At 45.3% G+C, this 57,671-nt stretch carries 51 protein-coding genes (2 of these 51 cut by a window edge); 41 read left to right on the top strand and 10 right to left on the bottom strand.

What is annotated here, in order from left to right; genetic code table 11:
* On the bottom strand, nucleotides 1-147 hold the start of the coding sequence (rdgC, locus tag MSG33_RS19935) for a recombination-associated protein RdgC (RefSeq protein ID WP_005391604.1). The gene continues 768 nt to the left of window position 1, outside the view; only the first 147 of its 915 coding nucleotides appear in the window; its start codon is at nucleotides 145-147; its stop codon lies off the left edge, out of view.
* A gap of 224 nt (nucleotides 148-371) precedes the next feature.
* Here rdgC and phoB point away from each other — a divergent pair, with 224 nt between their 5' ends.
* From phoB to MSG33_RS19920, 3 genes are read left to right on the top strand one after another with little or no spacing between them, the layout of a single operon-like run.
* Nucleotides 372-1,061 (top strand): phosphate regulon transcriptional regulator PhoB, encoded by a 690-nt coding sequence (gene phoB, locus MSG33_RS19930; RefSeq protein WP_005381752.1) that lies wholly within the window; start codon nucleotides 372-374, stop codon nucleotides 1,059-1,061.
* Between the two features lie 40 nt (nucleotides 1,062-1,101).
* Nucleotides 1,102-2,400, top strand: a complete 1,299-nt coding sequence (phoR, locus tag MSG33_RS19925; RefSeq protein ID WP_005383667.1) for a phosphate regulon sensor histidine kinase PhoR — start codon at nucleotides 1,102-1,104, stop codon at nucleotides 2,398-2,400.
* Nucleotides 2,400-3,359: a phosphate ABC transporter substrate-binding protein gene (locus MSG33_RS19920; RefSeq protein ID WP_164666614.1), complete on the top strand. Its 960-nt coding sequence runs from the start codon at nucleotides 2,400-2,402 to the stop codon at nucleotides 3,357-3,359. The genes phoR and MSG33_RS19920 overlap by 1 nt, the downstream gene beginning before the upstream one ends.
* Before the next feature lie 34 nt (nucleotides 3,360-3,393).
* Here the strand turns inward: MSG33_RS19920 and ppx are convergent, their stop codons facing one another.
* Complete coding sequence (gene ppx / locus MSG33_RS19915; RefSeq protein ID WP_243327021.1) at nucleotides 3,394-4,899, bottom strand: exopolyphosphatase; 1,506 nt, start codon at nucleotides 4,897-4,899, stop codon at nucleotides 3,394-3,396.
* Entirely contained in the window at nucleotides 4,883-6,973 is a 2,091-nt protein-coding gene (gene ppk1, locus MSG33_RS19910) for a polyphosphate kinase 1 (protein ID WP_248381842.1), read from the bottom strand. Before ppk1 ends, ppx begins: the two co-directional genes overlap by 17 nt.
* 207 nt (nucleotides 6,974-7,180) lie before the next feature.
* Between ppk1 and MSG33_RS19905 the strand changes: the two genes are divergently transcribed.
* The 4 genes from MSG33_RS19905 to phoU are packed head-to-tail and all read left to right on the top strand — an operon-like array spanning nucleotide 7,181 to nucleotide 12,639.
* A complete protein-coding gene (locus MSG33_RS19905) occupies nucleotides 7,181-9,385 on the top strand; it encodes an ABC transporter permease subunit (protein ID WP_248381840.1) in 2,205 nt (734 codons plus the stop codon).
* Between the two features lie 30 nt (nucleotides 9,386-9,415).
* On the top strand, nucleotides 9,416-11,089 hold the full coding sequence (pstA, locus tag MSG33_RS19900) for a phosphate ABC transporter permease PstA (RefSeq protein ID WP_248381838.1): 1,674 nt from the start codon (nucleotides 9,416-9,418) through the stop codon (nucleotides 11,087-11,089).
* Nucleotides 11,090-11,091: 2 nt separating this feature from the next.
* Nucleotides 11,092-11,910 (top strand): phosphate ABC transporter ATP-binding protein PstB, encoded by an 819-nt coding sequence (pstB, locus tag MSG33_RS19895; RefSeq protein ID WP_005381745.1) that lies wholly within the window; start codon nucleotides 11,092-11,094, stop codon nucleotides 11,908-11,910.
* A gap of 30 nt (nucleotides 11,911-11,940) precedes the next feature.
* Nucleotides 11,941-12,639, top strand: a complete 699-nt coding sequence (gene phoU / locus MSG33_RS19890) for a phosphate signaling complex protein PhoU (RefSeq protein WP_005381744.1) — start codon at nucleotides 11,941-11,943, stop codon at nucleotides 12,637-12,639.
* 62 nt (nucleotides 12,640-12,701) lie between these two features.
* On the opposite strand, the gene ppk2 is transcribed toward phoU, so the two are convergent.
* From ppk2 to MSG33_RS19875, 3 genes are all read right to left on the bottom strand, one after another.
* Entirely contained in the window at nucleotides 12,702-13,478 is a 777-nt protein-coding gene (gene ppk2, locus MSG33_RS19885; protein ID WP_248381836.1) for a polyphosphate kinase 2, read from the bottom strand.
* A 70-nt stretch (nucleotides 13,479-13,548) separates the two neighbouring features.
* A complete protein-coding gene (locus MSG33_RS19880) occupies nucleotides 13,549-14,298 on the bottom strand; it encodes a copper homeostasis protein CutC (RefSeq protein WP_170903118.1) in 750 nt (249 codons plus the stop codon).
* A gap of 277 nt (nucleotides 14,299-14,575) precedes the next feature.
* Nucleotides 14,576-15,187, bottom strand: coding sequence for a peroxiredoxin C (locus MSG33_RS19875; RefSeq protein ID WP_005381738.1), 612 nt, complete (start codon nucleotides 15,185-15,187; stop codon nucleotides 14,576-14,578).
* A 199-nt stretch (nucleotides 15,188-15,386) separates the two neighbouring features.
* Between MSG33_RS19875 and MSG33_RS19870 the strand changes: the two genes are divergently transcribed.
* The 3 genes from MSG33_RS19870 to aceA all read left to right on the top strand — a co-directional run bounded on the left by MSG33_RS19870 (nucleotide 15,387) and on the right by aceA (nucleotide 19,961).
* Complete coding sequence (locus MSG33_RS19870) at nucleotides 15,387-16,292, top strand: hydrogen peroxide-inducible genes activator (protein WP_248381834.1); 906 nt, start codon at nucleotides 15,387-15,389, stop codon at nucleotides 16,290-16,292.
* Between the two features lie 606 nt (nucleotides 16,293-16,898).
* Complete coding sequence (aceB, locus tag MSG33_RS19865) at nucleotides 16,899-18,527, top strand: malate synthase A (RefSeq protein ID WP_054868178.1); 1,629 nt, start codon at nucleotides 16,899-16,901, stop codon at nucleotides 18,525-18,527.
* Nucleotides 18,528-18,647: 120 nt separating this feature from the next.
* Nucleotides 18,648-19,961: an isocitrate lyase gene (gene aceA / locus MSG33_RS19860; RefSeq protein ID WP_005391585.1), complete on the top strand. Its 1,314-nt coding sequence runs from the start codon at nucleotides 18,648-18,650 to the stop codon at nucleotides 19,959-19,961.
* 124 nt (nucleotides 19,962-20,085) lie between these two features.
* Here the strand turns inward: aceA and MSG33_RS19855 are convergent, their stop codons facing one another.
* Entirely contained in the window at nucleotides 20,086-20,535 is a 450-nt protein-coding gene (locus tag MSG33_RS19855) for a CBS domain-containing protein (protein ID WP_005391583.1), read from the bottom strand.
* Between the two features lie 323 nt (nucleotides 20,536-20,858).
* Here MSG33_RS19855 and MSG33_RS19850 point away from each other — a divergent pair, with 323 nt between their 5' ends.
* From MSG33_RS19850 to secF, 6 genes are all read left to right on the top strand, one after another.
* Nucleotides 20,859-22,025 (top strand): serine protease, encoded by a 1,167-nt coding sequence (locus tag MSG33_RS19850; RefSeq protein WP_248381832.1) that lies wholly within the window; start codon nucleotides 20,859-20,861, stop codon nucleotides 22,023-22,025.
* Nucleotides 22,026-22,295: 270 nt separating this feature from the next.
* Entirely contained in the window at nucleotides 22,296-23,348 is a 1,053-nt protein-coding gene (gene queA, locus MSG33_RS19845; RefSeq protein ID WP_046874341.1) for a tRNA preQ1(34) S-adenosylmethionine ribosyltransferase-isomerase QueA, read from the top strand.
* Between the two features lie 150 nt (nucleotides 23,349-23,498).
* On the top strand, nucleotides 23,499-24,647 hold the full coding sequence (tgt, locus tag MSG33_RS19840; protein ID WP_005391577.1) for a tRNA guanosine(34) transglycosylase Tgt: 1,149 nt from the start codon (nucleotides 23,499-23,501) through the stop codon (nucleotides 24,645-24,647).
* 166 nt (nucleotides 24,648-24,813) lie between these two features.
* A complete protein-coding gene (yajC, locus tag MSG33_RS19835) occupies nucleotides 24,814-25,143 on the top strand; it encodes a preprotein translocase subunit YajC (protein ID WP_005381725.1) in 330 nt (109 codons plus the stop codon).
* A gap of 21 nt (nucleotides 25,144-25,164) precedes the next feature.
* Complete coding sequence (gene secD / locus MSG33_RS19830) at nucleotides 25,165-27,021, top strand: protein translocase subunit SecD (protein ID WP_006741889.1); 1,857 nt, start codon at nucleotides 25,165-25,167, stop codon at nucleotides 27,019-27,021.
* A 14-nt stretch (nucleotides 27,022-27,035) separates the two neighbouring features.
* Nucleotides 27,036-27,983 carry a protein translocase subunit SecF gene (secF, locus tag MSG33_RS19825; RefSeq protein ID WP_005391572.1) on the top strand — a complete coding sequence of 316 codons (948 nt, stop codon included), beginning with the start codon at nucleotides 27,036-27,038 and terminating at the stop codon, nucleotides 27,981-27,983.
* Between the two features lie 211 nt (nucleotides 27,984-28,194).
* Here the strand turns inward: secF and suhB are convergent, their stop codons facing one another.
* Nucleotides 28,195-28,998 (bottom strand): inositol-1-monophosphatase, encoded by an 804-nt coding sequence (suhB, locus tag MSG33_RS19820; RefSeq protein WP_047010191.1) that lies wholly within the window; start codon nucleotides 28,996-28,998, stop codon nucleotides 28,195-28,197.
* Nucleotides 28,999-29,229: 231 nt separating this feature from the next.
* On the opposite strand from suhB, the gene trmJ reads away from it, so the two are divergent.
* The 20 genes from trmJ to MSG33_RS19720 all read left to right on the top strand — a co-directional run bounded on the left by trmJ (nucleotide 29,230) and on the right by MSG33_RS19720 (nucleotide 48,015).
* Complete coding sequence (trmJ, locus tag MSG33_RS19815; protein ID WP_104974454.1) at nucleotides 29,230-29,949, top strand: tRNA (cytosine(32)/uridine(32)-2'-O)-methyltransferase TrmJ; 720 nt, start codon at nucleotides 29,230-29,232, stop codon at nucleotides 29,947-29,949.
* A gap of 125 nt (nucleotides 29,950-30,074) precedes the next feature.
* Nucleotides 30,075-30,581, top strand: coding sequence for a Fe-S cluster assembly transcriptional regulator IscR (gene iscR / locus MSG33_RS19810; RefSeq protein ID WP_005381720.1), 507 nt, complete (start codon nucleotides 30,075-30,077; stop codon nucleotides 30,579-30,581).
* A gap of 28 nt (nucleotides 30,582-30,609) precedes the next feature.
* Nucleotides 30,610-31,824 carry an IscS subfamily cysteine desulfurase gene (locus tag MSG33_RS19805; protein ID WP_005391556.1) on the top strand — a complete coding sequence of 405 codons (1,215 nt, stop codon included), beginning with the start codon at nucleotides 30,610-30,612 and terminating at the stop codon, nucleotides 31,822-31,824.
* Nucleotides 31,825-31,862: 38 nt separating this feature from the next.
* A complete protein-coding gene (iscU, locus tag MSG33_RS19800) occupies nucleotides 31,863-32,246 on the top strand; it encodes a Fe-S cluster assembly scaffold IscU (RefSeq protein WP_005381718.1) in 384 nt (127 codons plus the stop codon).
* A gap of 70 nt (nucleotides 32,247-32,316) precedes the next feature.
* Complete coding sequence (gene iscA / locus MSG33_RS19795) at nucleotides 32,317-32,640, top strand: iron-sulfur cluster assembly protein IscA (RefSeq protein ID WP_005391554.1); 324 nt, start codon at nucleotides 32,317-32,319, stop codon at nucleotides 32,638-32,640.
* Between the two features lie 55 nt (nucleotides 32,641-32,695).
* The gene (hscB, locus tag MSG33_RS19790; protein ID WP_248381830.1) at nucleotides 32,696-33,211 is read left to right on the top strand and encodes a co-chaperone HscB; all 516 of its coding nucleotides are present in this window, start codon (nucleotides 32,696-32,698) and stop codon (nucleotides 33,209-33,211) included.
* 21 nt (nucleotides 33,212-33,232) lie between these two features.
* On the top strand, nucleotides 33,233-35,086 hold the full coding sequence (hscA, locus tag MSG33_RS19785) for a Fe-S protein assembly chaperone HscA (RefSeq protein WP_109170039.1): 1,854 nt from the start codon (nucleotides 33,233-33,235) through the stop codon (nucleotides 35,084-35,086).
* A gap of 13 nt (nucleotides 35,087-35,099) precedes the next feature.
* Complete coding sequence (gene fdx, locus MSG33_RS19780; RefSeq protein ID WP_005391548.1) at nucleotides 35,100-35,438, top strand: ISC system 2Fe-2S type ferredoxin; 339 nt, start codon at nucleotides 35,100-35,102, stop codon at nucleotides 35,436-35,438.
* Nucleotides 35,439-35,482: 44 nt separating this feature from the next.
* Nucleotides 35,483-35,677, top strand: a complete 195-nt coding sequence (iscX, locus tag MSG33_RS19775; protein WP_005391546.1) for a Fe-S cluster assembly protein IscX — start codon at nucleotides 35,483-35,485, stop codon at nucleotides 35,675-35,677.
* 161 nt (nucleotides 35,678-35,838) lie between these two features.
* Nucleotides 35,839-37,137: an aminopeptidase PepB gene (gene pepB, locus MSG33_RS19770; RefSeq protein WP_005391544.1), complete on the top strand. Its 1,299-nt coding sequence runs from the start codon at nucleotides 35,839-35,841 to the stop codon at nucleotides 37,135-37,137.
* Between the two features lie 94 nt (nucleotides 37,138-37,231).
* Nucleotides 37,232-37,657 (top strand): nucleoside-diphosphate kinase, encoded by a 426-nt coding sequence (gene ndk, locus MSG33_RS19765; protein WP_005391542.1) that lies wholly within the window; start codon nucleotides 37,232-37,234, stop codon nucleotides 37,655-37,657.
* A gap of 377 nt (nucleotides 37,658-38,034) precedes the next feature.
* Nucleotides 38,035-39,162, top strand: a complete 1,128-nt coding sequence (locus tag MSG33_RS19760; RefSeq protein ID WP_248381828.1) for a bifunctional tRNA (adenosine(37)-C2)-methyltransferase TrmG/ribosomal RNA large subunit methyltransferase RlmN — start codon at nucleotides 38,035-38,037, stop codon at nucleotides 39,160-39,162.
* Between the two features lie 435 nt (nucleotides 39,163-39,597).
* A complete protein-coding gene (rodZ, locus tag MSG33_RS19755) occupies nucleotides 39,598-40,548 on the top strand; it encodes a cytoskeleton protein RodZ (RefSeq protein ID WP_248381826.1) in 951 nt (316 codons plus the stop codon).
* A 6-nt stretch (nucleotides 40,549-40,554) separates the two neighbouring features.
* Complete coding sequence (gene ispG / locus MSG33_RS19750; protein ID WP_005391537.1) at nucleotides 40,555-41,673, top strand: flavodoxin-dependent (E)-4-hydroxy-3-methylbut-2-enyl-diphosphate synthase; 1,119 nt, start codon at nucleotides 40,555-40,557, stop codon at nucleotides 41,671-41,673.
* A gap of 26 nt (nucleotides 41,674-41,699) precedes the next feature.
* Entirely contained in the window at nucleotides 41,700-42,968 is a 1,269-nt protein-coding gene (gene hisS, locus MSG33_RS19745) for a histidine--tRNA ligase (protein WP_005391530.1), read from the top strand.
* Between the two features lie 126 nt (nucleotides 42,969-43,094).
* Nucleotides 43,095-43,709: a YfgM family protein gene (locus MSG33_RS19740; RefSeq protein ID WP_005391529.1), complete on the top strand. Its 615-nt coding sequence runs from the start codon at nucleotides 43,095-43,097 to the stop codon at nucleotides 43,707-43,709.
* A 12-nt stretch (nucleotides 43,710-43,721) separates the two neighbouring features.
* Nucleotides 43,722-44,882, top strand: coding sequence for an outer membrane protein assembly factor BamB (gene bamB / locus MSG33_RS19735; RefSeq protein WP_248381824.1), 1,161 nt, complete (start codon nucleotides 43,722-43,724; stop codon nucleotides 44,880-44,882).
* A 167-nt stretch (nucleotides 44,883-45,049) separates the two neighbouring features.
* Nucleotides 45,050-46,546 carry a ribosome biogenesis GTPase Der gene (gene der, locus MSG33_RS19730; protein WP_046874335.1) on the top strand — a complete coding sequence of 499 codons (1,497 nt, stop codon included), beginning with the start codon at nucleotides 45,050-45,052 and terminating at the stop codon, nucleotides 46,544-46,546.
* 59 nt (nucleotides 46,547-46,605) lie between these two features.
* On the top strand, nucleotides 46,606-47,481 hold the full coding sequence (locus MSG33_RS19725; RefSeq protein ID WP_145474395.1) for an alanyl-tRNA editing protein: 876 nt from the start codon (nucleotides 46,606-46,608) through the stop codon (nucleotides 47,479-47,481).
* A gap of 309 nt (nucleotides 47,482-47,790) precedes the next feature.
* Nucleotides 47,791-48,015 carry a zinc ribbon domain-containing protein gene (locus MSG33_RS19720; RefSeq protein ID WP_047010185.1) on the top strand — a complete coding sequence of 75 codons (225 nt, stop codon included), beginning with the start codon at nucleotides 47,791-47,793 and terminating at the stop codon, nucleotides 48,013-48,015.
* A 13-nt stretch (nucleotides 48,016-48,028) separates the two neighbouring features.
* On the opposite strand, the gene xseA is transcribed toward MSG33_RS19720, so the two are convergent.
* Nucleotides 48,029-49,360 (bottom strand): exodeoxyribonuclease VII large subunit, encoded by a 1,332-nt coding sequence (gene xseA / locus MSG33_RS19715; protein WP_017633909.1) that lies wholly within the window; start codon nucleotides 49,358-49,360, stop codon nucleotides 48,029-48,031.
* Nucleotides 49,361-49,591: 231 nt separating this feature from the next.
* Between xseA and guaB the strand changes: the two genes are divergently transcribed.
* From guaB to MSG33_RS19690, 5 genes are all read left to right on the top strand, one after another.
* A complete protein-coding gene (guaB, locus tag MSG33_RS19710; protein WP_005391524.1) occupies nucleotides 49,592-51,058 on the top strand; it encodes an IMP dehydrogenase in 1,467 nt (488 codons plus the stop codon).
* Between the two features lie 99 nt (nucleotides 51,059-51,157).
* Nucleotides 51,158-52,711: a glutamine-hydrolyzing GMP synthase gene (guaA, locus tag MSG33_RS19705; protein ID WP_248381822.1), complete on the top strand. Its 1,554-nt coding sequence runs from the start codon at nucleotides 51,158-51,160 to the stop codon at nucleotides 52,709-52,711.
* Nucleotides 52,712-52,876: 165 nt separating this feature from the next.
* Nucleotides 52,877-54,400 carry a Na+/H+ antiporter NhaC family protein gene (locus MSG33_RS19700; protein ID WP_074190951.1) on the top strand — a complete coding sequence of 508 codons (1,524 nt, stop codon included), beginning with the start codon at nucleotides 52,877-52,879 and terminating at the stop codon, nucleotides 54,398-54,400.
* 212 nt (nucleotides 54,401-54,612) lie between these two features.
* Complete coding sequence (locus tag MSG33_RS19695; protein WP_248381820.1) at nucleotides 54,613-56,316, top strand: chitinase; 1,704 nt, start codon at nucleotides 54,613-54,615, stop codon at nucleotides 56,314-56,316.
* 182 nt (nucleotides 56,317-56,498) lie between these two features.
* A complete protein-coding gene (locus MSG33_RS19690; RefSeq protein ID WP_005391518.1) occupies nucleotides 56,499-57,089 on the top strand; it encodes a GPR1/FUN34/YaaH family transporter in 591 nt (196 codons plus the stop codon).
* Between the two features lie 100 nt (nucleotides 57,090-57,189).
* Here the strand turns inward: MSG33_RS19690 and MSG33_RS19685 are convergent, their stop codons facing one another.
* Nucleotides 57,190-57,671, bottom strand: partial view of an alanine/glycine:cation symporter family protein gene (locus MSG33_RS19685; RefSeq protein WP_012842106.1) — the end only. 1,066 nt of this gene lie beyond the right edge of the window; only the last 482 of its 1,548 coding nucleotides appear in the window; the start codon falls outside the window, past its right edge — the gene reads right to left on this strand; the stop codon is at nucleotides 57,190-57,192.

Here is a 57,671-nt window from a genome sequence, read left to right as displayed (position 1 = left end):
ACCCATTGCACTGACCCAGCCAAATTTCTGTTTATCTTGACTGCCACATGGGGTGAATCGGAATTCAGACAGTTGAGTTTCTAGTTGTTCGGCGTTGAAAGTAACCTCGCGGTTAACGCGGTATACCAGACAGTTTTTAAACCACATAAATCTTCTCTAGGCTTGATGACAAGGGACTAATCATAGGGAATTTTTGTGCTGGTGTCTTAATAGAAATGAAAAATATCCGAATGAACCTCAAAAGAAAGTTATATGAAAATTTGTTTTCAAAGGTCACAAAAGTGTCATAATTGGTAGTGATAATGCTTATGCATAGAGAGGCGCTTTGTCTCTTAAATTCATTAGCTCAACGAACATAAGGTTACTCAATTATGTCTAGAAGGATTCTGGTTGTTGAAGACGAAGCTCCTATTCGCGAAATGCTGTGCTTCGTACTTGAGCAGAAAGGTTACCAAGCGGTAGAAGCGGAAGATTACGATACTGCAGTAACCAAACTGGCTGAACCCTTCCCTGATTTAGTTTTACTGGATTGGATGTTACCAGGCGGCAGCGGCATTAACTTCATCAAGCATATGAAGCGAGAGGAATTAACGCGCAACATTCCAGTTGTGATGCTTACCGCTCGTGGTGAAGAAGAAGATAAAGTGCGCGGTTTAGAAGTCGGTGCGGATGACTACATTACTAAGCCATTTTCTCCTAAAGAGTTGGTTGCCCGTTTAAAAGCGGTGATTCGTCGTGTAACCCCGACCGCACTGGAAGACGTAATTGATGTGCAGGGATTGAAGCTTGATCCTGTATCACACCGTGTCACGGCTAATGATGCACCATTAGATATGGGCCCAACAGAGTTTAAAATGCTGCATTTTTTCATGACGCATCAAGAGCGTGTGTATAGCCGTGAGCAGCTATTAAACAATGTTTGGGGTACTAACGTGTATGTTGAAGATCGTACGGTCGATGTTCATATTCGCCGCCTGCGTAAAGCATTGGAAGCCGCAGGTCATGATAAGCTGATCCAAACTGTTCGTGGTGCTGGATACCGCTTCTCGACAAAAGCATAAATTAACACGCAGCTTATCGGTACCATTTCTGGAGTTATGAGTGGTTGAAAGATTAACGTGGAAAAAGCTGGCCTGGGAGCTGGCTTTTTTTTACACCCCATGGGTGATAGTAGGTTGGATATTCGGTTATATGCCGTGGTTGCTTTTGGCAGCTACGGCATTGCAGCTTGTGTGGCATTTGCATAACCAAGTACGTTTATCTTCTTGGTTATGGGATGAAAAGCGCCTCACGCCACCGTCTGGTAGCGGTAACTGGGAATCTTTGTTCAATGGCTTGTATCGCTTACAGCAGCGCCAACGTCGTAAACGCAAAGAGCTTACTAATCTCATTCGCCGATTCAGAAATGGTGCGGAATCGTTACCCGATGCCGTCGTGGTGTTCCGTGCTGAAGGCAATATCGTTTGGTGTAACAAACTGGCTCAACACTTATTGGGTTTCCATTGGCCGGAAGACTCTGGTCAACCTATCTCCAACCTCATCCGTACGCCTGACTTTATCAAGTACCTCAACAAGAAAGACTTCTCTGAGCCATTGGAAATGCGTTCACCACTCAATGTCGAACGCATGCTAGAACTACGTATCGTACCGTATACCGAAGGTGAACATTTGATGGTGGTGCGTGATGTTAGCCAGTTAAAACAACTTGAGGGAATGCGCCGTAATTTCTTTGCTAACGTTTCTCATGAACTGCGTACACCAATGACGGTGCTACAAGGTTATTTAGAGATGACAGAAGACCCTGACATGGTTGTGGGCCCAATGTGGAGCAAAGCGCATGGCGTCATGACGGAGCAGCTCAACCGCATGAACAGTTTGGTGAACCAATTACTGACGCTATCTAAAATTGAAGCGGCACCTATGCATGAGCTTGAAGAAGTCGTGAATGTACCTGCGATGCTTGAAGTGTTAGAAAAAGAGGCGGTTAGCCTTAGTGGAGACAACCAACATAAATTGAAATTTGATGTTGATGCTAGCCTACGCGTACTGGGCGATGATGACCAGTTACGCAGTGCTATCTCCAACCTTGTTTATAATGCTGTCAAATACACACCACCTGGTGCAAACATTAATGTTCGTTGGTTCCAGACATCTCAAGGCGCATGCTTAGAGGTGGAGGATAGTGGTGATGGTATAGAACCTCAGCACCTCCATCGACTTACTGAGCGTTTTTATCGCGTCGATAAAGCAAGATCACGCGATACCGGAGGGAGTGGGTTAGGGTTGGCTATTGTGAAACATGCGCTGAGTCACCATGACTCTCATTTAGAAATTCACAGTGAAGTAGGTGTGGGCAGTAAGTTTTCTTTCGTATTGCCTGAGCGTTTGGTGGTGAAATAATGGCGTTACGATTGGCAAAAACATTTAGTTTATTCGCGCTTGTTTGTTCCTGTATGGCTGCCGCTCAAGATAAACCATTGCCGAGTTATCATAAAACGACGGGGATTGTCGGGAATTTGCTCTCTGTTGGATCCGATACACTTGCGGGTATGACAACGCTTTGGGTTGAAGAGTTTAAATCCATTTACCCGAATATTAATGCGCAAGTCCAAGCGTCTGGCTCTTCCACGGCGCCCCCTGCATTGACCGAACAAACAGCTCAGTTTGGTCCCATGAGTCGCCCGATGCGTTTAAGAGAGGTCGAAGCGTTTGAACGTGAACATGGTTACAAGCCAACGGCGCTTAGGGTTGCGATCGATGCTATCGGTATTTTTGTCCATCAAGACAATCCAATTCAAGGGCTCAGCTTTAGTCAGTTAGATGCTTTGTTTTCTGCAACACTGCGCTGTGGTGAAAGTCAATTTGTCACAAACTGGCAGCAACTCGGTCTTGAATCACAGTGGGCAAAGCGAAACGTACAGTTGTTTGGTCGTAACTCCGTTTCTGGAACTTATGGTTACTTCAAAAGCAATGCCTTGTGTGGCGGCGATTTCAAGACCCGAGTAAACGAGCAGCCAGGCTCCGCGTCAGTTGTGCAAGCTGTAGCGTCAACCATCAGTGGAATTGGTTATTCCGGTGTCGGTTATCGAGTGGCAGGTGTACGCTTAGTTCCTGTGGCAAAAATGGGAAATGACTATGTGACGCCAACGCGAGAACATATTGTTAGTGGTAAGTACCCACTATCACGTTACTTATATGTATATGTGAATAAGCACCCGGATTACCCATTAACACCAATAGAAGCCGAGTTTATTCGCTTTATTTTCTCCGCTCAGGGGCAAGCGTTGGTTGAGAAAGATGGCTATGTGCCCATTACAGCAGATTTTGCAGAAGAAGAATTAAAAAAAGTCGGCCTATAAGCCGACTTTTTGTTTAGGCGTGAACAGTGCGAGATCAGAAAGTGAGTGTCCACTTCGCGCTGCTCCATCGTTCTTGTTCTTCCTGTAAATCAGCATGAAGCAATTTGTTGTTTTCTAGCCATGCTTTATCTGTGCACGTAAGAATCCATTCATCATTTTTGATGGATAAAGTGATGTCAGGCAATGGATCTTCGTTACGCTGTCCATTTAATACGATAGAAAGTCGTAATATTTTGATGAGGCTTATCACGTCACTTTGTTTGTAGAGGTTGAAAACTGGCAGTTCTTGCAGTTTAAGTGCTTTGCGTTGGAAGCGGGCTAATGTTGCGAGCACTAATTGCTGTTCACGGTTGAAGCCTTGAAGAGTGGAATGCAACAGAATATAGAAAGAGTGGCGATGGAAGCTACGTAAGTTGATACTTAATCCGACTTCATGAAGCAATGCTGCCCATTCTAGTAAGTCAAATAACTCACTCTTTTTCTTAATGCCTAGTTCAGAGCGCACCTGACATAACATCTCACGTGCATGGCCTTTAACACGAGCAGCATGTTCTAAGTCAACCCGGTGTTTGTTGGCTAAATTTTCTGTTGTGCGCATACGTATATCGGAGCGCGCAAAACGCTCTTCCATTTCGTACAACAGACCTTCGCGCAGAGCACCATCGGAGAAAAACATCTGCTCAATGCGAAGCGCTTTGAAAATCGCGGACAAAATCGCCACGCCTGCCGCGAATACGGGCTTACGTTCTTCTGTTAAACCTGTCAGTTCAATCTCTTCAATTGAATCAAAATTACACAGAGTTTCAATAAGCGTGTCCAGTCTCTTCGCGGTGATCAGGCCATCTTCAAAACCTAATCCTACTAGCACTTCTTGAATCGCTTTGATGGTTCCTGATGAGCCGAGAGCGATATCCCAGCCTTTTTTACGGTATGCTGAAGCGATGGACTCGAGTTTTTGCTCGGCGGCTAACATCGCTTTATTAAAGTTTTTCCCAGACAGTTTGCCGTTTTTAAAATATTGCTCTGTAAAGCTGACGCATCCCATCTGTTTACTGTTGAGAAGCTCAGGTTCAAACTCTTGTCCAATGATCATTTCGGTACTGCCGCCGCCAATATCAACGACCAACTTGGAGTTTGACTCTACTTGAGTGTGAGCGACACCTAAGTATATCAGGCGGGCTTCTTCTTCCCCTGGGATGATTTCTATTGGGAAGGGCATCACTTCTTTCGCACGCTCAATGAATAGATGAGCATTTTTAGCGCGTCTTAGTGTGTGTGTCGCGGCGATACGCACATTCGACTCATCAAGCCCTTGCAGTCTCTCAGCGAACATGGCTAAGCACTCTAACGCACGTTCCATCGCGGAATGACTTAAGTTCAATTCACTGTCGAGTCCTGATGCTAAGCGAACACGCTGTTTATGACGGCTAACCAGTTGTAAGTCACTGCCTACAACCTTGGCCACCACCATGTGGAAACTGTTTGAGCCGAGGTCTATCGCGGCAATGTAGCGAGTATCTTGTTCAAGTATTTGAGGCATCTGAATTTTGTTTTCTAGTTTGCTTTTCTATATTTTTAAGATAGTCATAGATAGCGATTTGAGAACGAACTTTTTTGCGATTACCTCGTGGTACGTAAGCGTTGCTCATTTCCTTATCTATAAAACGAGCCTTTACTGTATCGGTAAAATGGATATTCGTTATATCAATAATTCTCTGTTTCAAACGTGGATCACGGACTGGCGCCGCCACCTCAATGCGGTGATCGATATTTCTTGTCATCCAGTCAGCAGAAGAGATATAGACTTGCGGATCGCCATCGTTATGGGTAATCACCACGCGTGGGTGTTCCAAAAAGCGGTCAACAATACTGATGATGCGAATATTGTCGCTGATCCCCTCAATGCCCGGTACTAATGAGCACATGCCTCGAATGATCATGTTTATTTTTACACCGGAAGTACTTGCTCCATATAGCTTATTGACGATGCCCTTATCGACTAGGTTATTGACCTTGATCGTAAGAGCGGCTTTCTTTCCTAGCTTGGCATTCGCAATTTCATTATCAATTAAGCGGTAGATTTGGGTTCGAGAATTACGTGGAGATACCATGAGGTGGTTGAACTTCACTGGGCGGTATGGATTCTCAATATAACCGAAGACATTACGAACTTCGTTAGTGATTTCTTGATCTGCGGTAAGGAGAGAGAAGTCGGTATAAATTCGTGCCGTCTTCTCATGGAAGTTGCCTGTGCCGATGTGCGCGTAGCGAATAATTTCTTCACCTTCACGGCGACTGATCATCAATAGCTTTGAGTGAATCTTAAGGCCAGGCGCTCCGAAGATGACGTGCACACCAGCTTCGGTCAACACTTTTGACCATTCGATATTGGCTTCTTCATCAAAGCGAGCCTGCAGCTCCACGACCACTGTGACATTTTTTCCGTTGTGCACCGCATCAATTAATGAGTTCATCAAGCGAGAATCTTTCGCGACGCGATAAATGTTAATCTTGATACTAAGTACTTTTGGATCGAAGGAGGCCTGGCGTACCAACTCACTAATGTGGTCAAAAGTGTGGTAGGGGTAATAGAGTAGAATATCTTTCGCTTTAATCGCATCAAAGCTGTTAGCGTAACCTTCGAAATCGGCGCATTTCATTGGTGGAAGCGGTTTATTTTCAAGGTACTCTCGCCCAACATTTGGAAACGCAATGAAGTCTTTAAAATTGTGATAGCGGCCGCCGGGGATAAGGTTATCGTAATTAGAGATATTGAGCTTGTTACAAAGAAACTCTAGCATTTGGGGCGGCATATCACGTTCGTAGACGAAGCGAACGGGCTTTGCTGTCAGTCGCTGATTGACACCTTCAGACATTTGTTCGAGCAAGCTGTATTCGATTTCGTTGCGTAAATCGTATTCGGCGTCACGCGTCATTTTCATCGCATAGCCGCTAAGCTCATCATAATCAAAAAAGCCTTTGAATAGCTCATCCAAACAGTGGCGGATAATATTATCAAGTAAGATGATGGTTTTTCGACGCTTTCCTTTCTGTTCTGGTACCATCACAAAGCGGGGAAGGTGATCGGTCGGAATTTCGATCAGAGCGTATTGGTAATGCTCTTCTTTACGTAGCTCTACGGCGATGTAAGCGTACTCGTCTTTGAGAAATTGCAGAACATCGATCTCATCTTTCATTAGCAGAGGGGTGATATGCGGCATGACCTCTCTACGGAAGTATTTCGCGATCCACTTTTGCTGCGATTCATCCAGTTGTTGCTCGTTGACCAAGAAAATGCGACGTCGCGCCATTTCTCGAATCAATTCGCTGTAAAGCTCATCAAATTGTTCGTTAAGCTTGAGTGCTTTCGACTGCATTTTGGTTAACAGTCGTTTAGGGCTATCGCTGCCACCGCGCTCTTGGCTGATTAGGATTCTGCGCTTCACGTCCGCAAAGCGTACTTTGTAAAATTCATCTAAATTGTTGGAAAAAATCCCAAGAAAGCGAATACGTTCGATCAAAGGGACGGTTTTATCGGCAGCTTCTTGTAATACTCGTTCGTTGAAAGACAACCAACTAAGTTCTTTTTCTATATATAGTTTTTCTGCGCTCATAACCTTACCTAGCCAAAAGTGAAGTAATACGTACTCATCTTGGAAAAATGGATGAGTGAGAACATTATGAGATTTTCATTACAGATTTATTTCATACCACGCATTGCATAAGAGTTGTATTCTTTTCAGGTGTTTAATGTGATCTGTAATATAATTGTCATCTTAACGACATATTCTAGTACTAAGTCAAAAAAGGTAGAGATTTAAATGGCACAAGCCGAGTTTTCATTGCAGGAAAAAGATAAGAAACGACTGATAAAAGATCGTTTAGTTCGACTTGCAGTGACATCCGGTGGTGTCGGCGTACTCGCGGCGCTTATTTTGATCTTTGTCTACCTCGCCATGGTGATCATTCCGCTTTTTTCTGATGCGGAGATCAAAACCAACCAAGCCATTCGAGCCACTCATATTGAAACACCACTGGCGATTTCAGTGGATGATTACGCTCAGCTTGCGTTCGTTCTAACCCAAAGTGGTGAGATTCAATATTTGTCGATGGACGATCCTACGAAACCTACGGTGTATAAACAGCAAATCGTCCAGGAACCCGTCGCTTTCTCTCAATCTGCTCCTGGGCTAGGTTGGTATGGATTTGTTGATGGGCAGGGTAAAGCTAACCTTTTCAAGCCAGAATTTAATGCCACGTTGAGAGAAAATACACGTCCTCCGGAAGTGATTGAGCTAGACACCAGCATGGATCTGACGCTGAGTACGCCTCAAGATCCTGTGACTCAGTTTGTGTTTGCAGCTTCGACGCCCTTACCAACGGTTGTTTGGCAGACGCAAAGCGGTGAAGTGAAAGCTCGCTGGCAAGTGGCTTCGTCTCTGGGTACGCCTCCTACAACGCTCGATTTTACGTTCTCTTCAGGCTTTGATACGCCTCAGCAAATGTTGTTGACACCTGATGGTGAAACGCTTTATTTGCGCGATGGCTCTGAGTTGATCGTGTTAAAGAAAACCGCACGTAAATTTGCTGTGCGAGAGGTGGTCGATCTCACTCAAGGTGATAAGAAGCACTCCGTTCGTACGATAGACTTATTGGCTGGTGCTTACTCGCTTTTGGTGACGCACAACGATGGTCGGGTGTCGCAATGGTTTGATACGCTGCAAGAAGAGAGACGCACGTTAACGCATATTCGTGATTTTAAATTGGCATCAGAGCTTAAGTATTTGTTGCCGGATTCTCATCGCAAAGGATTTTATAGCTTTTACACCAACGGCACGTTGCAAAGCCATTATACAACCAGTGAAAAACTGGTGTTGTTTAAGCGTGCGTACAATCAAGCGCCCGCAATCGCAGCAATGTCTAACAATGAACGCTACTTAATCACTTGGCAAAATAATGAGTTAAATGTTGCGGAAGTGGACAATGCCTATCCGGAAATTTCCTTGTCCTCATTATGGCAAGAAGTGTGGTACGAAGGGTATCCTGAGCCTGAATTTGTGTGGCAATCGACTTCGGCGAGCGATAACTTTGAGGCTAAGTTCAGCCTAGTACCTATTGCGTTCGGGACGATAAAAGCGGCAATGTTTGCGATGCTGTTTTCAGTGCCGCTCGCAGTGCTAGGTGCTATTTATACGGCTTACTTTATGTCGCCACGTATGCGTCGTGTCGTAAAACCGTCGATCGAGCTAATGGAAGCTCTGCCGACGGTGATCATTGGTTTCCTCGCGGGGCTGTGGTTCGCGCCTATTGTCGAAGATCACCTGATTACGATCGTCGTTATGCTGTTTGTTTTGCCCTTGAGCACCATGATCATGGGCGGGCTATGGGCATTAATACCGCAACCTTTGCGGAATCGTCTGCCTAATGGTTGGCATGCTTTAGTGCTCATGCCTGTCATATTGGTACTGATTGGGCTTGGAGTGTGGATTTCGCCTACGATTGAGCAGACGTTCTTTGGTGGCGATATGCGCTTATTCTTAACCGAGCATGGTATTGGTTACGATCAACGCAATGCATTGGTGGTGGGGTTAGCGATGGGGTTTGCTGTTATCCCGACGATTTTTACCATTGCCGAAGATGCCATTTTCTCTGTACCGAAGCATTTATCGGATGGCTCTTTGGCATTAGGGGCCACGCCTTGGCAAACTTTAATCTATGTTGTCTTGCTTACTGCAAGCCCAGGTATTTTTTCTGCCATTATGATGGGCCTAGGACGCGCTGTTGGCGAAACCATGATTGTGTTAATGGCAACGGGCAATACGCCATTAATGGATTGGAATATTTTGGAAGGATTGCGCAGCCTGTCGGCGACCATCGCCGTTGAGTTACCAGAGTCGGAAGTTGGAAGTTCGCATTATCGCCTGCTGTTCCTAGCTGCATTGATTTTATTTGTGTTTACGTTTGCAGTAAACGCGCTTGCGGAGTGGGTTCGTCAGAGACTGAGAGATAAGTATCGTGCGTTGTAATAATGGTTTGAATAAAGAGCGAGTAATAACGTGTTAAATTGGATTCGTTCTGGCGCACCGTGGATATGGCTAACAGGCGGTGCAGTCAGCATCAGTTTGTTGTCGGTATTAGGGTTGTTACTCCTTATCGGCTGGAAAGGCCTGACTTACTTTTGGCCAGCGCCCTTGTATCAGTGGAATGTTGCAGCGCTGACTCCTGTACAAGGCGAAGTGCTACATGAAAATACTATTCTGATTGGTCAAGTGTATGAGCGCAGCTTTGTACCGAAGAGTTATTTGCCTGAAAGCGCAGCACAACAGTTAGAAGACGATGAAGATTTTGCCACGCGACTCAGTATCAAAATCGCTAACCGAGAGTTGTATCCCGCCGATTTTATCTCCGTATTGCAAATGCAGTTGGATGAGCCCACGACGCCAGAAGAGTGGGCGGTGATAGAGCGCAGTAGCGGTGGTTATTTCTTTGGTAAGCTGGTGGCGTTTCAAGATGGCGATAATATATACACCAGTGATATTCAATCGGTACTAAATAAAAAGCTTGATGATGCAGAAACTCTGCGCCATGAGATTGATTCTTTGGTGGTCGATCAGCTTAAAGAGCTTGGTTGGAAGCTAGAGCAGTTGCGATTAGAAAAGCGCAAGCATGAATTGAATGACACGCTGACAGAAAGCTTCTTAAAGGAAAATCAGACGAAAAAAGAGCAGATAGAGAAAGCGCTTGAGACGTTAGATTTGCAACTTGATGGTTTACGACTTCAGCTCTCTGACTATGCCTTGATTGTCGAGGATATGACCGGGTCACAAGTATCGATTCCGCTCGAAGATATTTTGGACTACTGGTATCCAAACCAAATGTCACTGCCTGATAAAGTCATGCATTGGGGAAAACAGGTTTGGAAGTTTTTATCTGAAGATCCAAGAGAGTCAAACTCCGAAGGAGGCGTGTTCCCTGCGATATTTGGTACGGTTTTCTTAGTACTCATTATGTCGATCATTGTGATGCCACTTGGGGTGATCGCCGCTATCTATCTACATGAATATGCTAAGAATAACGCTCTAACCAGAGTTATTCGTATTGCAGTTATAAACCTAGCGGGTGTTCCATCGATTGTTTATGGCGTGTTTGGTTTAGGCTTCTTCGTTTATACGATAGGTGCCTCTATCGACAACGTATTCTATGCGGAGAAGCTACCGGCACCAACCTTTGGTACGCCGGGGTTGTTATGGTCTGCACTAACTCTTGCCGTGCTGACGCTTCCAGTTGTGATTGTGACGACTGAAGAAGGTTTAACTCGTATTCCGAGCTCCGTACGACATGGTTCTCTGGCGCTTGGTGCAACTCAGTTCGAAACACTATGGCGTGTGGTTTTACCTATGGCGACGCCAGCTATTATCACAGGTTTGATCCTTGCGATTGCGCGTGCAGCTGGCGAAGTAGCGCCACTGATGCTGGTGGGGGTCGTGAAATTGGCATCCAGTTTACCGGTTGACGGGCAATTCCCTTATGTGCATTTAGATAGAAAGTTCATGCATTTAGGTTTTCACATTTACGATGTTGGCTTTCAAACCTCCAACATCGAAGCGGCGCGACCATTAGTTTATGCCACCTCTTTCTTACTCGTGACAGTGATTGTCGGGCTAAACTTAACAGCAATCAGTATTCGCAATAATTTACGAGAAAAATACAGAACGTTAGGACAAGATTAAGTATGTTTAATTTTGATAGTACATTAGGTTATGAGCCACCATTGGACGTTCATAATTTAACGGATGAACAAACAGCAATCTCAATCGAGAACCTTAATCTGTTCTATGGTCAAACTCAGGCGCTGCATGATATTTCGATGCGAATTCCCAAAGGGCGAGTCACCGCTTTTATCGGTCCTTCAGGGTGTGGAAAGTCGACGTTATTACGTTGCATCAATCGCATGAACGACTTAGTGGAAGGGTGTCGAGTCACAGGTAAAGTCCGTCTACATGGCAAGAATGTTTATCATCCCAATGTCGATGTTGCGACACTTCGACGCCGAGTGGGGATGGTGTTTCAAAGACCCAATCCATTTCCTAAGTCTATTTATGAAAATGTAGTTTATGGCTTACGCTTACAAGGTGTAAAAAACAGCCGCAGTTTAGATGACGCAGTGGAGCGATCCTTGCGCTCGGCGGCGTTGTGGGATGAGGTAAAAGACCGCTTGCATGAGAACGCATTTGGTTTATCTGGTGGTCAGCAACAGCGCTTGGTCATTGCGCGCGCGGTGGCGATTGAGCCGGAAGTCCTGTTATTGGATGAGCCGACATCAGCGTTGGATCCTATCTCAACTTTAACTATTGAAGAGCTTATCAATGAGCTTAAGACTCAATATACTGTTGTTATCGTTACCCATAACATGCAGCAAGCGGCGCGAGTGAGTGATCACACCGCATTCATTCATATGGGTAAGTTAATTGAATACTCTGACGCGGACTCGATCTTCACCTCGCCAATGAAGAAACAGACCGAAGATTACATTACGGGTCGATACGGTTAAGTCGCGACTCTATACGGAATAAGGAACATCATGCACTTTGGACGTCATATTTCAGGACAATTTAACGTAGAGCTAGAATCGATTCGTACTCATGTATTAACCATGGGTGGCTTGGTAGAACAGCAGCTTTCGTATGCTATTCAAGCCTTGCATAAAGAAGACATCGAACTGGCGCGTAAGGTTGTGCGTGACGATCATAAAGTGAATGCGATGGAAGTCTCGATCGATGACGCCTGCACACGCATTATTGCTAAGCGTCAGCCAACGGCAAAAGACTTACGCTTAATCATGGCTATCATCAAAACGATCACTGATTTAGAACGTATCGGTGACGTGGCGACACGTATTGCTTACGTTGCCATTGAAAGCCCATCATCAAAAGAACGACAATTCCAAGTGTCGTTAGAGCCTCTCTGCCGTCAGGCTATTAATATGCTGCATCAGGTTTTAGATGCGTTTGCCCGCATGGATGTAGAAGCGGCAGCAGAGGTGCACAAACAAGATGACAAGCTAGACGCCGAATATGAAGCGGTAATTCGTCAGTTGATGACCTACATGATGGAAGATCCAAAAAATATCCCCAACATTCTGCAAGTGATGTGGTCGGCACGCGCGATTGAGCGTGTTGGTGACCGCTGCCAGAACATCTGTGAATACATTATTTACTTCGTGAAAGGGAAAGATGTACGCCATCTAGGTGATCAAAGTATTGATGACGTACTGAAGTAACTGATTTCAACAAATAGACCAGCTTTTAGTCTGGTCTATTTATTAGGGAGAGGGAAAGCACGTCAATATTTATCAGGAACGAAGGTCTGGTCATCAATGGGCGCTCTGACGTAACCTTCTTTATTGAGTTCAGGTAATTCGATGGGTGAGTACTCAAGTGCTTTGTAATCAATCTGGCTAAGTAAATGGCTGATACAGTTCAAGCGCGCTTTCTTTTTATCATCAGAAGGGACGACCCACCAAGGGCAGTTTTTCGTGTCTGTATAGGCAAACATCTTATCTTTTGCCTCCGAATACTCCGCCCAGCGGTAACGTGACTCCAAATCCATTGGGCTGAATTTCCAACGTTTGATCTGCGTATTAATTCGACCTAGAAAACGTTTTTCCTGCTCTTCGTCTGAAACCGAAAACCAATACTTAATCAGAATAATCCCAGAGCGTTGCAACATTCTTTCGAATTCAGGACAAGAGCGTAAAAACTCTTCGTATTCGTCTGGAGTACAGAACCCCATGACTTTTTCGACACCTGCTCGGTTATACCAACTTCGGTCAAATAAAACGATTTCACCAGCAGATGGCAAATGAGCGACGTAACGTTGGAAGTACCATTGCGTTTTTTCTTTTTCTGTCGGTGCAGGTAGAGCGACCACGCGACAAACACGCGGGTTTAGCTTTTCTGTGATGCGTTTAATCACCCCGCCTTTGCCCGCAGCATCACGGCCTTCAAACAGAACCACCACTTTTAACCCTTTGTGTTTGACCCACTCTTGAAGTTTTACGAGCTCAACTTGCAGGTTTTTGAGCTCCTTTTCGTATTCCTTTTTCTTCAATTTAGACATACACCTTTCCTCACTCCTTGATAAACAATATGTTAGCACTCAAAAGCTATGCGTGTGAGGTTACGGTGGTCTATTTGAGAGCTGCTACGACATCGGTAATGGCTTGTGTACTTGTGATGGGGATTAAGAAATCATCGACATCAGTTGCGCCCATTTTGCTTTGTTCAGCAACAAAGTTCATTTTACTAGGTCGAGTCGTTTTGCCTGACAGATGGATTTCAGGAACTTGAGTGTCTTCTACTAATGCACGTACGTTACTTGCATTAACGCCAGCACCCGCCATGATTGCAATGCGTCCTTGGGCTTGTTCAACAAGAGATTTAAGTGCTTTCTGGCCTGCTGGCGCAGAAGGTGCTAGCCCTGAAGTGAGAATGCGTTCGCAGCCCAAACTGATGACCTCTTCCAATGCTGATTGAGCGTTTCTACATTGATCAAAAGCACGATGGAACGTTACGCCCAGCCCTAATTCCTGTGCGAATTCGCACAGTGCTGTTGCAAAGGGCATGTGGATATCCCCCTCTTGAGTGAGTACACCTAAAACCACACCATCCAAGCCCGATTGGTGAGCCGCTTCAATATCCCAACGCATCATTTCGATCTCTTCTTCACTGTAGAAGAAGTCACCTTGGCGCGGGCGAATCATGGCATAAATAGGAATAGTCGAAATCCTAGCGGCTTGCTGCATAAAGCCATAACTGGGTGTTAGCCCGCCTAAAGCCAAAGAGGAGCAAAGCTCAATCCGAGTGGCGCCGCCAGCAATGGCGTAGTGCAGAGATTCAATATTATCGATACAGACTTCTAGGTGAGTAACCACGTTCATTCATCCTGCTAACGTTACAAATAAGTGTTGTGGCTAAGATATTAACAGGGCCAGTAAGCAGAATCTGTATGGAGGGCATGAGAAATAGAGGTAAAGTTTACGCTACAGCGTTACCTCATTTTGGCGGTTTATCTGAAGGTAAAAGAAAGCCCAGAGCATTTGCTCTGGGCTTTGATAGGACTTTACTTAGACTGATTGGCGTTTGCGGTTTTCCGCATTAGCTTTTTGCTTTATATACATCCAACCATCACACCCGTTGAGCTAGGGTGAAGGTCTATTATTTTTTGCCTAGGTCAGCTGCGTGCTCAGATAGGAACGCTGCAACACCTTTTGGAGATGCGTCCATACCTGCTTTACCTTCTTCCCATTGTGCAGGACATACTTCGCCATGCTTCTGGTGGAAGTTAAGAGCGTCAACCATGCGTAGCATTTCGTCGATGTTACGGCCTAGAGGTAGGTCGTTAACTACTTGGTGACGTACAACGCCTTCTTCGTCGATTAGGAAAGAACCACGGAAAGCAACGCCTGCTTCTGGGTGCTCAACGTCGTAAGCTTTACAGATTTCGTGCTTAACGTCAGCAACTAGTGGGTACTTAACTTGACCGATACCGCCATCTTCGATAGCAGTGTTACGCCATGCGTTGTGAGAGAACTGAGAATCGATAGAAACACCGATTACTTCAACACCTTTAGCTTGGAAATCAGCTAGACGGTTGTCGAATGCGATTAGCTCAGATGGGCAAACGAAAGTGAAATCTAGTGGGTAGAAGAATACTACTGCTTTCTTACCTTTAGTGAACTCTGCAAAGTTGAAGTTTTCAACGATTTCACCGTTACCTAGAACAGCTGCTGCAGTAAAATCAGGGGCTTGACGACCTACTAGTACCATTTTTTTGCTCCTAAAAAGTATGGTTAGTTCCAAACCGAATTCAGTTGTGTCGGTTTGGTCCGTGTTTGTACGAGACAAACTATAGTACAGATTGTAGTATTGAAAAAAGCGAAATAAATAGATTGAGTTAATCGAAAAAAACGATAATAGCAAAACTCTTAACTCGATCACTGGAACGGCGGTAGATACAAATACAATTATGAATAAATGGCCCAGTTTGAAGCAGTTGCACTACTTAGTCACACTGCATGAAACAAGACATTTTAGTGACGCTGCAGAGCGTTGTTTTGTTAGTCAGTCGACTTTAAGTAAAGGTATTCAAAACTTAGAGGAATTGATTGGTTGTCCATTGTATGAAAAGAAAGACAAGAAAAGTCCACTGGTTTTTACCCAAACAGGAGAAGTGGTAGTAAAGCAGGGGCGAGAGCTGTTAGCAAAAGGGCAAGATTTGGTCGAGCTTGGACGTATGTGCCAAGGCGACGATATGCAAGGCCAGCTAAAAGTGGGATGTATACCAACAATTGCTCCGTTTTTACTGTGTGATTTGGTGCAAGAGGTTAACTACCGTTTCCCACAACTGAATCTTTTATTAAGAGAAGACACGACAACAAACTTACTTCAAGCGCTTAGACACGGTGAGTTGGATGTACTCATTTTAGCGTTGCCAGTTGAAATTGACGGTATGGAAAGTCGAGTGGTGGGTAAGGATCCGTTTCGAATGGTTATTAGTGCGAATCAAGCCCAATCGGTGCCTGTGCCGATTCGTTACGCAGATTTACCTGACGAATCCGTCTTTTTATTAGAGAAAGAGCATTGTTTAACGGAACACGCGGTATCTGCGTGTAAATTAACAGATAAAGAAAAAATCAATCCGTTTACAGCAACCAGCCTTCATACTTTGGTGCAAATGGTTGCGAATGGTTTGGGAACGACGTTCATTCCTCAAATGGCTATCGACCACGGCCTGCTGCATAACCAGAATTTAGTCGTGATCGATCCCCCAGGAAAGCAAGCCTATCGTGAAATTGGCTTAGTTTGGCGTCCGAGTTCATCAAGAACGAAAACATTTAATCAGCTTGCAGAAGTCGTTTCCGAACTGCTTTAGCTATTAGTATTAGCCTCTACATCTCCATTATTTATCTAAAAGCGCACTGAAAACAGTGCGCTTTCTAGTATTTTATTCTGTTGGTGAACTTTGACTTGTAAAATTTTACAGCTCTTCTTTGATGAAGCTTTCATAAAATAGTGAAATTTCACAATGTTAATTTTACACAAAACCTTGTATGTCTTGTTTGACCCTTGTTTGAATCCACCTTGCCAGCCCTTGTGAATACAAGGTGTTTGTTTGCCAGTCTATATTCATACACTCGTTTGAAATGATAAATCGACCTTAAAATTAATGTAATTTAATTACGTAATAACTTACAAAAACAGGTGTTCGATAGGCGGTTTTTACCCTGCCGAATAAAACTTCGAATTTTCTGTTTTGTTTATCTTGGGGGTTTCGTTAAACCCTTTGTTGAGATAGCTTATTTAAAGGCCGATAAGACTTATGTCTAGATTGAAAATACACATAACATTACGCAATCTATCGACATGGCTAGACGAGTTGAACACAAAGTTAAAGGATGTAATTTGTTGTTCATAACTTACAAATGTAGCTTTACGCTGACTGCCCAAGATGGATAAAGCACGTTAAGGATGAATGATTATGCTTGCTCAGACAGAACAAAAAACACAACAACTAAAGCAAACCCAAGGCATGCTTGAGGTGAATGGAGTCGTTGCTCCAGAGCATCAAGCAATTTTCCCTGTTGAAGCCCAAACCTTTTTATCTCTACTGTGTGAAAAATTTGCCGGACGTGTTGAGCAGTTGCTGGAAGCACGAGAAGAGAAGCAAGCGCGTATCGATGCAGGTGAGCTGCCAGACTTTTTACCAGAGACACAAGACATCCGTGAAGGAAGCTGGAAGATCCTGGGAATCCCACAAGATCTGCAAGATCGCCGTGTGGAGATTACCGGACCAACTGATCGCAAGATGGTGATTAACGCACTGAATGCGAATGTGAAAGTGTTTATGGCAGACTTCGAAGATTCAATGTCTCCAGCATGGAGTAAAGTGCTGGATGGGCAAGTGAATTTACGCGATGCCGTGAATGGCACCATCAGTTACACCAACCCTGGCAATGGCAAGCATTATCAGCTGGAAGATGACCCAGCGGTGTTGATCTGCCGTGTTCGCGGCCTTCATTTAAAAGAAAAACACGTTACGTGGCACGGTCAGATCATTCCAGGTGCGCTATTTGATTTCGCTCTGTACTTCTATAACAACTACAAAGCGTTACTTCAAAAAGGCAGCGGCCCTTATTTCTACATTCCAAAACTGCAATCGCATCACGAAGCGAAGTGGTGGAGCGAAGTGTTCCATTTCACGGAAGACTATTTCGGTCTTGATACAGGCACCATCAAAGCGACTGTGCTGATTGAAACTTTACCAGCCGTATTCGAAATGGATGAGATTCTGTTCTCACTTAAAGAACACATCGTTGGTTTGAACTGTGGTCGCTGGGATTACATCTTTAGCTACATCAAAACCTTGAAGAAGCACCCTGAACGCGTACTGCCAGATCGCCAAGTGGTCACGATGGATAAGCCATTCTTGAACGCTTACTCGCGATTATTGGTGCGTACTTGTCATAAACGAGGTGCTTTCGCGATGGGAGGAATGGCCGCCTTTATCCCAGCGAAAGACCCGCAAGAGAATCAAAAAGTATTAGACAAGATCCAGACTGACAAATCGCTAGAAGCAAACAACGGTCACGACGGTACTTGGGTAGCTCATCCAGGTTTGGCTGACACCGCGATGGAAGTTTTTAGTGCTGTACTGGGCGAGCGCACCAATCAATTGGATGTGAGTCGTTCAGAGGATGCACCTATTACAGCGGCTGAACTACTCGAGCCTTGTGAAGGCGAGCGTACAGAAGCCGGAATGCGCCACAATATTCGCGTTGCGCTGCAATACATCGAAGCTTGGATCTCTGGCAACGGTTGTGTGCCGATTTACGGACTGATGGAAGACGCAGCAACGGCAGAAATCTCCCGAGCTTCGATCTGGCAATGGATTCAACACGGCAAGTCGCTAGATAACGGATTGAAGGTCACTAAGGATCTGTTCGAGCTCTATCTAAAAGAAGAGATTGAAGTCGTGAAACAAGAAATTGGCGAGCAGCGCTACCAAGCGGGTCGATTTGAAGAAGCGGCAGACTTGATGGCAAGGCTCACTACGAGCGATGAGCTGACCAACTTTTTAACAGTTCCTGGTTATGACTACCTGGATTAATAAAGAATAACTGTAACACCAATAACGTGAAGGATTTTCAAGGCAGATAGGGAAGTACTGCCTGAGAACGGAAACTCAACGCACACGCATAAAGTGCAAATTATAAAGAGGGATAGACCAATGACTAACTTAACTCGCCGCCAACAAATTGAAGCTCTGGAAAAAGACTGGGCAACTAACCCGCGCTGGAAAAATGTAAAGCGTACATACACTGCTGAGGAAGTGGTGGAACTGCGTGGCTCTATGGTACCAGCTAACACAATTGCACAACGTGGTGCAGACAAACTTTGGTCACTGGTCAACGGTAGCGCGAAAAAAGGTTACGTAAACTGTCTTGGTGCGTTAACTGGCGGCCAAGCTGTTCAACAAGCTAAAGCTGGTATTGAAGCGATTTACCTATCTGGTTGGCAGGTAGCGGCGGACAACAACACCGCTTCGACGATGTATCCTGACCAGTCTCTATACCCAGTCGATTCTGTACCGTCAGTAGTAAAACGCATCAATAACTCGTTCCGTCGTGCAGACCAAATCCAATGGTCAGCAGGTAAATCGCCTGAAGATGAAGGTGGTATTGATTACTTCCTACCTATCGTAGCGGATGCTGAAGCAGGCTTTGGTGGTGTGCTTAACGCTTACGAGCTCATGAAATCGATGATCGAGGCAGGCGCAGCGGGCGTTCACTTTGAAGACCAGTTAGCATCGGTGAAAAAGTGTGGCCATATGGGTGGTAAGGTATTAGTTCCTACGCAAGAAGCGGTACAAAAGCTCGTTGCAGCTCGTTTGGCTGCTGACGTAGCGGGTACAACAACATTAGTTATTGCTCGTACTGATGCGAATGCGGCGGATCTCATTACGTCAGATTGCGACCCATACGATAAAGACTTTATTGAAGGTGAGCGTACTCAAGAAGGTTTCTACCGCGTTCGCGCTGGTATCGACCAAGCCATCTCTCGTGGCCTGGCTTACGCACCATATGCAGATTTGATTTGGTGTGAAACGGCTACGCCATGTTTGGAAGAAGCACGTAAGTTTGCAGAAGCGATTCACGCTGAATACCCAGATCAATTGTTGGCGTACAACTGCTCGCCGTCCTTCAACTGGGAGAAGAACCTAGATGCAGAAACTATTGCTAAGTTCCAACAAGAGCTGGCAGACATGGGCTACAAGTACCAATTCATCACGCTAGCAGGTATTCACAACATGTGGTTCAACATGTTCGAACTGGCACACGCTTATGCTCAAGGTGAAGGTATGCGTCATTATGTTGAGAAAGTTCAGCGTCCTGAATTCCAGGCGGCAGAAAAAGGCTATACATTTGTTGCACACCAACAAGAAGTAGGTACAGGTTACTTCGATAGAATGACCAATACTATCCAAGGTGGTAACTCTTCAGTGACCGCATTGACAGGTTCGACCGAAGAAGACCAATTCTAATTGGCAGAGAAACACTTCCTTAATCAGCGTCAGTAATGGCATTTTGAGCGGCAACCCTGCCGCTCTTTTTTCGTTTAAAACGTTTAAGAAACGAAATTTACACCCAAGATAACGCGTTTGCGTATTATTCTTCTGGCTCGATTTCTTCGGGTTCCACTTCTTCTTGCAGTTCCAATAAGTTAATCGCAATGGTCACAAAGTCACTGTCAGTAATGATGCCTACCAATCGACCCTTGGTGACAACAGGTAAACAGCCAACTTTGTGCTTTTGCATGTAGATAGCGCTCTCTTTAAGCCCCGCGATGGGTTCGGCCGTCATGATGTTAGTGTGCATCATTTCGTAGAGCGGTGTATCTAGAGTAAAAGATTGTTCAGCCTCATCTGGGTGCAAGCTCGATTCTTGAGCAGCAAGAATGTCGCGTTGAGTCACCAAGCCTTGTAAGTGGTTATTGGCATCAACAACCGGAATATGTCGAATATCAAGCGCATCCATCATGCTTTTTGCATCACGCAAGGTGTGCGTGCGCAGTAAGGTATGAGGATTACGAGTCATCATGTCTTCAACCTTGATCATAGAGACCTCCAGCGGCATTGTCCTTCTCTTAAATATAGAGAATATTTTTCTGTATATCTGGGAGCTAACTCGTTTTTCATCAATTAAATAGCACAATACACTTGCGCTTCTTTTTGTCTGCGTAATCTGTGTCTTATCGACGTTTTTATTAATTTGAATAAGTCGGTTTGCGTGCGAGTCAGTTGGCATTTTTGATTGATATTGAATGTGTACCCAAGGTAATCCAATGAATTGAATCGCACATTTTTATTCGTTGGATTTTCCAAGATTCGTCTCTCGAAGAAGATACGCTCAGGCTTACCAAATTGAAGACAGCAACCTAAATGAAAAGAACAAAGTGTAACAAACTCATTGCGCTGGCAGTGGCGGCATTCAGTATGCAATCAGCACAGGCGATTGTGTTAGGAGATGAACTAACCGACTCTGTTGACCGCGTTACTTTACGAGCAAGTAATATGGCAGAGTTCCCACTGTGTGGCGGCACCATGCTGACGGAGCAGTGGGTGTTGACTGCGGCACACTGCGTGGTAATGGGGCAGGGAACGAACGAAGCAAGCTACTATGTGACCCCGCCGGGCGAGTTGTCGGTGAATGCGAATGTGCATGAACTTAATTCAGCAGGGCTTGATAACTTCTATCCGGTGTCTCACGTTGTGGTTCACCCTGATTACACGCGGATTTCAAAAGCTGAGACCGACAGTAATGGTAACGTGAAACCTATACAAACCGGTTTAGACTCAGACATCGCGTTGCTGTATCTCACGCGCCCAGTGGCAAATGCGAGCTTTGCTGACTTAGCAAACAAAGCCGACATGGAGAGTATCGAAGCGCGTTTGGCAGCGGATTGGAACGATAATTACCTGACCAATCAACGTGTCGAAAATGTGCAAGTGTTTGGGTGGGGGACCACTCAGCCGGATGCTTCTGAACCTTCCAATACGCTCAAAACCACCATTAGTACATTTTTACCCATCGACAAATGTTATGAGCGTTTAGAAATTGGCAGCAGTTTTCCGGGGATCATCGACTCAAGAGAAAACCAAACCAAAATTTGTACGCTACCAACGAAAAACCGAGTATTAGAGCCGGATAGCCACACCCAATATGGTAACTCTGCATGTAAAGGTGACAGTGGGGGGCCGCTGGTCGATGTGGCTACGGGAAAACAGATTGGTATTGTTAGCGGTGGACCTCTCATTCTTCCGACTTGTGGCTCTTTGACGATTCCAAGTTTCTACACCAAGGTGAGCCAATATTACGACTGGGTACAGTCTTACATTACTGCCGATGCGCCACCAAGTAGCTACATCATTGCACCGAACTTTATTAAAGAGGCTAATAACGAAGTCGGCGGAGATAAAGAGTGTCACGACGGTATTGCAACCAATAACTGTGATTTCAAAGGGTCAGATGATGATGGTGGCAGTCTGGGTCTGTGGCTATTGGGTCTATTCGTACCCTTGGCGTGGTGGCGAAGGCGTGAGGTTTGATAGGGCGATTTGAATACCAAACGAGTAAGCAGCGTTATGCGCTGCTTTGCTTTTTAATGTTCCATTTCTGTCGGCTTAAACTGAAAAACAATGCCAAGTGATCGCGGTTTTTCACGTTTTATTACACTCTTCATCATGGCTTTTACAGTGATATTCTGGGGATTTGCTTGCTATTGCAGCATGTAAACATATACTAGTCTGCTGCGAAAAACTCGTCGCAATTTTATCGTCGTCCTAGACGTGATTTGACCAATATATAAGACAAGTAACATGCAAGTATCAGATTTCCATTTCGACCTTCCAGATGAACTTATCGCTCGTTACCCTCAGCCAGAGCGTACCGCTAGCCGACTATTACAAATGGACGGCAATACCGGAGAGCTAATTGATGGCACATTTACTGATGTATTGGGCCAAGTTCAACCCGGTGATCTCGTGGTGTTTAATAATACTCGTGTTATACCTGCTCGTCTTTTTGGTCGTAAAGAGTCGGGTGGTAAGCTAGAGGTGCTGGTGGAGCGCATGCTTGACGAGAAAAGCATCCTCGCGCACGTTCGCTGCTCTAAATCTCCAAAACCAGGTACAACCATCATTGTTGGCGAGAATGATGAATACTCAGCAGAAATGGTGGCGCGTCATGACGCTCTATTTGAACTGAAATTTAACGCTGATAAGACGGTATTAGAAATTTTGGAAGAAATCGGCCACATGCCACTTCCTCCTTACATTGACCGCCCAGATGAAGATGCAGATAAAGAGCGTTACCAAACCGTATATAACCAGAAGCCAGGCGCAGTAGCGGCGCCGACAGCGGGTCTTCATTTTGATGATGTTCTACTAGAGAAAATCAAAGCGAAAGGCGCAGAGTTTGCTTACGTCACTTTGCACGTTGGGGCAGGTACATTCCAGCCAGTAAAAGTAGAAAACATCAACGATCACCATATGCACGCTGAGTACGTAGAAGTACCGCAAGAAGTCGTCGAAGCAATTAAAGCGACGAAAGCGCGAGGTGGACGAATTATTGCTGTTGGTACTACATCGGTACGCTCACTTGAAAGCGCAGCGCAAGACGCATTGAAAAAAGGGACTGAGTTGGTCCCATTCTTTGGTGATACAGAAATCTTTATTTTCCCTGGCTACGAATATCAGCTTGTGGATTGCTTGATTACCAATTTCCACCTGCCAGAATCCACACTGATCATGTTGGTGAGTGCATTTGCAGGTTATGAGAACACCATGAATGCTTACAAGCATGCGGTAGAAAACAAATATCGCTTTTTCTCATATGGTGATTCAATGTTCATCAAGAAGAAAACGATTTAGTAAAAAATAAGATTTACGAGTGCTAGCAGTAAGCTAGGAAATAGAGCAGAACCTCTGCTTTATCTCTCGCAAGGAAAAGCGACCGCTCCTTAAAGTAGGGTAGAGCCCTAAACACTCAGTCAGACTGTTTCTCTGACACCCGGAGGCATCGTGAAATTAAAATTCGATCTTAAGAAGAAAAACGGCAATGCGCGTCGTGGTCAACTGACTTTCGAACGTGGCACTGTTCAAACCCCAGCGTTTATGCCAGTTGGTACTTACGGTACGGTTAAAGGCATGACGCCAGAAGAAGTGAAAGGTACGGGCGCAGAAATCCTACTAGGTAACACGTTCCACCTTTGGCTGCGTCCAGGTCAAGAAGTCATGAAAATGCACGGCGACTTGCATGATTTTATGAACTGGCACGGTCCTATTCTTACTGATTCAGGCGGCTTCCAAGTATTCAGCCTTGGCAAGATGCGTACTATTACCGAAGAGGGTGTGCACTTCCGTAACCCAGTTAATGGTGACAAGATTTTCATGGACGCAGAAAAGTCGATGGAAATTCAAAAAGACCTAGGTTCTGACATCGTCATGATTTTTGACGAGTGTACGCCATACCCAGCGACACACGATGAAGCGAAGAAATCGATGGAAATGTCGCTACGTTGGGCACAGCGCTCACGTGATCACTTCGAGAAGCTAGAAAACCCGAACAACCTGTTTGGTATTGTTCAAGGTGGTGTTTACGAAGATCTACGTGATGTGTCGGTAAAAGGTCTAACGGAAATCGGTTTTGACGGTTACGCGGTTGGTGGCCTGGCAGTAGGCGAGCCTAAAGAAGATATGCACCGTATTCTTGAGCACACTTGTCCGCAGCTTCCAGAAGACAAACCTCGCTACCTAATGGGCGTGGGTAAACCAGAAGACTTGGTTGAAGGTGTTCGCCGCGGTATCGACATGTTTGACTGTGTAATGCCAACGCGTAACGCGCGTAATGGTCACCTGTTTGTGACTGGTGGTGTGATCAAGATCCGTAATGCGAAACATAAAACGGATACAACCCCGCTGGATCCGCACTGTGACTGTTACACTTGTCAAAACTATAGTAAATCGTACCTTCATCACTTAGAGCGTTGTAATGAAATTCTAGGTGCTCGTCTGAATACGATCCACAACCTACGCTACTACCAGCGTCTGATGGAAAGTATTCGTAAAGCGATTGATGAAGATCGTTTCGATGAGTTTGTTACTGAGTTCTATGAGCGTCGTGGCCGTGAAGTGCCACCACTAGCAAAAGAACAGTCATTGACGGACTAAAAAGAATTAAAGCCTTTGGCATGTCGCCAGAGGCTTTTGCTAATAAAGTAGGCTAACGCACGTTATTTTTGAGAGAGTGATCGCTATTAGTTACTCTCAGACTTGAATCTAAAATGCGAAAGCCCAACTTGTTGGATTATCAATAAAATATAATGAGGATGTTTTAATGTTTATTTCTCAGGCTCACGCAGCAGCAGAAGGCGCGCCAGCAGGCGGTGGTTTTGAAATGCTAATCATGCTTGGCATGTTCGCAGTGATCTTTTACTTCATGATTTACCGCCCACAAGCGAAACGTGTAAAAGAGCACAAGAACCTAATGGCTTCTATGGGCAAAGGCGACGAAGTTCTAACTAGCGGTGGCCTAGTGGGTAAAATCACTAAGATTGCTGAAGACAATGACTACATTTCAATCGAGCTTAACGCGAACAATGAAGTGGTAATCAAGAAAGACTTCATCACTGCAGTGTTGCCAAAAGGTACGCTTAAGTCTCTATAAAACAGCTAAAGGATCCTCGCTGTGCTAAACCGTTATCCATTATGGAAGTACTTGATGGTATTTTTTGCCATCATCACCGCTGCGTTATACGCACTTCCAAATATCTACGGTGAAGATCCGGCTATTCAAGTTACAGGGGCGCGTGGCGCCTCTGTAGATATGTCAACGCTGGATGCTGTCACTACTGCTCTTGATAAAGAGCAACTCTCTCATAAATCCATTGCTCTCGAAAATGGATCAATTCTTGTTCGTTTTAACGACACTGACACGCAAATCAGTGCTCGTGATGTCATCAGCGAAGCGCTTGGCAAAGACACAATTGTTGCACTTAACCTTGCTCCTTCTACACCCGATTGGCTAGAAGCGATTGGCGCGTCACCATTAAAGCTGGGTCTTGACCTTCGTGGTGGTGTCCACTTCTTAATGGAAGTAGACATGGACGCTGCGATGGAAAAGCTCGTTGGTCAGCAAGAAGAAGCTTTCCGTAGCGAACTTCGTGAGGCAAAAATTCGTTATCGTGCTATCCGCCCTTCTGGCAAAGAAGCGGTAGAGGTTCTGCTACGTAACGAAGAGCAATTAGCAGAAGCGAAAGCAATGCTAGAAAAGAATCACCCGGACATGCTCTTTGTCGAATCTGATTCAAATGGCCGTTACGCTCTTACTGCGACCTTTACCGAGCAACGTTTACAAGAGATCCGTAACTACGCTGTTGAGCAAAATATTACGATTTTACGTAACCGTGTAAACGAGCTAGGTGTTGCAGAGCCTCTTGTTCAACGTCAAGGTGCAAGCCGAATTGTTGTTGAGCTTCCTGGTGTTCAAGATACTGCTCGTGCAAAAGAGATTCTAGGTGCGACTGCGACGCTAGAATTCCGTGAAGTTGACGATAAAGCTGACCTATCAGCGGCGGCAAATGGTCGTGCGCCAGCAGGCAGTGAAATCAAAATGGACCGAGACGGTCGTCCGGTTGTGCTTAAGAAGCGTGTTATTCTTGGTGGTCAAAGCATTACGGATGCAAGCTCAAGTGTCGATGAATACGGTCGTCCACAAGTTAACATCTCGCTAGACAGCGAAGGTGGTAACAAGATGTCAGCGTTCTCTAAGAAGAACATCGGTAAGCTAATGGCTACCGTGTTTGCTGAGTACAAAGACAGTGGTCGTCGTACGCCTGAAGGCAAAGTCATCCTGGATAAGCATGAAGAAGTCATCAATCAAGCGACGATTCAATCGGCTCTTGGACGTAACTTCCGTATCACGGGTATAGACTCCGCAGCTGAAGCGCACAACCTTGCACTTCTATTACGTGCTGGTGCACTGATCGCACCTATCTCTATCGTTGAAGAGCGTACTATTGGTCCATCAATGGGCCAGCAAAACATCGATATGGGTATCCAAGCGTGTATCTGGGGTATGGTTGCCGTAATGCTGTTTACGCTGCTTTACTACCGTGGCTTTGGCTTGATTGCCAACATCGCTCTAATGGCTAACTTAGTGTTGATCATTGGTGTGATGTCGATGATTCCAGGCGCTACCATGACGCTTCCGGGGATTGCCGGTATCGTGTTAACGGTCGGTATGGCGGTTGATGCGAACGTACTGATCTTCGAGCGTATCCGTGAAGAGCTTCGTGATGGGCGTAGTCCACAACAAGCTATTCACCAAGGTTACGCGAATGCATTCAGTACGATTGCCGATGCGAACATCACGACACTGATTACTGCAATTATCCTATTTGCAGTCGGTACTGGTGCAGTGAAAGGTTTCGCGGTTACTCTATCTATCGGTATCTTAACTTCAATGTTCACCGCCATTATTGGTACACGTTGTATCGTGAACCTGATTTACGGTGGCAAACGCGTTGATAAATTGTCGATCTAAGGCTGGGAATTAATATGTTTCAAATTCTAAAAGCAGAGAAGACGATCGGCTTTATGCGTTGGTCGAAAGTAGCATTCGTTTTTTCAATCTTTATGATTGCTGCTTCTATCTTCACTTTGTCAACTAAGTGGCTAAATTGGGGCCTAGACTTCACTGGCGGTACGCTAATTGAAGTTGGCTTTGAAAAACCTGCGAACCTTGAAAAAATCCGAACCGCTTTAGATGCGAAAGGTTTTGGTGATGCGACAGTACAAAACTTCGGTAGTGCTCGTGAAGTAATGGTTCGTCTTCGTCCACGTGATGACGTTTCTGGTGAAACGCTGGGCAACCAAATCATTGGTGCTATCAAAGATGGTACTGGCGAAAGCGTAGAAATGCGTCGTATTGAATTCGTAGGTCCTAACGTTGGTGATGAGCTAACAGAAGCTGGCGGCCTAGCGATCCTCGTGTCGCTGATCTGTATCCTGCTTTATGTCTCGATGCGATTTGAATGGCGTCTAGCGGCTGGTGCGGTTATGGCATTGGCTCACGATATCATTATCACGTTAGGTGTTTTCTCATTCCTACAAATAGAAGTTGACCTAACCATCGTTGCGGCACTATTAACGGTAGTCGGTTACTCGCTCAACGATACCATCGTTGTGTTTGACCGTATCCGTGAAAACTTCCGCAAGATGCGTAAAGGTGAGCCAGCCGATATCATGGACGCTTCAATCACCCAAACGTTGAGCCGTACGTTGATTACCTCGGGTACAACATTGTTCGTGGTAATTGCACTGTTCATGCAGGGTGGTGCGATGATTCACGGCTTCGCAACCGCACTTCTACTTGGTATCACTGTAGGTACTTACTCTTCTATCTACGTAGCATCAGCACTAGCGCTAAAACTGGGCATCCAGAAAGAGCACTTGATGCCACCTCAAGTAGAAAAAGAAGGCGCAGAGTTCGACGAAATGCCATAAGGCAGGTTGAGAATCGAAAACAAAAAACCGCTGAGCAATCAGCGGTTTTTTTGTATCTGAATCGAGCCGTATGCTTGCAGAACCTCACGGTATGAAGAGCCTTACATTGCAGCTAAGTGGATACGGTTCAGTAGATACAAAAAAAGCCCCGCTCATTGAGCGGGGCTTTTTAAAGTCATCAGCGTGACGGGCTAAATATGACTTTCAAATCTTACTTAAGGATCGCGCTGTTACCATTTTCGCGGATGTGCTTAAGGATAGATTTTACGCCACGAGCGCTTGAAGCAACAATGTTACCAGACTTCATGTACTCAGTGCCGCCAGCAAAGTCAGTTAGGATAGCGCCAGCTTCACGAGCAATAAGCTCACCTGCTGCCATATCCCAAGGTTTTAGACCTAGCTCGAAGTAACCATCAACACGGCCAGCAGCCACGTAACATAGGTCAAGAGCAGCAGAGCCGCTACGACGGAAATCAGCACATTCAGTGAATAGCGCACCAACGATCTTGATGTAAGACTCAGCGTGTTGTTTCTGTTTGAATGGGAAACCAGTAGCTAGAACAGTACCTTGAAGGTCTTTTAGTTGAGCAACACGGATACGCGCACTGTTTAGTTGAGCGCCTGCACCACGTTGTGCAGTGAATAGCTCGTTTTGCATTGGATCGTAAACACAAGCAACTTCAGTTTTGCCCTTAATACGAACTGCGATAGAAACCGCGAAAGTTGGGTAACCTTTTACAAAGTTAGTGGTGCCATCCAGTGGGTCGATGATCCATTGTACGTCTTTATCTTTACCTTCGATAAGACCTTGTTCTTCAGCAACGATACAGTGCTCAGGGTAAGACTGCTTGATAGTATCGATGATGATGTATTCTGCTTCTTTATCTACATTAGTGACAAAGTCATTAGTGCCTTTAAGAGTAGATTCTACTTTATCAGTGTTTTCTAATGATTTAGCAATATGATTGCCTGCCTTTCGCGCAGCGCGAATAGCAATGTTTAGCATTGGATGCATACGAATTTCCCAACGGATGTTAAAGAACAAATGAAAGCGGCGGCGAGTATACCAGAGATCAGTAAAAAGGGAAGTGGTTATTTTTTGTTCTAAAGTCAGTGGTTTTATTGTATTTAGCTTGAGGCGAACGAGAACAATGACCAAGAATGAGAAGAGAGGCCTGCTTCGCCCTAGGGTGTGTTAAAAAACTATGGTAACATTCTGCGGTTTTAATTTAGGTAGCAAACACAGATGTTGGATCAAGTAAAAATTGTACTCGTAGGTACCTCTCATTCAGGCAATATTGGCTCAGCAGCTCGAGCTATGAAAGTGATGGGTTTAAGCCAACTAGTATTAGTCGATCCACAATGTGAAGTGGATGAACAAACTCTTGCTTTGGCTGCGGGTGCTGGTGATATTGCTCAAAATGCAAAGATTGTCGGCACATTAGAGGAAGCGGTTGAAGATTGCAGCCTTGTGGTGGGCTCCAGTGCTCGCTCTCGTACATTAGAATGGCCAATGCTTGAGCCACGTGAATGTGGTGAGAAATTTGCGGTTGAGGGTAGAAAACACCCTGTCGCGCTCGTGTTTGGTCGTGAAAGAACTGGTCTAACAAACGAAGAGCTGCAAAGGTGTCACTACCATGTTTGCATTCCTGCTAACCCTGAATATAGCTCGCTTAACCTAGCGATGGCCGTACAAACTCTGAGTTACGAAGTACGAGTTGCGCATTTGAACTTAGAGCAAAGCCAGTTTGCCCCAAATGAGCCGGAAGAGTACCCACGTCATAGAGAGCTCGAAATGTTCTTCGAGCATCTTGAAAAGGTGATGGTTGAGACCCAGTTTATCAATAAAGAGCAACCAGGGCAGGTGATGAATAAATTGCGTCGCTTGTTCTCTCGTGCTCGGCCAGAAACCCAGGAGCTCAATATTCTACGCGGCATTTTGACCTCGATAGAAAAGAAGCTCTGAGTAAAGAATAACCACTTTAGGTGTAAGGATGAATACCTGAGTAAAATGGTCAAATAAATACTTGACCAAATTACTCAGGTATGGAAAAATCTTAACCATTACAAACCATGTGGATACGGTGTGGTATGAAACTTACATCTAAAGGAAGATATGCGGTGACAGCCATGCTGGATGTGGCACTGCATTCGCAACAAAACCCTGTGCCTCTTGCTGACATCTCAGAGCGTCAGGGGATCTCGCTCTCTTACTTAGAGCAGCTATTTTCAAAATTGCGTAAAGCAGGTCTCGTTGCCAGCGTTCGTGGTCCTGGTGGTGGTTACCGACTTGGTGCCGACGCACACAGTATTGCTATTGGTACCGTGATTGCAGCCGTTGATGAGTCAGTCGATGCAACCAAATGCCAGGGCAAAGGAGATTGCCAAGGTGGAACACGTTGCCTTACTCACACGCTATGGCGCGACTTAAGCTCTCGCATTAGTGACTTCTTGAATAACATCACTCTTGGTGAGTTGATGACAGACAATGAAGTCCTCGAAATTTCTGATCGTCAGGACATTGATCTGGCGGTAACCCATGGGCTATCAAACAAAAATACAACCGCCGCGCCCATCGGTGTAAACGTCCGCTCTTAGCGGTCAGCTTTTTACATTGGAGTAGAGAATGAAACTGCCGATTTATCTTGATTATTCCGCTACATGTCCAGTTGATCCACGTGTTGCTGAAAAAATGGTTCAGTACATGACAATGGATGGCACATTTGGCAACCCAGCGTCGCGTTCGCACCGTTACGGCTGGCAGGCAGAAGAAGCGGTCGATACTGCTCGTGAGCAAATTGCTGACCTTCTAAATGCAGATCCTCGCGAAATCGTATTTACATCTGGTGCGACAGAATCAGACAACCTTGCTATTAAAGGTGCAGCGCACTTTTACTCGAAGAAAGGCAAGCACGTAATCACTTGTAAAACAGAGCACAAAGCCGTTCTTGACCCATGTCGTCAACTTGAGCGTGAAGGCTTTGAAGTGACTTACCTTGAGCCAGAATCAAATGGCTTGATCGATCTAGAGAAGCTTAAAGCGGCAATGCGTGATGACACAGTGCTTGTGTCTATTATGCACGTAAACAACGAGATTGGTGTGGTTCAAGATATTACTGCGATCGGCGAATTGTGTCGTGAGCGTAAAATTGTTTTCCACGTGGATGCAGCGCAATCTGCAGGTAAATTACCAATCGACGTTCAAGAGATGAAAGTTGACCTAATTTCGCTTTCTGCTCACAAAGTTTATGGCCCTAAAGGCATCGGTGCACTTTACGTTCGTCGTAAGCCTCGTATTCGTCTTGAAGCGCAAATGCACGGTGGCGGCCATGAGCGTGGTTTCCGCTCTGGTACACTTCCTACTCACCAAATCGTTGGTATGGGTGAAGCATTCCGCATTGCAAAAGAAGACATGCAAAAAGATTACGATCACGCTTTAGCGCTTCGTAACCGTCTTTTTGATGGCGTGAAAGACTTAGAAGCAGTGACGGTAAACGGTGACCTTGAGCAACGTGTACCACACAACCTAAACATCAGCTTCGCATTCGTAGAAGGTGAGTCACTACTAATGTCGCTTAAAGATCTAGCGGTATCTTCTGGTAGTGCTTGTACGTCTGCAAGCCTTGAGCCTTCTTACGTTCTTCGTGCCCTAGGCATGGATGATGAATTGGCTCACAGCTCGGTTCGTTTCTCGTTTGGTCGTTTCACGACTGAAGAAGAAATTGATTACGCAATTGAACAAATCCGCGTTGCAGTGACTAAGCTACGCGACATGTCTCCTCTATGGGATATGTACAAAGAAGGGATTGATTTGAGCACTGTTGAATGGGCTCACCATTAATCTCAGGGATTGAAATAGAGGATTCGAGGTAATTTATCATGGCATACAGCGAAAAAGTAATTGATCACTACGAGAACCCACGTAACGTTGGTTCATTCGATAAAGAAGACCCATCAGTAGGTAGCGGCATGGTTGGCGCTCCAGCTTGTGGTGACGTAATGAAGCTTCAAATCAAAGTGACACCGGAAGGTATCATCGAAGATGCGAAGTTCAAAACATACGGTTGTGGTAGTGCAATCGCATCAAGCTCACTAGTAACTGAGTGGGTAAAAGGCAAGTCAGTTGATGAAGCAGCAGCAATTAAAAACTCTGAAATTGCTGAAGAGCTAGAGCTTCCACCAGTGAAAGTTCACTGTTCAATTCTTGCTGAAGATGCAATCAAAGCAGCGGTTGCAGACTACAAGAAAAAACACCAAGAATAATTATTCCGTAATATAATGGGAGCTTTGACGCTCCCATTCCAATCGAAATTTAGACAGACTAAGGTGCAGTATGGCCATCACAATGACAGAATCAGCGGCAAGTCGCGTAAGAGCATTCCTAGATAACCGAGGCAAAGGTATCGGTTTACGTCTTGGAGTGAAGACGACTGGTTGTTCAGGCATGGCATATGTACTTGAGTTTGTTGATGAGCTTAACGAAGAAGATGAAGTTTTTGAACTCTCTGGAGTGAAAATCATCATCGACAAAAAAAGCTTAGTGTACCTAGACGGTACCGAATTGGATTACGTGAAAGAAGGGTTGAATGAAGGTTTTGAATTCAACAACCCTAACGCGAAAAGTGAATGTGGTTGTGGTGAAAGCTTCAACGTCTAATTGATTGTCCTTCTGGACAAGCGAGTCCGGAAGGCTTTACTAGGACCCGAACTTAATGAATCACTTTGAATTATTTGGGCTACCAAGTCAGTTTAAGCTGGATGGTAGCCTTCTTTCTTCTCAGTTCCGAGAACTACAAAAACGCTTCCACCCGGATAACTTTGCAACGGGATCTGAACGTGACCGTTTGATGGCGGTGCAAAAGGCAGCGCAAATCAACGATGCCTATCAAGTTCTGAAAAATCCTATCTCCCGTGCCGAGTACATCCTCGCAGAGCAGGGAGTTGAGATCCGAGGTGAACAGCAGACAATGCAAGATCCAATGTTCTTAATGGAGCAAATGGAGCTGCGCGAAGAACTGGAAGAAATTGCTGACAGCACCGATCCTGAATCGGCGCTTTTTGACTTCGATTCTAAGGTCAGCAAAATGTACAAACAGCATCTGGCAAGCGTCGAGCAAGAGCTTGATGATGGTTTTTGGGCTGAAGCCGCAGACCGAGTTCGTAAGCTAAAATTCATTGCCAAACTAAAGAACGAAATTGAACTAGTCGAAGACAAACTCCTCGACTAGTTAGCGTGACAAGGACCTATCATGGCACTACTTCAAATCGCAGAACCGGGCCAAAGCTCGGCACCTCATGAGCATAAGTTAGCAGCGGGTATCGACTTAGGTACTACCAACTCTTTGGTTGCTTCTGTACGTAGCGGCGATGCAACTCCACTTGCGGACGAGCAGGGCCGTACTATTTTACCTTCAGTCGTTAATTACGCTGAGGAAACGTTAACGGTCGGCCACGAAGCCAAAGCTAAAGCAGAGTTTGAACCAGAGAACACGATTATCTCTGTAAAACGTTTGATCGGTCGTTCATTAAAGGACATTCAGTCCCGTTACTCTTCACTTCCTTATCGTTTTAGAGAGAGTGAAAATGGTCTTCCAATCCTGCAAACGCCTCAAGGTGACAAAAACCCGATTGAAGTATCTGCGGACATTCTAAAAGCGCTAGGTAAGCGAGCAGAAGAAACGTTAGGTGGTGAGTTAGCGGGTGTTGTGATCACTGTTCCTGCTTACTTTGATGATGCTCAGCGTGCAGGTACGAAAGACGCCGCGAAATTAGCAGGTCTTCATGTTCTCCGTCTGCTTAACGAACCAACCGCCGCGGCAATTGCTTATGGCCTAGACTCAGGCCAAGAAGGTGTGATTGCGGTTTACGATCTAGGTGGCGGTACATTTGATATCTCTATTCTACGTTTGTCGAAAGGCGTATTTGAAGTATTAGCAACAGGTGGTGACTCTGCGTTAGGCGGTGATGACTTTGACCATCTGTTAGCGGATTACCTAATGGAGCAAGCGGGTCTCGAAGCCCCACTTTCTGCTGAAAAAAACCGTACGCTACTGAACATTGCTACTGCGACTAAGATTGCTTTCTCTGAGCAAGACAGCGTTGATGTAGACGTGTTTGGCTGGAAGGGCACCGTTACTCGTGAGCAGTTCGAAGATCTGATTCGCCCATTAGTGAAGAAAACACTAATGTCTTGTCGTCGTGCATTAAAAGATGCTGATGTTAACGCAGACGAAGTACTCGAAGTTGTCATGGTTGGTGGTTCAACACGCACATTGCTGGTTCGTGAAATGGTAGGCGAGTTTTTTGGCCGCACACCGCTAACAAGCATTAATCCTGATGAAGTTGTCGCAATTGGCGCGGGTATCCAAGCCGACATTCTAGCGGGTAACAAGCCTGATTCAGAAATGTTACTTCTTGACGTGATCCCACTGTCGCTTGGTATTGAAACCATGGGTGGTCTGGTTGAGAAGATCATCCCTCGCAATACCACGATTCCTGTTGCGCGTGCGCAAGAATTTACCACATTCAAAGATGGCCAAACGGCCATGAGTGTTCATGTGGTACAAGGTGAGCGTGAAATGGTTGATGATTGTCGTTCACTGGCTCGTTTCTCATTGAAAGGCATTCCACCGATGGCGGCGGGTGCGGCACATATTCGTGTGACTTACCAAGTTGACGCTGACGGCCTTCTTTCTGTTACGGCAATGGAAAAGAGCACCGGTGTTCAGTCAGAGATTCAAGTAAAACCTTCTTACGGGTTAAGCGATAATGAAGTGGCGGATATGCTGCGTGATTCAATGACTCACGCTAAAGAAGACATGCAAGCTCGTGCGCTGGCTGAACAGCGTGTTGAGGCCGACCGTGTGATAGAAGGCTTGATTGCAGCCATGCAAGCTGATGGTGACGAACTACTATCAGAACAAGAGAAACAAGACCTGATAAAAGCCATCGAAGCCTTGATTGAGCTGCGTAATGGTGATGATGCAGATGCGATTGAGCAAGGCATTAAAGATACCGATAAAGCGAGCCAAGATTTCGCATCGCGCCGTATGGATAAATCGATTCGAGCTGCGCTGTCAGGTCAATCAGTAGACGATATATAAGAGATAAGTAGTTATGCCTAAGATTATTGTATTACCACACGACGATTTGTGCCCAGAAGGCGCAGTGTTGGAAGCAAACACTGGTGAAACCGTTCTGGACGTAGCGCTAAAAAATGGTATCGGTATTGAACATGCGTGTGAAAAATCATGTGCGTGTACCACTTGCCACGTGATCATCCGTGAAGGTTTTGATTCGCTAGAAGAAAGTGAAGAGCTGGAAGACGACATGCTGGATAAAGCGTGGGGTCTAGAGCCTGAATCACGTCTAGGGTGTCAGGCGAAAATTGCTGATGAAGACTTAGTGGTAGAAATTCCTAAGTACACGCTAAACCACGCTTCAGAAGATCACTAAAACTATCTTCCCAATATAGGGAAGAAGCAAAAGGAAGATGAGCAATGAAATGGACAGATTCTCGCGATATCGCGATTGAGCTTTGTGACAAGTTTCCAGATGTTGATCCGCAAACGGTGCGTTTTACCGATCTTCATCAATGGATCATGGAGTTAGATGAGTTTGAAGATGACCCAAACCATTGTAACGAAAAGATTCTGGAAGCTGTTATCATGTGCTGGATGGATGAAGCAGACTAAGTCTGTAAAACACAGCCTAGTTAACAATTCTTACTAAAAAAAGCGGACCTTTAGGTCCGTTTTTTTATCCAATTGACATTTTGGCCCTACATAATGCTAACATCCATGAGTTATTAAAAAGAAGCAGCGTAGGCAACGCTGCTATAAGACAAGGAGAAACCATGTCTACACAGATGTCTGTATTTTTAAGTCAAGAGTCGGCAGCACCACATTGGGGTGAAAAAGCACTGCTTTCATTCGCTGAAAACGGCGCAACTATTCATTTAGGTGAAGGTCACGATCTTGGCGCAATTCAACGTGCAGCTCGTCAGCTAGATGGCCAAGGAATTCGTTCTATTTTTCTTTCCGGTGATAACTGGGATTTAGAGAGCGTTTGGGCTTTCCACCAAGGTTACCGTAACCCAAAAAAACATGGCTCAGTTGAGTGGTCTGCATTGTCTGAAGAAGATCAAGCAGAGCTTCAAGCGCGTATTACCGCGACTGATTTTACCCGCGATATCATCAATAAAACCGCAGAAGAAGTTGCCCCTCGTCAGCTAGCGACAATGGCCGCTGAATTCATCAAATCTGTTGCGCCTAAAGGCACAGTGACAGCTCGTATCGTCAAAGACAAAGACTTGTTGGCAGAAGGTTGGGAAGGCATTTACGCCGTAGGCCGTGGTTCGGAGCGTACTTCTGCGATGCTCCAGCTAGACTACAACCCGACAGGTGACGAGAACGCACCAATATTCGCGTGTCTTGTCGGTAAAGGTATCACCTTTGATTCGGGTGGTTACAGCTTGAAGCCTTCTAACTTCATGAGCGCAATGAAAGCAGACATGGGTGGCTCAGGCACCATCACCGGTGGTCTTGCACTGGCGATTCTTCGTGGTTTGAACAAGCGTGTAAAACTGATCCTTTGTTGTGCAGAGAACATGGTTTCTGGTCGCGCACTCAAGCTTGGCGATATCATCACCTACAAAAACGGTAAAACCGTTGAAATCATGAACACCGATGCAGAAGGTCGTTTAGTGCTTGCTGATGGCCTTATCTACGCCAGTGAACAAAAACCTGAGTTAATCATTGATTGTGCAACACTAACAGGTGCGGCGAAGAATGCTTTGGGTAATGATTACCACGCACTAATGAGTTTCGATGACGAGTTATCGCATCAAGCGCTCACTGCGGCAAACCAAGAAAAAGAAGGTTTATGGCCGCTACCACTTGCTGACTTCCACCGTGGAATGCTGCCGTCAAACTTTGCTGACCTATCGAATATCAGTTCTGGCGACTACTCTCCGGGTGCAAGCACAGCAGCAGCATTCTTGTCTTACTTCGTAGAAGACTACAAAAAAGGCTGGTTGCACTTCGACTGTGCGGGTACATACCGTAAAGCCGCGTCTGATAAATGGGCTGCGGGAGCTACGGGTATGGGCGTTCGTACACTTGCTCGTTTCCTCAATGAGCAAGCTGGTAAATAAGATTGATTGCAGCACTCCTTGTTTGAGTGCTGCTCTTACCCAGTAAGTCACTTTAAAAACACAACTATTATTACAAGTACAGAAAGGAAATTTTATGGCTCTAGAAAGAACATTTTCAATCATTAAGCCGGATGCGGTAGAGCGAAACCTAATTGGTGAAATCTATAACCGTATTGAAAAGGCTGGCCTACGTATTGTCGCTGCTAAAATGGTTCACCTGACTGAAGATCAGGCAAGCGGTTTTTATGCAGAGCATGAAGGCAAAGAGTTTTTCCCTCCACTAAAAGAGTTCATGACATCTGGTCCTATTATGGTTCAGGTACTGGAAGGTGAAAATGCGATTGCACGTTACCGTGAACTGATGGGTAAAACTAACCCAGAGGAAGCGGCATGCGGTACGCTTCGTGCCGATTACGCACTTAGCATGCGTCACAATTCAGTTCATGGTTCCGATAGCCCTGAATCTGCAGCGCGTGAAATTGAGTTTTTCTTCCCTGAGTCAGAGGTTTTCTCTCGCTAATTAGGGGTGATACTTCACTTGTTAGTGATGGTCTGATACAGAAAAGCCTCGGAACTTTCCGAGGCTTTTTCATTTCATATACCTAAGTTGAGTGGCAATGTTGACTGCATAAGTGATCTCTTATACGCGAACTAGTCTGACTATATAATGGGCTTTAAAGCCCAGTAACGTGAGTTATTTTTAGTCTTTTCCCTTTACGATTTCTACGCTTTTACTTTTGATAGTGTAATAGCCACTTATAGCGCAAGAGGTGCTTAAAATTTAATCATTTTGATTTTAATGCCTTAGCAAACTCAGGGTTTTACACCCCTTGTTGTAGCTGCATAAAGGCTGTACAATTCGCGCCCTTATTCTTGTTTCAGTCATTGAGAGGCAACATGACCACTGAAAAAATCAATCTACTCGACTTTGATCGCAAAGGCATGCGTCAGTTTTTCGCAGAAGAACTCGGCGAGAAAGCGTTTCGTGCCGATCAGGTTATGAAGTGGATCTACCATTTCGGTGTAGATGACTTCGAAAAAATGACAAATATTAACAAGAAGCTGCGCGAAAAGCTTTTTCACAAGTGCGAAATCAAGGCACCAACAGTCGCAGAAGCTCAGCACTCTTCTGATGGTACGATCAAGTGGGCGATGAACGTTGGTGATCAGGATGTAGAGACGGTTTACATTCCAGAAGATGATCGTGCAACGCTTTGTGTGTCTTCTCAAGTAGGTTGTGCGTTGGAATGTAAGTTCTGCTCAACAGCACAGCAGGGCTTTAACCGTAACTTGAAAGTTTCAGAGATCATCGGTCAGGTGTGGCGCGCTGCACGTGAAATTGGTCTTGAGAAAGAAACAGGTCGCCGCCCAATTACTAACGTCGTGATGATGGGTATGGGTGAACCGCTTCTAAACATGAAGAACTTGATCCCGGCATTAGAACTAATGCTGGACGATCTTGGCTTTGGTTTGTCAAAACGTCGTGTGACTGTATCTACATCAGGTGTGGTTTCTGGCCTTGATCAGATGACAGGCAAAATCGATGTCGCGTTGGCAATTTCCCTTCATGCGCCAAACGATAAGTTGCGTAGTGAAATCATGCCAATTAACGATCGTTGGGATATTCAAGATTTCCTAGCATCAGTTCGTCGTTACATCGCTTCATCGAATGCAAACCGCGGTAAGGTAACGGTTGAGTACGTACTTCTTGATCATGTGAATGATGACATGGACCATGCTCGTGAACTGGCTGAGCTGATGAAAGACACACCATGTAAGATTAACTTGATTCCGTTTAACCCGTATCCAGGTTCACCTTACAAGAAACCAAGTAACTCACGTATTGATCGCTTCCAAAAAACATTGATGCAATATGAGCATACAGTAACGGTTCGTAAGACTCGTGGCGATGACATTGATGCAGCGTGTGGTCAGTTAGTCGGTGATGTGATTGACCGAACTAAACGTACTGCAATGTTAAAAGCGTCGCGCGGTGCTGATACCATTGAAGTAAAAGCGGTATAAACGACCGGAATTCAAAAATAGCCAGAGCCATTTGCTCTGGCTATTTTGTTTATCGATAAGAGCATTTCTGCCAAGATTTATGACGACAACTCTCCAACTCGAGGTTATTTGGGTATAATTTCGAATTACTTTGTCAAAGTTTGGACAAAAGCTTGAGCTATCTGTTAGTTTGAGTGTAAAGAGTTTTTGTCTTCGTTACACATTCGCTTATCATGATATGTGACATTAACGATGACACCGATAATTCTCAGCATTTTCTCACATACGCTTTGCTGATTTTTGCAAAACGGGTATTCACACTCAAATCGCTGAGAGTTTCTTAAAATTATTATTTTGGTTAACGCGTTTAGGCTAGCTATCTTTTAAAGAGGCTTAAGAACAATAACGAAAATACATAACCACGTTAGCCACTAAAACAGATTAAATACCACCATTATGACAGAACACGAAAATACGAATGAAGTGCCACTTTCTATTGAAGCTGGCACATTACTGAAAAACAAACGCGAATCTCTTGGGATGAGTCAAAAGCAAGTTGCTGATCGCCTGAGGCTTCGCGTTTCTGTTATTGAAGATATTGAAAATAACCGATTTGAGTCTCAACAAGTTGCGACATTTACGCGTGGTTACTTGCGTTCTTACGCGAAGTTCGTAGGCCTTGATGAGAAGATGGTTTTGACTGCGTTAGAGCAGACAGCAGATGTACAGCCACAAGAGCAAGAAATTGAAATGCAGAGCTTCTCTCGCAAAACAAAAGATGAGAAGCACAATAGTCGTATCATGCTCCTGACTTGGGTTATCGGGTTGGTCATTATTGGTATTTCTGCAGCTTGGTGGTGGCAAAACCAGCAAGAGAATAGCCTAACGAAGGAAGTTACGGATTCAAGTGTTGAAGCGCCGAAGCCCACAGCGAAAGAGTTAGCTGATATCGATTTAATGACGGCTGAGGAGTTAATCGCAAGTACTCCTGAAGACGTTGTTTCAACAAGTAATGATGTTGTTGAAACGAGTGAAGTACCAGTCGAGCAGGGTAGCGACCCTCTGCTTGCTGAAACTGAAAATACAACAAGCGTAGATTCTGAAGAACCTGTTGCCGTGATTGAAACTGCGGAAGAGGAACAGCCTGCGCCAGTCGTACCTGAAGGCATGACACTTCTTACTATGAAGTTTAAAGCGGACTGTTGGATTCAAGTAAAAGACACCAATGGTAAAACGCTGGTAAGTGGTACTCATAAACCAGGACAAGATGTAGAACTTACCGGAAAAGCGCCGTTTAAAGTGATATTAGGCGCACCGGAAGGGGTTACAATGACATTTGCAAGTGAACCTGTCGACCTTTCTGGGTATACTTCAGGCAAAGTAGCTAGATTCACTCTACCGTTATAAAAAATTATGCAACACGAATCTCCAATTATTCGTCGTAAATCGACGCGTATTTATGTGGGTGATGTACCAATTGGTGATGGTGCGCCAATTGCCGTACAGTCAATGACTAACACTCGCACGACTGACGTAGAAGCGACAGTCGCTCAAATCCGAGCACTAGAAAAAGTCGGTGCAGATATCGTTCGAGTTTCTGTACCTACCATGGACGCAGCAGAAGCTTTCAAACTGATTAAACAGCAAGTTTCTGTACCGTTAGTGGCTGATATTCATTTCGACTATCGTATCGCGCTGAAAGTGGCGGAGTACGGTGTTGACTGTTTACGTATCAACCCAGGTAACATTGGCAATGAAGAGCGCATTCGCGCTGTTGTTGACTGTGCTCGCGATAAAAACATCCCAATCCGTATTGGTGTCAACGGTGGATCTTTGGAAAAAGATTTACAGATGAAATACGGTGAACCAACGCCAGAAGCTTTAGTTGAATCGGCGATGCGTCACGTTGATCATCTCGATCGTCTTAACTTTGACCAATTTAAAGTTAGCGTGAAAGCTTCAGACGTCTTCCTAGCGGTGGATTCATACCGTCTGCTAGCGAAGAAAATCGATCAGCCTCTTCACTTGGGTATTACAGAAGCGGGCGGTGCTCGTGCTGGTGCTGTTAAGTCATCTGTTGGCTTAGGTATGCTGTTATCTGAAGGGATCGGCGATACGCTGCGTATCTCTTTGGCTGCCGATCCAGTTGAAGAAATCAAAGTCGGTTTCGACATTCTTAAATCTCTGCGCATTCGCTCTCGAGGCATCAACTTTATTGCTTGCCCAAGTTGCTCGCGCCAAGAATTTGATGTGATTGGTACGGTGAATGCACTGGAGCAACGTTTAGAAGACATCATCACGCCAATGGATGTGTCTATCATCGGTTGTGTGGTAAACGGCCCTGGTGAAGCAGAAGTTTCTCACTTAGGTCTAGCAGGCAGTAACAAGAAGAGCGCATTCTACGAAGATGGTAAACGCCAGAAAGAACGCTTTGATAACGATGACCTTGTGAATCAGCTAGAAGCTAAGATCCGTGCGAAAGCCGCCATGATGAATGGCGAAAACCGCATCGAAGTTAAAGTACAAGATTAATCTCAACGAGAATTACGGTAAGTATTGTGGCAAAAACAATTCAAGCAATTCGAGGCATGAACGATTGCCTCCCAACTCAGTCGCCACTGTGGCAAAAACTAGAAAACACAGTGAAAAATGTAATTAGCGCATACGGTTATAACGAAGTGCGCATGCCAATCGTTGAAGAAACAAACCTATTCAGCCGCGCTGTTGGTGAAGAGACAGACGTCGTTTCAAAAGAAATGTACACCTTTGATGATCGTAACGGAGACAGCCTAACACTTCGCCCTGAAGGTACTGCGGGTTGTGTACGTTCATGTATTCAAAACAGCCTGATCAACCGTGACGAACAGCGTCTGTGGTACATGGGGCCTATGTTCCGTCATGAGCGTCCGCAGAAAGGTCGTTACCGTCAATTCCACCAGTGTGGTGTCGAAGTGTTTGGCCTTAACGGTCCTGATGTTGATGCAGAACTTATCATGATGACGGCACGCTTATGGCGTGAACTGGGTATCAATGAACATGTTCGTCTTGAGCTGAACTCTATCGGTTCTCAAGAAGACCGCGCAGACTACCGTACTGCACTGGTTGCGTTCCTTGAGCAACATATTGATGTGCTAGACGAAGATTGTAAGCGTCGCATGCACACGAACCCACTGCGTGTTCTGGATACGAAGAACCCTGACGTTCAAGCTATTTTAGGTGATGCACCTCGCCTTTCAGATTACTTAGGTGAAGAATCTAAAGCACACTTCGCAGGTCTATGTGAACTTTTAGACGCCGCAGGTATCGAATACACAGTTAACGAACGTCTAGTTCGTGGTCTGGATTACTACAACCGCACGGTATTTGAATGGATCACTGAAAGCCTAGGTGCTCAAGGCACCGTTTGTGGCGGTGGACGTTACGATGGTCTTGTAGAGCAATTAGGTGGTAAACCAACACCAGCAGTTGGCTTTGCAATGGGCCTAGAGCGTCTTGTTCTGATGCTAGAAACACTAGAACTAACAGACGTTCGTCGCAGTGTGGATGTTTACGTAGTAACAGCAGGCGAAGGCACCATGATGGCAGGAATGAAGCTAGCAGAGCAGCTTCGTGAGTCTATCCCTGGCGTTCGTGTGATGAATCACTTCGGTGGCGGTAACTTCAAGAAACAGTTTAAACGCGCAGACAAAGTAGGTGCTGTTATAGCATTAGTTCTGGGTGAAAACGAAGTTGCGGATAATACCGTAGTACTGAAAGACTTGGCCGGTGGTGAGCAAGAGACTTACAACCAAGCAGAAGTTGCAGAAAAGATCGCAGCACTGATTTAAGTCTTTTAGTAATCTAACAAAATTACATCCTAGTTCGTAAGCTAAGGCTCCCAAATGTGGAGCCTTTAAACGAAATAGGAACAATGGCAGCTAAGCTGCCATTTACATGTTTTAAGAGGACAGGAAGTGGAACTTTACGATACTGAAGAACAACAAGTTGAAGCCATTAAAGACTGGTGGAAGGAAAACGGCAAAGCCGTCATCATCGGTGCGGTTGTTGGCTTAGGTGGTCTATTTGGCTGGCGTTACTACCAGGATTCTGTGATTCAGGCGAGTGAAGCAGCTTCTCAAAGCTACACGACAGCAATGAATGCTTTGCAAGATAAAGGTACTGATGCTCAAGCTGACGTGAAAGCTTTCATTGAGTCAAATGAAGTAAAAGAATATTCAGTATTGGCTGCGCTACAACTTGCTAAAGCACAAGTTGAAGCTCAAGATCTTTCTGCTGCATTAGAGCAATTGAAGTGGGCGCAAAGCAACACTCAAGATGCTGCGCTGTTACCATTGATTAGTTACCGCATTGCGCGCATTGAAACGGAAATGGGTAACTTTGACGCTGCAACGGCTGAGCTAAGTAACGTCACTGATGCAGCATGGACAGGGCGTATTGCTGAACTTCGTGGCGATATTGCGATTCGCCAAGGTGACAAAGATGCCGCATACGCTGCGTATACTGAAGCTCAGCAAGCGGCAGACGCAAGCCCGACGCTACAAATGAAATTGGACGATCTGGCGAAATAAGGACCGCATTGGATGAAAAGAGTCTTTAAGAAAGCCTTGTTAGGGGTGTTTACAATGGGAGTGCTTGCCGGTTGTGCTGGTGAGAAAGATACTATTGTAATGGCGCCACTACCTCAGGTAGACAGTGAGTTTACAACCAGTAGTGAGTGGAGTACATCGGTTGGCGATGGTGTTGGTCATTACTTTTCAAAGCTATCCCCTGTATTTGCGAATGATACATTGTTCGTGGCAAGTCGCGATGGCTTAGTAAAAGCGCTGGATCCTGAAAACGGTAAACAACGTTGGAAAACGGACCTAGAAGAAGATGTCATTGCTCGTCTCTCTGGTGGTATCACAGCAGCATACGGAAACCTTTACATTGGCTCTGAGAATGGTGAAGTCATCTCTCTTGACCAAGAAACAGGTGAAATTGTTTGGCGTGTAAAAGTTGGTGGTGAGGTACTGGCGAAGCCAGTTGCAGACTCAGGCCTTATTATCATCAATACTAGCCGAGGCATGTTGATTGCCCTTAATGAGAGTACTGGTGAGCAACGCTGGGCATTGAGTACAGAAGTGCCGAACCTAACTTTACGTGGTGACAGTACTCCGACTGCAATTGGCGGCGGTGTATTTTGGGGAACGGCAAATGGCCGACTCGCAGCTGCTATCGTTGAGCGTGGTCAGCTGATTTGGCAACAGCCTGTTGGTACGCCAAAAGGCGCGACAGAAATTGATCGTTTGGTTGATGTTGATTCATCGCCAATTGTGTTAGGCGGTACTCTTTTCACCATTGGATACAATGGTCAACTTATCGCCATTGATTTGCGTTCAGCGAACCCGATTTGGAAGCGTAATTACTCATCTGCAACAGACATTTCTACAGATGGTAGCCGCATCTTTGTGATAACGGAAAAAGATCATGTTGTTGCCGTTGATTCACGAAGTGGGACTGAGTTGTGGGAAAACAGCTTGCTTGAGCACCGACAACTTACAGCGCCAGTTATTGTCGGCAATTACCTCGTTGTCGGTGACACGCTTGGTTACCTTCACTGGATGGATCGTTCAACGGGCGAATTTGTTGCGCAGCAGTTTATCGATGATAGCGGCTTGGCCGTTGGCCCGACGTTATTGTCGGATGGTTATGTGATTACAACTCGCAACGGCGATGTAAAGAAACTAACCATTAACGAATAATATCGTGATATAATTCACATTCGGCTCCTGGCTGGTGACAGCTAGGAGCCGTTTTGTTGTTTGAATTTATTAACCCTGACGTGGTTATAGGTAAAAAGCTGGTTTGATTTGGCATCGAGCAAGTCGTTACCTATAACTACAGAAGAAAGATTATTGTAGAGGTTGTTATGGTACCTGTTGTAGCTCTAGTAGGGCGTCCGAACGTAGGTAAATCTACACTATTTAACCGATTGACTCGCACTCGTGACGCGTTGGTTGCGGACTTTCCAGGCCTAACGCGAGACCGTAAGTATGGCCAGGCGAGACTTGGTGAAGAGCACGAATTCATTGTGATTGATACCGGCGGTATTGATGGCACAGAAGAAGGCGTGGAAACAAAGATGGCAGAACAGTCATTAGCCGCGATTGATGAGGCTGATGTTGTATTGTTCCTTGTTGACGGTCGTGCTGGTCTGACACCTTCAGATGCAGCAATTGCTGCGCATCTGCGTAAAATTGAAAAGCCAGCGATGCTGGTGGTAAACAAAATAGATGGTATTGATGCCGATGCGGCGTGTGCTGATTTTTGGCAGCTCGGCGTGGATGATATGTACCAGATTGCGGCCGCTCATGGCCGTGGTGTGACCGCTCTGCTTGAGCGTGCTTTATCTCCATTCTTTGATGATCTACTAACAAGTGAGTCTGAAGACGGTGAGATTGAAGACCTGACTGGATTCGAAGACGAAGAGCCTCTTGTTGAAGATTACACTGAAGAAGACGCAGAAGCTGAATTCAAGCGCCTTCAAGAGCAGCCGATTAAGTTGGCGATCATCGGTCGTCCTAACGTAGGTAAATCGACACTGACTAACCGTATTCTGGGTGAAGAACGTGTGGTTGTATACGATATGCCTGGTACGACGCGTGATTCTATCTACATCCCGATGGAGCGTGATGGACGCGAATACGTACTAATTGATACCGCAGGTGTTCGTCGTCGTGGTCGTATCAATGAAACGGTTGAAAAGTTCTCTGTTGTTAAGACGCTGAAAGCGGTAGAAGATGCAAACGTCGTTCTACTGGTGATTGATGCACGTGAAAATATTTCAGACCAAGACCTAAGCTTGCTTGGTTTTGCACTGAATGCTGGCCGCTCAATTGTCATCGCCGTTAACAAGTGGGATGGTCTAGACAGTGACGTGAAAGAAAGCGTGAAGAAAGAACTGGACCGCCGTCTAGGATTCGTCGATTTCGCGCGTATCCACTTTATCTCTGCGCTGCACGGTACTGGCGTTGGTCACTTGTTTGAATCTATCCAAGAAGCATATAACTCGGCGACAACGCGCGTGGGTACGTCAGTACTGACGCGTATCATGAAGATGGCAGTGGATGATCACCAGCCGCCAATGGTTCGTGGTCGTCGTATCAAACTCAAATACGCACACGCAGGTGGTTACAATCCACCGATCGTTGTTATCCACGGTAACATGGTTCGTGAATTGCCAGATTCGTATAAACGTTATCTGATGAACTACTTCCGTAAGTCTCTGGAAATTATGGGAACACCGATTCGCATTAACTTCCACAACAGTGATAACCCATACGAGAACCGTACGAATAAGCTTACGCTATCACAAGAGCGTAAACGTAAGCGTATGATGTCGATGGTGAAAAACCGCAATAAATAATGAAATTCGAATACCCAAGTTTCTACTTGGGTATTTTTTTATCAAAAGTAATCGTAAAAATGACTATCACAGCAACAAAGACTCGTTTTTGTCATCAAACATGGCAATTAGAAGCACAAATACAGCTCGTTCAATCTACGGAAGAAGTGACTTACGTTATTACAGATTTCACGCCGTTCCATCCCGTTAGTCACATATGGCCGGATCACCCTGCAGACAAAGGAACGTTGAAGGTGAATGGGGCTGAGCATGAAGTGATAGATTGCCAAGTGGGCGCAGTAGAGCAGAAAAGTGGTGCTCTGTATGTGGGTAGTGATATCCCTGTAAAGCGTGATGCTGAAGGTTGGGTGTTTGTCGTCGTGCATGTTTTATCACGTACGGAATCACTTGCAATTAATGACTTGGTGACATTAGCGGTAGATAAAGACTATCAAAATGCTTTGAGCCGAGGCCACACTGCAGGACACTTAGCGTATTTGGCGTTGAATAAAGTGCTAGCGGAAGACTATTGGCGAAAAGACGCAGACCGCAAAGACCCACATGGTTATTATGACTTTAATAGCTATGCACAAGTTACGAGTTATGTTACTCCAGACAAGTGCCTCGATACGTACCGTTTAGGCAAAACACTCCGTAAAAGAGGATTAAACAGTGCAGATATGCTGAATGACCTCCAGGCGATTGCAGAAAAAGTGAATGGCCAACTGGTTGAATGGCTTCAAAGAGATGCGATGATCACCATGGAATGCCACGGCGATAGATTAACTGATTCTCGCTATTGGAAGTGCGATTTAGGGGAAGGTCAATTAGCGGTAATCCCTTGTGGTGGAACGCATGCGAGCCATTTAAATGAGTTTGCTTTTATCCAAGTTAAACTCGTTGAGCTCGACGCTCAAACTATCGAAATGCACACCAATGTAAACACAGCTTTCTGAATAAGATCTTTTTATTAAGTTCTAATTTTTCGTTTAATTAAATTCAAATTAGGTTTTTTATTCTGCCTTAAATTGGAATGCAGAATATGTAACTTATGCTTTCGGTGTGTGGTTATATAAATATTCTTTTAAGGGGTGATCGCTGATCAAGGAGTAAATATCAGACGATCAGTATAAGATCCTACTTATCAAGTATGGTTAGCGCCTCGTGAAACTTGTTGGGGCGGTGATGAAGATCAACATACTTGTTCGTTATTTTGAGTAGCATGCGTTACTCGAAATTGCTTAGTTTAGAGAGAGGAACGGGATATGCAGCAGAACATTTGCCCGACTTGCAATGTCGAACTGGAATGGACAGGACAATACCATTGTGCACAGTGTGAATCGGATTTTAAAAAAGTAGGTTTTTGCCCTGATTGTGAGGCGGAGCTGGAGAAGCTGCAAGCATGCGGTGCTGCGAGTTACTTTTGTAATGTGTGTAATGAACTCAAATCAAAATCACGTGTCCGATTTGAGTTCCAGAAAGTCACTTAACCAGAGTTTGTATTCAGTTAACGGTAGAACGAACGTCGCCTTCGGCTAATCGAGTAATCAATACATCTCCCGATTTTACATCTGAAGATTGAGTAATCACTTTACCTTGCTCAGTTTGAGTAATTGAGTAACCTCGTTTCAATGTCGCTAGCGGGCTGACGGTGTCTAACTTCTCTGCAGCAATCGCGAGTTGATGGCGCATAGTCAGTAACTTGCGATCCATTGCATCCATGAGCTTTTGCTCAACACGTTCTAGCTTCGACTTCTGCTCGGCAAGGCGTGTTACAGGAGAATTTAATTGCAGCCGATAATGTTGACGCTCGATTCGCTGTTGACGCAAGGCAATAAAACGACTCATCGCTCGCTGTAAGCGCATGTCCAACTCATCTAACTGTTGCGTCTGACGTTGCAAGCGATAGCTTGGGTGCTGTCTCTCTAGACGGTGCACTAATTGCGCAGATTGCTGCTTTTGTTGTGCTAGGTAGTAACGCATCGCGCTCGCTAACTTATGCTGGCGGGTAACTAAAGCTTGATCTTTGTGGCTGTTATCACGGCTTACTAGCTCAGCGGCTGCTGATGGAGTAGGCGCGCGTACGTCGGCGACAAAATCAGCTATTGTCACGTCGACTTCATGTCCAACGGCGCTAATAATAGGAATTTGGCTTGCTGCAATCGTGCGAGCTAATATCTCGTTGTTAAAGCACCATAAGTCTTCCAATGAACCACCACCTCGGCCCACAATTAGCACATCACATTCATCACGGCTGTTAGCGCGACCAATGGCTTGTGCGATTTGAATGGCTGCATCTTCACCTTGTACCACTGTCGGATAAATCACAACGGGTAGGGAAGGATCACGACGTTTCAATACGTCTAAGATATCGTAAAGCGCGGCACCAGTTTTCGATGTGATGACGCCAACACGTTTTGGGTGTTCAGGCAAAGATTGCTTATTGATTTGCGCGAACAACCCTTCTGCTGCAAGCTTCATTTTCAGCTCTTCAAACTCTTGTTGAAGACGGCCATCACCTTCCGGTTGCATGCTTTCGATGATCAATTGGTAGTCACCGCGAGGCTCATAAAGAGACAGACGAGCTTTTACTAGGACTTGATTACCGTTAGCGGGTTTGAAAGTAACGCGGCGATTGTTACCACGAAACATGGCACATTTAACTTGAGCGCGAGAGTCTTTAAGAGTGAGGTACCAGTGACCAGAGACAGGAGCTGAAAAGTTGGATATCTCTCCGACGAGCCAAACGATCCCCATTTCGTTTTCAAGGAGTAAACGAACTTCTGCGTTGAGACGAGAAACAGTAAAGATGTTTTGATTGGTCTTGGAGAGCACAGCTAATCTCTTAGACGTGAGTATGGAAATTAGCGGCAATATAATACATAGCAAGGGGGTAATTGCAAGAAAAAAATTAAAAAATTTGTGGTCAAGCGATTGCGTTAACCGTATAATCCCTCCGCAATATCTAATCCAAATGTAGCTTGTTGCTAACACAGGTTACCCTCATTATGCGAAACGATGAGATTGGATTGTTCTTTTTACTCCTCTAATTGTGAGATATTGCAAATGCTAAGAATTGCCAAAGAAGCGCTGACATTCGATGACGTACTACTTGTGCCAGCACACTCCACCGTTCTCCCAAACACAGCTGATCTTCGCACTCAGCTAACTAAGAACATCACCCTAAACATCCCAATGATTTCAGCGTCTATGGACACTGTTACTGAAGCTCGTCTAGCAATTGCGCTAGCGCAAGAGGGTGGCATTGGCTTTATCCACAAGAACATGTCTATTGAGCAGCAGGCAGCCGAAGTTCGTAAAGTTAAGAAGTTCGAAGCTGGTATGGTAACTGACGCGGTTACAGTAAACCCTGACGCGACCATCGCTGATGTTGTTGCACTCACTGAAAAACATGGTTTTGCAGGTTTCCCTGTTGTCACTGAGAGCAATGAGCTTGTTGGTATTATCACTGGTCGTGACGTTCGTTTTGTGACGGACCTTTCTAAGAAAGTATCTTCAGTAATGACGCCAAAAGAGAAGTTGGCAGCAGTTAAAGAAGGTGCAACACGAGAAGAAGTGCAAGAGAAAATGCACGAAGCTCGCGTAGAGAAAGTATTGGTTGTGAATGATGAGTTCCAACTAACCGGTATGATTACTGCGAAAGACTTCCACAAAGCAGAACGTAAACCAAACGCATGTAAAGATGAGCGTGGTCGCCTACGTGTTGGCGCAGCAGTTGGTGCTGGTGCTGGTAACGAAGAGCGAGTTGCTGCACTAGTTGAAGCTGGCGTTGACGTTCTACTTATCGACTCTTCACACGGTCATTCTGAAGGTGTTCTAAGCCGCATTCGTGAAACACGTGCAGCTTACCCAGATCTAGACATCATCGGTGGTAACGTAGCAACAGGTGCTGGTGCTAAAGCACTAATCGAAGCTGGCGTAAGCGCAGTGAAAGTTGGTATCGGCCCTGGTTCTATCTGTACAACTCGTATTGTAACGGGTGTGGGGGTTCCACAAATCACTGCAATCGCAGATGCGGCAGAAGTTGCTAATGATTATGGTATTCCAGTTATCGCTGACGGTGGTATCCGTTTCTCTGGTGATATCTGTAAAGCAATCGTAGCGGGCGCATCATGTGTGATGGTTGGTTCTATGTTTGCAGGTACTGAAGAAGCGCCGGGTGAAGTGATTCTATACAACGGCCGTTCTTACAAGTCTTACCGTGGCATGGGTTCTCTTGGTGCAATGTCTCAAGGTTCTTCTGACCGTTACTTCCAGTCTGACAACGCAGCGGACAAGCTAGTACCAGAAGGTATCGAAGGTCGTATCGCATACAAAGGCCGTCTAAAAGAGATCGTACACCAACAAATGGGTGGTCTACGTTCAAGCATGGGTCTAACTGGCTCTGCAACTATCGAAGATATGCGTACGAAAGCTGAATTTGTACGTATCTCTGGTGCTGGTATGCAAGAGTCTCATGTACACGATGTTCAAATTACTAAGGAAGCACCGAACTACCGTCTAGGGAACTAATTACCTAACGGAAACGTTTGCTTTTTCCTTGAAGCATTAAGAAGAGGCGAGTACACTCGCCTCGGTTTTAATCACTTAGCCTTAAAAAGACTGCTCAAAATGACTAAAAATATCCATGACCAACGTATTCTGATCTTGGACTTCGGTTCTCAGTACACTCAATTAGTAGCACGCCGCGTACGTGAAATCGGCGTTTACTGTGAACTATGGAGCTGGGATGTAGAAGAAGCGGATATTCGCGAATTCAACCCAGATGGCATTATCCTATCTGGTGGTCCAGAAAGCGTAACGGAAGAGAACTCTCCACGCGCGCCTCAATATGTGTTTGATTCTGGTGTTCCTCTACTTGGCGTATGTTACGGCATGCAAACTATGGCGGAACAACTAGGTGGCAAAGTAGCAGGCTCTAACGAACGTGAGTTTGGCTACGCTCAGGTTAAAGTTTCTGGTGAATGTGCCTTATTTAAAGATCTTGAAGCAACTCAAGACGTTTGGATGAGCCACGGCGACAAAGTAGTAGAAATTCCAGCCGATTTCGTAAAAATTGGTGAGACAGACACTTGTCCTTATGCTGCGATGGCGAACGAAGAGAAGAAATACTACGGCGTTCAGTTCCACCCAGAAGTGACACACACAAAAGGTGGCCTACAAATGCTTGAGAACTTTGTTCTTGGCGTATGTGGCTGTGAGCGTCTATGGACATCGGAATCTATCATCGAAGACGCGGTTGCTCGCATTAAAGAGCAAGTGGGTGACGACGAAGTTATCCTAGGCTTATCTGGTGGTGTGGATTCATCTGTTGTTGCGATGCTGGTGCACCGCGCAATTGGCGACAAGCTAACGTGTGTATTTGTCGATAACGGTCTACTTCGTTTAAACGAAGGCCAACAAGTGATGGATATGTTTGGCGATAAGTTCGGCCTAAACATCATCAAAGTTGATGCAGAAGATCGTTTCCTTGAAGCTCTGAAAGGCAAGTCTGACCCAGAAGAGAAGCGTAAGACAATCGGCCACGTATTCGTAGATGTATTCGATGAAGAGTCGAAAAAGCTGAAAAATGCAAAATGGCTAGCGCAAGGTACCATCTACCCAGACGTAATTGAGTCTGCGGCATCTAAGACTGGTAAAGCGCACGTGATAAAATCACACCACAATGTGGGCGGTCTACCAGATGAAATGGAAATGGGTCTTGTTGAGCCACTACGTGAGCTGTTCAAAGATGAAGTTCGTAAGATTGGTCTAGAGCTAGGTCTACCATACAACATGCTTTACCGCCATCCATTCCCAGGTCCTGGTCTAGGTGTTCGTGTTCTTGGTGAAATCAAGAAAGAATACTGTGACTTGCTACGTCGCGCTGATGCTATCTTCATTGAAGAGCTTCACGCTGCAGACCTTTATGACAAAGTATCTCAAGCGTTCACGGTATTCCTACCTGTTCGCTCTGTAGGTGTAATGGGTGATGGCCGTAAATACGACTGGGTTGTATCACTGCGTGCAGTAGAAACCATCGACTTTATGACGGCACACTGGGCGCATCTACCATACGACTTCCTAGGTAAGGTATCTAACCGTATTATCAACGAAGTTGATGGCATCTCACGTGTTGTTTACGATATTTCAGGTAAGCCACCAGCGACTATCGAGTGGGAATAATTTTCCTCTAGACTGTTGAGTTTATAAGAACCAGCCTCCGGGCTGGTTTTTTTGTGCTTCAAATTTGTGAATAGGGGACTCAACTTTTTTACAGGATATATATACATGCGGTAAAATTAAATATATATTCATTTTAATTGTTTAAATATTATAAATGGTATTGCTATGGAACAGGCTGAAGTTACCTCTCTCATTCCCATCCTTATTACTCTTTTCCTCGCTCTGACGACGAGAAATGTCGTCGTTGGTTTATTCGCTGGTGTGGTCAGTGGCGTCGCTATGCTTGAAGGGACATTTGTCGAAAAAGGACCACTAGACTCGTTTAGTGCGTTGATGAAAAGCTATCTACTGCCGCAACTTACCGATAGCTACAACGCTGGTGTGATTTTGTTATTAGTGTTCATTGGTGGTTTCGTTGCGCTGATGGAAAAGTCTGGTGGTGGTGTTGCTTTTGCTAAAAAGGTTACTCAATGGGTGGCGAGTAAATGCCAAGCTCAACTGTCCGCATGGTTTGGTGGTGTGGTTATTTTCTTCTCTGACCTTGGTACACCGTTGATTGTTGGTCCTGTTTTTCGCCCTTTATTTGATAAGTTAAAAGTATCACGCCAAAAATTAGCTTTTATTATCGATTCTACTTCCTCTCCCGTCGCAATCTTGATTCCTTTTATCGGATGGGGCGTTTACATCATGGGGTTGATTCAAAAAGAGTTTACTGCCCTGAATGTCAGTATGAGTGACTGGGATGCTTTCATTGGCGCGATCCCGTATCAGTTTTACGCCTTTCTTGCGATCGCGATTGTGCCGATTGTCTCTTTCTTCAAATTAGATTTCGGACCGATGGCGAAGGCTGAACAACTAGCAGAGCAGGGTTCCGACTTTGGGAAAGTGCAGGAGTCCATGAATGTGTTTACGCATAAAAATGCAAAATCTAGTTTTGTATGGGCACCTTTGCTCGTTATGCTGGTGGTTTTATGTACCATCCTCGTACCACACGGTTTTCCATTTCAAAAAGTAGCAGGCTCAACGTTCAGGGCTGCACTTTCTTCGGCATATTTCTTCGCAGCCTTTACTTTGATTGCGCTGATGGCGTTTTATGGCGTAAGAAAACTCTCTGATGGCATTCAGGTTTACCTAAAAGGGATGTCGAACATGATGTCTGTAGCCGTGATTTTGGTATTGGCTTGGGCACTTAGCTCGGTTGGGAAAGAATTAGGTGCAGCTGCATATATTGCTGAACAAGCTCAAGCCGGTTTCCCGTATTGGCTATTGCCAGCAGTCGCCTTTTTGCTTGCTGGTATTATTTCGTTCGCTACGGGATCATCTTGGGGGACATTTGCCATCATGATGCCACTAGTGATCCCAACGGCCGTCGCGATTGATGCTCCATTGTTAGTTTGTATTGGTGCGGTGTTATCTGGTGGCCTGTTTGGCGATCACTGTTCTCCAATCTCTGAAACCACGATTCTGTCGTCGACAGGGGCAGGGTGTGAGCAGTATGAGCACTTCCGAACTCAGTTACCTTACGCATTACTCAATGGAATGATTGCATTAGGGTGTTTCCTTTTAGCTGGAATCAACGCCTCGCCAGTGATTGTGCTTGCCGCTATTGTTGCTCAGTGTGTGGTTTATTTTGTGTTGTCTAAACAAAAATCAACCGCGAAGCTAGACGTTGTTTCGGCAGAACAATAAAGATAGAAATATCATAAAGCGGAGGCTCATTGGGCCTCCGCTTTTCTTTTGAGTCAAGGTAACATTTTTCTTGTGACAAAATGTGTGCGAGGACTTATTTATTCATTTTGTCTCGCAGAATCAACGCACTTAGCTCGGCGTTTTGTATATATGATCCACTATATGTCTAGTTATTCCTTGTATATTGTATTGTTGAAATCCGGAGACTAGACATGTTTGCACTCAAACATCTTCCTCTTGCATTGAGTTGTGTCCTAGCAGCACAAGCGAATGCGAGTATGAATATCCAGCCCGATCCGCAAAATCCGAATGGTTATGTCATTGCTCGTGGTGACGTTCAAGCCGTAGAGCAAAGCAAAACCTCTGATCCTATGTATGCCATTTGGTCACAAGCACTAGAGACGCGCCCGAACTCAGTGGTGGAAGCGATTGTTCCTGGAGCGGCAACCAATCCAGAAAACGTGAAGCGTGTAGAGCGTGTGTTCCCTGAAAGTGAGTGGGACTTCCTGACTCAAATGGCGGCACCTGAATACACTTACACGCGTTTCCTACGTGCAATTGGTAAGTTCCCAGCATTCTGTGGTGAGTACACGGATGGTCGAGATTCGGATGCGATTTGTAAAAAATCGATCGTGACAGCCTTTGCTCACTTTGCGCAGGAAACTGGTGGTCATATTTCGATTGATAACGTATCGGATAACCCTCTTGGATTGGAAGAGTGGCAGCAAGCTTTGGTTCATGTGCGTGAAATGGGCTGGTCAGAAGGTCAAGAAGGTTACACGACTGGTTGTGGTCAAAATGACTGGCAAAATAAGCGTTGGCCATGTGAACCAGGACAAGGTTACTTTGGACGTGGTGCTAAACAGCTTTCTTACCATTTTAACTATGGCGCGTTCTCTGAAGTGATGTTTGATGGTGATGCATCTGTATTGCTAAAAAATCCAGGCTTGGTTGCGGATTCATGGCTGAACTTGGCATCGGCTATCTGGTTCTTCCTAACGCCACAAGCACCGAAACCTGCAATGCTGCATGTGATTGACCGTACTTGGGTGCCTTCACAGCGTGAGCTTGATGCTGGCATTGGTTACGGCTTTGGTACCACCATCAACGTGATCAATGGTGGTATTGAGTGTGGTGAGCAAAACAAGGATAAAGGTCAACCTGTTAACCGTATTCGTTATTGGGAAGGTCTTGCCGCCCATTATCAAATTCCAATTGAAGCTGATGAAACAAACACTTGTTGGCAGCAGACGCCTTACGGCAGTCTGAACCTAAATGGTGCGACAGACGTGCTTTACACCAACTGGGATGGTAACTGGAAATACTACTCAGATCGCCCTGGAGGCCATTCGTTTGAATGTGAGTTGGTTGGTTTCCAAACGGCTTACTCTGCGCTAGTTGCGGGTGATTACGAGAAGTGCGTAACTAACTTCTACCAATCTCATGCGGGTTGGCCTGAAGTTCGTGTGGTTGACAAGTTAGATCCTGTAGACCCGGTCGATCCGCCTGTAGGTGGCGTGGCAGCTTGGGATGCAAGCAAAGTGTACAACACTGGTGATCAAGTCTCTTACCAAGGTGCTGTTTATGAAGCGAAATGGTGGTCACAAGGGAATGAGCCAACGAAAGGAGACCCGTGGAAGCTGGTTTCAGGCACACCTACTGAGCCGCCCGTCACAGAACCTGAACCACCGGTGACTGAGCCAGAGCCGCCCGTCACAGAACCTGAGCCGCCAGTAACCGAGCCAGAACCACCAGTGACAGGCAATTTTATTCAGTGGGAGCCGGGTGTAACGCAAGTCGCTAACGGCGATAAAGTGACGTACCAAAACAAATGCTTTGTCGCAAAAAACGGCCCTGGAGTGTGGGAAAGCCCAACGCAAAGTAACTGGTTCTGGGACGAGATCTCTTGCCTGTAGTTGATTGAAAAGTAGTCTAACCATCTATAAAGACTCTGCTTTTTAGCGGGGTCTTTTTTTATTTGAGCGGTTGCTTATTTATGGAATCTAAGTTTTCAATAACAGTTTTTCTCTTTTGTTCTGGGGCCCATTAAAATTCGCGCGCATTTTTTATCAACATTTTTGAAAAAAGGTATTTGTACATGTCGACAAAACTGGCTAACCCAGCACCGCTAGGTCTAATGGGTTTCGGTATGACCACTATTCTGCTCAATATTCATAACGCAGGATTTTTCCCAATTGACTCTATGATTCTAGCGATGGGCATCTTTTACGGTGGCCTTAGCCAAGTAATCGTTGGCATCATGTGCTTTAAACGCGGCGACACGTTCGGCACAACTGCGTTTACTTCTTACGGTCTATTTTGGCTAACACTAGTAGGCTTGATCGTAATGCCTCACATGGGTCTTCCTGCAAGCCCAGCAAGCTTTATGGGGTGGTACCTAGCGTTATGGGGTATCTTCACTGGTTTCATGTTCATTGGTTCTCTATGCTACCCAACAGCGAAGCAAGTGGTATTTGGTTCTCTAACTATCTTGTTCTTCCTACTCGCAGCTCGTGACTTTACTGGTAGTGAAGTGATCGGTGCTATCGCTGGTTTCGAAGGTATCTTCTGTGGTGCAAGCGCGATTTACTTCGCAATGGCACAAGTACTAAACAACGAATTTGGTCGTGAAGTTCTACCTGTAGGTAAAGCAAAAATCGCTCGTAAAGTTGAAGCTGTCGCTGCTTAATCCTTTACACATAATGCAGAAAAGGGGATTAACCAATGGTTAATCCCCCTTTTTTATGCCCTTAAACGGACCACTGCTTTTTCTTGTTTATGCGTTAAGGCTATGTTGATGGTTGTTCAACAGTTTCTGTAGTACTGTTGTCTGCCGTTGGTGCCTTACCCGTTTTACGCTTGTACTTATCTTCCCAGTAATCTGCGCCTTTAATGCCTAGCGCTACAGGGTTGAATGTAAAGTCGGTCACACCACGTTTTTGTTGTTCTTCGTAATCGTTCAATGCTTTGAGAGCTGGTTTCGACATAAAGAAGATGATCAAAATACCGACGATGTTAAGCCATGCCATTAGACCTACACCTACATCACCCATCGCCCAGGCTAAGTTGGCGGTTTTCACGGTTCCGTAGAACACGGATGAAATAATGATGACTTTCAGAATAAACATCAGCCCATTTACTTTGAATGTACGACGAATGTAAGCAATGTTCGTTTCTGCAATGTAGTAGTAAGCCAGAATGGTCGTAAACGCAAAGAAGAAGAGTGCGATTGCGATGAATGGCTTACCCACACCAGGTAGCGCACTTTCGA

The organism is Vibrio sp. 1CM7H (genome assembly GCF_023161645.1).
GTDB lineage: Bacteria > Pseudomonadota > Gammaproteobacteria > Enterobacterales > Vibrionaceae > Vibrio > Vibrio diabolicus.
Note: the sequence above shows the minus strand (reverse complement) of the source record. Positions and strands in the feature narration are given on the sequence as shown.

Excerpts from the sequence above, each read along its gene's own strand:
- ppk2 (WP_248381836.1), bottom strand. The coding sequence starts at position 13,478 with ATGTCTAAATTGAAGAAAAAGGAATACGAAAAGGAGCTCAAAAACCTG.
- MSG33_RS19690 (WP_005391518.1), top strand. The coding sequence starts at position 56,499 with ATGTCGACAAAACTGGCTAACCCAGCACCGCTAGGTCTAATGGGTTTC.
- MSG33_RS19875 (WP_005381738.1), bottom strand. The coding sequence starts at position 15,187 with ATGGTACTAGTAGGTCGTCAAGCCCCTGATTTTACTGCAGCAGCTGTT.
- MSG33_RS19870 (WP_248381834.1), top strand. The coding sequence starts at position 15,387 with ATGAATAAATGGCCCAGTTTGAAGCAGTTGCACTACTTAGTCACACTG.
- der (WP_046874335.1), top strand. The coding sequence starts at position 45,050 with ATGGTACCTGTTGTAGCTCTAGTAGGGCGTCCGAACGTAGGTAAATCT.
- yajC (WP_005381725.1), top strand. The coding sequence starts at position 24,814 with ATGTTTATTTCTCAGGCTCACGCAGCAGCAGAAGGCGCGCCAGCAGGC.
- aceA (WP_005391585.1), top strand. The coding sequence starts at position 18,648 with ATGACTAACTTAACTCGCCGCCAACAAATTGAAGCTCTGGAAAAAGAC.
- MSG33_RS19850 (WP_248381832.1), top strand. The coding sequence starts at position 20,859 with ATGAAAAGAACAAAGTGTAACAAACTCATTGCGCTGGCAGTGGCGGCA.
- secF (WP_005391572.1), top strand. The coding sequence starts at position 27,036 with ATGTTTCAAATTCTAAAAGCAGAGAAGACGATCGGCTTTATGCGTTGG.
- iscA (WP_005391554.1), top strand. The coding sequence starts at position 32,317 with ATGGCCATCACAATGACAGAATCAGCGGCAAGTCGCGTAAGAGCATTC.
- phoU (WP_005381744.1), top strand. The coding sequence starts at position 11,941 with ATGCACTTTGGACGTCATATTTCAGGACAATTTAACGTAGAGCTAGAA.
- ppk1 (WP_248381842.1), bottom strand. The coding sequence starts at position 6,973 with ATGAGCGCAGAAAAACTATATATAGAAAAAGAACTTAGTTGGTTGTCT.
- iscU (WP_005381718.1), top strand. The coding sequence starts at position 31,863 with ATGGCATACAGCGAAAAAGTAATTGATCACTACGAGAACCCACGTAAC.
- MSG33_RS19700 (WP_074190951.1), top strand. The coding sequence starts at position 52,877 with ATGGAACAGGCTGAAGTTACCTCTCTCATTCCCATCCTTATTACTCTT.
- iscX (WP_005391546.1), top strand. The coding sequence starts at position 35,483 with ATGAAATGGACAGATTCTCGCGATATCGCGATTGAGCTTTGTGACAAG.
- rodZ (WP_248381826.1), top strand. The coding sequence starts at position 39,598 with ATGACAGAACACGAAAATACGAATGAAGTGCCACTTTCTATTGAAGCT.
- MSG33_RS19760 (WP_248381828.1), top strand. The coding sequence starts at position 38,035 with ATGACCACTGAAAAAATCAATCTACTCGACTTTGATCGCAAAGGCATG.
- MSG33_RS19920 (WP_164666614.1), top strand. The coding sequence starts at position 2,400 with ATGGCGTTACGATTGGCAAAAACATTTAGTTTATTCGCGCTTGTTTGT.
- queA (WP_046874341.1), top strand. The coding sequence starts at position 22,296 with ATGCAAGTATCAGATTTCCATTTCGACCTTCCAGATGAACTTATCGCT.
- hscB (WP_248381830.1), top strand. The coding sequence starts at position 32,696 with ATGAATCACTTTGAATTATTTGGGCTACCAAGTCAGTTTAAGCTGGAT.
- MSG33_RS19855 (WP_005391583.1), bottom strand. The coding sequence starts at position 20,535 with ATGATCAAGGTTGAAGACATGATGACTCGTAATCCTCATACCTTACTG.
- phoB (WP_005381752.1), top strand. The coding sequence starts at position 372 with ATGTCTAGAAGGATTCTGGTTGTTGAAGACGAAGCTCCTATTCGCGAA.
- MSG33_RS19725 (WP_145474395.1), top strand. The coding sequence starts at position 46,606 with ATGACTATCACAGCAACAAAGACTCGTTTTTGTCATCAAACATGGCAA.
- MSG33_RS19720 (WP_047010185.1), top strand. The coding sequence starts at position 47,791 with ATGCAGCAGAACATTTGCCCGACTTGCAATGTCGAACTGGAATGGACA.
- guaB (WP_005391524.1), top strand. The coding sequence starts at position 49,592 with ATGCTAAGAATTGCCAAAGAAGCGCTGACATTCGATGACGTACTACTT.
- MSG33_RS19695 (WP_248381820.1), top strand. The coding sequence starts at position 54,613 with ATGTTTGCACTCAAACATCTTCCTCTTGCATTGAGTTGTGTCCTAGCA.
- bamB (WP_248381824.1), top strand. The coding sequence starts at position 43,722 with ATGAAAAGAGTCTTTAAGAAAGCCTTGTTAGGGGTGTTTACAATGGGA.
- MSG33_RS19905 (WP_248381840.1), top strand. The coding sequence starts at position 7,181 with ATGGCACAAGCCGAGTTTTCATTGCAGGAAAAAGATAAGAAACGACTG.
- pstB (WP_005381745.1), top strand. The coding sequence starts at position 11,092 with ATGTTTAATTTTGATAGTACATTAGGTTATGAGCCACCATTGGACGTT.
- ppx (WP_243327021.1), bottom strand. The coding sequence starts at position 4,899 with ATGCCTCAAATACTTGAACAAGATACTCGCTACATTGCCGCGATAGAC.
- pepB (WP_005391544.1), top strand. The coding sequence starts at position 35,839 with ATGTCTACACAGATGTCTGTATTTTTAAGTCAAGAGTCGGCAGCACCA.
- guaA (WP_248381822.1), top strand. The coding sequence starts at position 51,158 with ATGACTAAAAATATCCATGACCAACGTATTCTGATCTTGGACTTCGGT.
- iscR (WP_005381720.1), top strand. The coding sequence starts at position 30,075 with ATGAAACTTACATCTAAAGGAAGATATGCGGTGACAGCCATGCTGGAT.
- hscA (WP_109170039.1), top strand. The coding sequence starts at position 33,233 with ATGGCACTACTTCAAATCGCAGAACCGGGCCAAAGCTCGGCACCTCAT.
- fdx (WP_005391548.1), top strand. The coding sequence starts at position 35,100 with ATGCCTAAGATTATTGTATTACCACACGACGATTTGTGCCCAGAAGGC.
- suhB (WP_047010191.1), bottom strand. The coding sequence starts at position 28,998 with ATGCATCCAATGCTAAACATTGCTATTCGCGCTGCGCGAAAGGCAGGC.
- trmJ (WP_104974454.1), top strand. The coding sequence starts at position 29,230 with ATGTTGGATCAAGTAAAAATTGTACTCGTAGGTACCTCTCATTCAGGC.
- ndk (WP_005391542.1), top strand. The coding sequence starts at position 37,232 with ATGGCTCTAGAAAGAACATTTTCAATCATTAAGCCGGATGCGGTAGAG.
- MSG33_RS19805 (WP_005391556.1), top strand. The coding sequence starts at position 30,610 with ATGAAACTGCCGATTTATCTTGATTATTCCGCTACATGTCCAGTTGAT.
- MSG33_RS19880 (WP_170903118.1), bottom strand. The coding sequence starts at position 14,298 with ATGAACGTGGTTACTCACCTAGAAGTCTGTATCGATAATATTGAATCT.
- ispG (WP_005391537.1), top strand. The coding sequence starts at position 40,555 with ATGCAACACGAATCTCCAATTATTCGTCGTAAATCGACGCGTATTTAT.
- aceB (WP_054868178.1), top strand. The coding sequence starts at position 16,899 with ATGCTTGCTCAGACAGAACAAAAAACACAACAACTAAAGCAAACCCAA.